Origin of the sequence: Aeromonas sp. R4-3 (assembly GCF_040908275.1) — a bacterium.
Classification (GTDB): Bacteria; Pseudomonadota; Gammaproteobacteria; order Enterobacterales; family Aeromonadaceae; genus Aeromonas; species Aeromonas rivipollensis.
Map to the genome: position 1 here is coordinate 1 of NZ_JBFODK010000045.1, position 56,064 is coordinate 56,064.

The 56,064-nt window shown below is 63.8% G+C and carries 49 protein-coding genes; 23 read left to right on the plus strand and 26 right to left on the minus strand.

What is annotated here, in order from left to right; all coding sequences use genetic code 11:
* Nucleotides 1–217 (plus strand): hypothetical protein (locus AB5Y91_RS13850; RefSeq protein WP_368170051.1); only part of this gene is annotated, 217 nt, incomplete at its 5' end.
* Between the two features lie 203 nt (nucleotides 218–420).
* On the opposite strand, the gene AB5Y91_RS13855 is transcribed toward AB5Y91_RS13850, so the two are convergent.
* The 3 genes from AB5Y91_RS13855 to AB5Y91_RS13865 all read right to left on the minus strand — a co-directional run bounded on the left by AB5Y91_RS13855 (nucleotide 421) and on the right by AB5Y91_RS13865 (nucleotide 2,457).
* The gene (locus AB5Y91_RS13855; RefSeq protein WP_368170052.1) at nucleotides 421–1,467 is read right to left on the minus strand and encodes an NAD(P)H-dependent flavin oxidoreductase; all 1,047 of its coding nucleotides are present in this window, start codon (nucleotides 1,465–1,467) and stop codon (nucleotides 421–423) included.
* Entirely contained in the window at nucleotides 1,464–1,745 is a 282-nt protein-coding gene (locus AB5Y91_RS13860) for a helix-hairpin-helix domain-containing protein (protein WP_368170053.1), read from the minus strand. Before AB5Y91_RS13860 ends, AB5Y91_RS13855 begins: the two co-directional genes overlap by 4 nt.
* Before the next feature lie 70 nt (nucleotides 1,746–1,815).
* Nucleotides 1,816–2,457, minus strand: coding sequence for a ribonuclease (locus tag AB5Y91_RS13865; RefSeq protein WP_368170054.1), 642 nt, complete (start codon nucleotides 2,455–2,457; stop codon nucleotides 1,816–1,818).
* Nucleotides 2,458–2,690: 233 nt separating this feature from the next.
* Here AB5Y91_RS13865 and AB5Y91_RS13870 point away from each other — a divergent pair, with 233 nt between their 5' ends.
* Nucleotides 2,691–3,251, plus strand: a complete 561-nt coding sequence (locus tag AB5Y91_RS13870) for a carbonate dehydratase (protein ID WP_106884870.1) — start codon at nucleotides 2,691–2,693, stop codon at nucleotides 3,249–3,251.
* Between the two features lie 66 nt (nucleotides 3,252–3,317).
* Here the strand turns inward: AB5Y91_RS13870 and AB5Y91_RS13875 are convergent, their stop codons facing one another.
* The 4 genes from AB5Y91_RS13875 to AB5Y91_RS13890 form a co-directional block, all read right to left on the minus strand.
* Nucleotides 3,318–3,833, minus strand: a complete 516-nt coding sequence (locus AB5Y91_RS13875; protein ID WP_368170055.1) for a DUF1566 domain-containing protein — start codon at nucleotides 3,831–3,833, stop codon at nucleotides 3,318–3,320.
* A complete protein-coding gene (locus tag AB5Y91_RS13880) occupies nucleotides 3,824–6,379 on the minus strand; it encodes a cytochrome-c peroxidase (protein ID WP_368170056.1) in 2,556 nt (851 codons plus the stop codon). The genes AB5Y91_RS13875 and AB5Y91_RS13880 overlap by 10 nt, the downstream gene beginning before the upstream one ends.
* Before the next feature lie 252 nt (nucleotides 6,380–6,631).
* The gene (locus AB5Y91_RS13885; RefSeq protein ID WP_368170057.1) at nucleotides 6,632–8,527 is read right to left on the minus strand and encodes a PhoX family phosphatase; all 1,896 of its coding nucleotides are present in this window, start codon (nucleotides 8,525–8,527) and stop codon (nucleotides 6,632–6,634) included.
* 199 nt (nucleotides 8,528–8,726) lie between these two features.
* Nucleotides 8,727–9,632, minus strand: coding sequence for an S-adenosyl-l-methionine hydroxide adenosyltransferase family protein (locus AB5Y91_RS13890; RefSeq protein ID WP_368170058.1), 906 nt, complete (start codon nucleotides 9,630–9,632; stop codon nucleotides 8,727–8,729).
* A gap of 172 nt (nucleotides 9,633–9,804) precedes the next feature.
* Between AB5Y91_RS13890 and AB5Y91_RS13895 the strand changes: the two genes are divergently transcribed.
* The gene (locus AB5Y91_RS13895; protein ID WP_289986816.1) at nucleotides 9,805–10,266 is read left to right on the plus strand and encodes a hypothetical protein; all 462 of its coding nucleotides are present in this window, start codon (nucleotides 9,805–9,807) and stop codon (nucleotides 10,264–10,266) included.
* Nucleotides 10,267–10,275: 9 nt separating this feature from the next.
* Here AB5Y91_RS13895 and AB5Y91_RS13900 read toward each other — a convergent pair whose 3' ends face one another.
* Nucleotides 10,276–11,508 (minus strand): MFS transporter, encoded by a 1,233-nt coding sequence (locus AB5Y91_RS13900; RefSeq protein WP_368170059.1) that lies wholly within the window; start codon nucleotides 11,506–11,508, stop codon nucleotides 10,276–10,278.
* A gap of 236 nt (nucleotides 11,509–11,744) precedes the next feature.
* Here AB5Y91_RS13900 and AB5Y91_RS13905 point away from each other — a divergent pair, with 236 nt between their 5' ends.
* From AB5Y91_RS13905 to AB5Y91_RS13950, 10 genes are all read left to right on the plus strand, one after another.
* Nucleotides 11,745–12,662 carry a LysR family transcriptional regulator gene (locus tag AB5Y91_RS13905; RefSeq protein ID WP_368170060.1) on the plus strand — a complete coding sequence of 306 codons (918 nt, stop codon included), beginning with the start codon at nucleotides 11,745–11,747 and terminating at the stop codon, nucleotides 12,660–12,662.
* 89 nt (nucleotides 12,663–12,751) lie between these two features.
* Entirely contained in the window at nucleotides 12,752–13,423 is a 672-nt protein-coding gene (locus AB5Y91_RS13910; protein ID WP_025325860.1) for a CsgG/HfaB family protein, read from the plus strand.
* 11 nt (nucleotides 13,424–13,434) lie between these two features.
* Nucleotides 13,435–13,794: a DUF4810 domain-containing protein gene (locus AB5Y91_RS13915; RefSeq protein ID WP_106884877.1), complete on the plus strand. Its 360-nt coding sequence runs from the start codon at nucleotides 13,435–13,437 to the stop codon at nucleotides 13,792–13,794.
* The gene (locus AB5Y91_RS13920; protein ID WP_106884878.1) at nucleotides 13,791–14,444 is read left to right on the plus strand and encodes a DUF799 domain-containing protein; all 654 of its coding nucleotides are present in this window, start codon (nucleotides 13,791–13,793) and stop codon (nucleotides 14,442–14,444) included. Before AB5Y91_RS13915 ends, AB5Y91_RS13920 begins: the two co-directional genes overlap by 4 nt.
* A gap of 264 nt (nucleotides 14,445–14,708) precedes the next feature.
* Complete coding sequence (locus AB5Y91_RS13925) at nucleotides 14,709–16,142, plus strand: GGDEF domain-containing protein (RefSeq protein WP_368170061.1); 1,434 nt, start codon at nucleotides 14,709–14,711, stop codon at nucleotides 16,140–16,142.
* A gap of 101 nt (nucleotides 16,143–16,243) precedes the next feature.
* Nucleotides 16,244–17,488, plus strand: coding sequence for a DEAD/DEAH box helicase (locus AB5Y91_RS13930; protein WP_368170062.1), 1,245 nt, complete (start codon nucleotides 16,244–16,246; stop codon nucleotides 17,486–17,488).
* A 192-nt stretch (nucleotides 17,489–17,680) separates the two neighbouring features.
* The gene (locus AB5Y91_RS13935) at nucleotides 17,681–19,018 is read left to right on the plus strand and encodes a ferric reductase-like transmembrane domain-containing protein (protein ID WP_368170063.1); all 1,338 of its coding nucleotides are present in this window, start codon (nucleotides 17,681–17,683) and stop codon (nucleotides 19,016–19,018) included.
* 207 nt (nucleotides 19,019–19,225) lie between these two features.
* Nucleotides 19,226–19,621, plus strand: coding sequence for a hypothetical protein (locus tag AB5Y91_RS13940; protein WP_368170064.1), 396 nt, complete (start codon nucleotides 19,226–19,228; stop codon nucleotides 19,619–19,621).
* Between the two features lie 350 nt (nucleotides 19,622–19,971).
* Nucleotides 19,972–20,427: a GNAT family N-acetyltransferase gene (locus AB5Y91_RS13945; RefSeq protein ID WP_289986837.1), complete on the plus strand. Its 456-nt coding sequence runs from the start codon at nucleotides 19,972–19,974 to the stop codon at nucleotides 20,425–20,427.
* 657 nt (nucleotides 20,428–21,084) lie between these two features.
* Nucleotides 21,085–22,071, plus strand: a complete 987-nt coding sequence (locus tag AB5Y91_RS13950) for an ATP-binding protein (RefSeq protein WP_368170065.1) — start codon at nucleotides 21,085–21,087, stop codon at nucleotides 22,069–22,071.
* Between the two features lie 188 nt (nucleotides 22,072–22,259).
* Here the strand turns inward: AB5Y91_RS13950 and AB5Y91_RS13955 are convergent, their stop codons facing one another.
* Entirely contained in the window at nucleotides 22,260–23,963 is a 1,704-nt protein-coding gene (locus AB5Y91_RS13955; RefSeq protein WP_368170090.1) for an amidase, read from the minus strand.
* Between the two features lie 148 nt (nucleotides 23,964–24,111).
* On the minus strand, nucleotides 24,112–25,209 hold the full coding sequence (gene aguA / locus AB5Y91_RS13960; RefSeq protein ID WP_368170066.1) for an agmatine deiminase: 1,098 nt from the start codon (nucleotides 25,207–25,209) through the stop codon (nucleotides 24,112–24,114).
* A gap of 146 nt (nucleotides 25,210–25,355) precedes the next feature.
* On the opposite strand from aguA, the gene AB5Y91_RS13965 reads away from it, so the two are divergent.
* Entirely contained in the window at nucleotides 25,356–26,267 is a 912-nt protein-coding gene (locus AB5Y91_RS13965) for a LysR family transcriptional regulator (RefSeq protein WP_368170067.1), read from the plus strand.
* Nucleotides 26,268–26,419: 152 nt separating this feature from the next.
* Here AB5Y91_RS13965 and AB5Y91_RS13970 read toward each other — a convergent pair whose 3' ends face one another.
* Together AB5Y91_RS13970 and AB5Y91_RS13975 are read right to left on the minus strand one after the other, a co-directional pair.
* Nucleotides 26,420–27,832 (minus strand): DUF2252 domain-containing protein, encoded by a 1,413-nt coding sequence (locus tag AB5Y91_RS13970; protein WP_139743753.1) that lies wholly within the window; start codon nucleotides 27,830–27,832, stop codon nucleotides 26,420–26,422.
* A gap of 99 nt (nucleotides 27,833–27,931) precedes the next feature.
* Complete coding sequence (locus AB5Y91_RS13975) at nucleotides 27,932–28,504, minus strand: TetR/AcrR family transcriptional regulator (RefSeq protein WP_290071161.1); 573 nt, start codon at nucleotides 28,502–28,504, stop codon at nucleotides 27,932–27,934.
* A gap of 164 nt (nucleotides 28,505–28,668) precedes the next feature.
* Between AB5Y91_RS13975 and AB5Y91_RS13980 the strand changes: the two genes are divergently transcribed.
* Entirely contained in the window at nucleotides 28,669–29,706 is a 1,038-nt protein-coding gene (locus AB5Y91_RS13980) for an alkene reductase (protein WP_234691473.1), read from the plus strand.
* A gap of 275 nt (nucleotides 29,707–29,981) precedes the next feature.
* Complete coding sequence (locus AB5Y91_RS13985; RefSeq protein ID WP_368170091.1) at nucleotides 29,982–30,893, plus strand: GNAT family N-acetyltransferase; 912 nt, start codon at nucleotides 29,982–29,984, stop codon at nucleotides 30,891–30,893.
* 252 nt (nucleotides 30,894–31,145) lie between these two features.
* Here AB5Y91_RS13985 and prfC read toward each other — a convergent pair whose 3' ends face one another.
* Both prfC and AB5Y91_RS13995 read right to left on the minus strand, forming a co-directional pair.
* Nucleotides 31,146–32,735: a peptide chain release factor 3 gene (gene prfC, locus AB5Y91_RS13990; protein WP_368170092.1), complete on the minus strand. Its 1,590-nt coding sequence runs from the start codon at nucleotides 32,733–32,735 to the stop codon at nucleotides 31,146–31,148.
* Nucleotides 32,736–32,985: 250 nt separating this feature from the next.
* A complete protein-coding gene (locus tag AB5Y91_RS13995; RefSeq protein ID WP_368170068.1) occupies nucleotides 32,986–34,860 on the minus strand; it encodes a diguanylate cyclase in 1,875 nt (624 codons plus the stop codon).
* A gap of 188 nt (nucleotides 34,861–35,048) precedes the next feature.
* Here AB5Y91_RS13995 and AB5Y91_RS14000 point away from each other — a divergent pair, with 188 nt between their 5' ends.
* A complete protein-coding gene (locus AB5Y91_RS14000; protein ID WP_234569326.1) occupies nucleotides 35,049–36,053 on the plus strand; it encodes a sensor domain-containing diguanylate cyclase in 1,005 nt (334 codons plus the stop codon).
* Nucleotides 36,054–36,066: 13 nt separating this feature from the next.
* Here AB5Y91_RS14000 and viaA read toward each other — a convergent pair whose 3' ends face one another.
* Entirely contained in the window at nucleotides 36,067–37,521 is a 1,455-nt protein-coding gene (gene viaA, locus AB5Y91_RS14005; protein ID WP_368170069.1) for an ATPase RavA stimulator ViaA, read from the minus strand.
* A gap of 79 nt (nucleotides 37,522–37,600) precedes the next feature.
* Nucleotides 37,601–39,208, minus strand: coding sequence for an ATPase RavA domain-containing protein (locus AB5Y91_RS14010; protein WP_368170070.1), 1,608 nt, complete (start codon nucleotides 39,206–39,208; stop codon nucleotides 37,601–37,603).
* 225 nt (nucleotides 39,209–39,433) lie between these two features.
* Between AB5Y91_RS14010 and AB5Y91_RS14015 the strand changes: the two genes are divergently transcribed.
* Both AB5Y91_RS14015 and rimI read left to right on the plus strand, forming a co-directional pair.
* Nucleotides 39,434–39,868, plus strand: a complete 435-nt coding sequence (locus AB5Y91_RS14015) for a hypothetical protein (RefSeq protein ID WP_368170071.1) — start codon at nucleotides 39,434–39,436, stop codon at nucleotides 39,866–39,868.
* Nucleotides 39,869–39,966: 98 nt separating this feature from the next.
* Nucleotides 39,967–40,416 carry a ribosomal protein S18-alanine N-acetyltransferase gene (gene rimI, locus AB5Y91_RS14020; RefSeq protein ID WP_368170093.1) on the plus strand — a complete coding sequence of 150 codons (450 nt, stop codon included), beginning with the start codon at nucleotides 39,967–39,969 and terminating at the stop codon, nucleotides 40,414–40,416.
* 94 nt (nucleotides 40,417–40,510) lie between these two features.
* On the opposite strand, the gene AB5Y91_RS14025 is transcribed toward rimI, so the two are convergent.
* Nucleotides 40,511–41,053: a hypothetical protein gene (locus AB5Y91_RS14025; protein ID WP_368170072.1), complete on the minus strand. Its 543-nt coding sequence runs from the start codon at nucleotides 41,051–41,053 to the stop codon at nucleotides 40,511–40,513.
* A gap of 180 nt (nucleotides 41,054–41,233) precedes the next feature.
* On the opposite strand from AB5Y91_RS14025, the gene AB5Y91_RS14030 reads away from it, so the two are divergent.
* A complete protein-coding gene (locus tag AB5Y91_RS14030) occupies nucleotides 41,234–43,024 on the plus strand; it encodes a long-chain fatty acid--CoA ligase (RefSeq protein ID WP_368170073.1) in 1,791 nt (596 codons plus the stop codon).
* 75 nt (nucleotides 43,025–43,099) lie between these two features.
* On the opposite strand, the gene AB5Y91_RS14035 is transcribed toward AB5Y91_RS14030, so the two are convergent.
* The 4 genes from AB5Y91_RS14035 to AB5Y91_RS14050 form a co-directional block, all read right to left on the minus strand.
* The gene (locus AB5Y91_RS14035) at nucleotides 43,100–44,314 is read right to left on the minus strand and encodes an aldose 1-epimerase family protein (RefSeq protein WP_368170074.1); all 1,215 of its coding nucleotides are present in this window, start codon (nucleotides 44,312–44,314) and stop codon (nucleotides 43,100–43,102) included.
* A 247-nt stretch (nucleotides 44,315–44,561) separates the two neighbouring features.
* Nucleotides 44,562–45,254 carry an aspartate/glutamate racemase family protein gene (locus AB5Y91_RS14040; protein ID WP_368170075.1) on the minus strand — a complete coding sequence of 231 codons (693 nt, stop codon included), beginning with the start codon at nucleotides 45,252–45,254 and terminating at the stop codon, nucleotides 44,562–44,564.
* Nucleotides 45,255–45,341: 87 nt separating this feature from the next.
* A complete protein-coding gene (locus AB5Y91_RS14045) occupies nucleotides 45,342–45,932 on the minus strand; it encodes a LysE family translocator (RefSeq protein WP_368170076.1) in 591 nt (196 codons plus the stop codon).
* Between the two features lie 102 nt (nucleotides 45,933–46,034).
* Nucleotides 46,035–46,631, minus strand: coding sequence for a LysE family translocator (locus AB5Y91_RS14050; protein ID WP_368170077.1), 597 nt, complete (start codon nucleotides 46,629–46,631; stop codon nucleotides 46,035–46,037).
* A gap of 116 nt (nucleotides 46,632–46,747) precedes the next feature.
* Here AB5Y91_RS14050 and AB5Y91_RS14055 point away from each other — a divergent pair, with 116 nt between their 5' ends.
* The gene (locus AB5Y91_RS14055) at nucleotides 46,748–48,121 is read left to right on the plus strand and encodes a PLP-dependent aminotransferase family protein (protein ID WP_368170078.1); all 1,374 of its coding nucleotides are present in this window, start codon (nucleotides 46,748–46,750) and stop codon (nucleotides 48,119–48,121) included.
* Between the two features lie 29 nt (nucleotides 48,122–48,150).
* Nucleotides 48,151–48,615: a hypothetical protein gene (locus AB5Y91_RS14060; protein ID WP_368170079.1), complete on the plus strand. Its 465-nt coding sequence runs from the start codon at nucleotides 48,151–48,153 to the stop codon at nucleotides 48,613–48,615.
* A 98-nt stretch (nucleotides 48,616–48,713) separates the two neighbouring features.
* Here the strand turns inward: AB5Y91_RS14060 and AB5Y91_RS14065 are convergent, their stop codons facing one another.
* From AB5Y91_RS14065 to AB5Y91_RS14075, 3 genes are all read right to left on the minus strand, one after another.
* A complete protein-coding gene (locus AB5Y91_RS14065) occupies nucleotides 48,714–50,027 on the minus strand; it encodes a sodium-dependent transporter (protein ID WP_289986867.1) in 1,314 nt (437 codons plus the stop codon).
* Between the two features lie 421 nt (nucleotides 50,028–50,448).
* Nucleotides 50,449–51,762, minus strand: a complete 1,314-nt coding sequence (locus AB5Y91_RS14070) for a sodium-dependent transporter (protein WP_368170080.1) — start codon at nucleotides 51,760–51,762, stop codon at nucleotides 50,449–50,451.
* Between the two features lie 214 nt (nucleotides 51,763–51,976).
* Nucleotides 51,977–52,816 (minus strand): isopenicillin N synthase family dioxygenase, encoded by an 840-nt coding sequence (locus AB5Y91_RS14075; protein WP_368170081.1) that lies wholly within the window; start codon nucleotides 52,814–52,816, stop codon nucleotides 51,977–51,979.
* Between the two features lie 198 nt (nucleotides 52,817–53,014).
* Between AB5Y91_RS14075 and AB5Y91_RS14080 the strand changes: the two genes are divergently transcribed.
* The gene (locus tag AB5Y91_RS14080) at nucleotides 53,015–53,578 is read left to right on the plus strand and encodes a DUF2799 domain-containing protein (protein WP_106884903.1); all 564 of its coding nucleotides are present in this window, start codon (nucleotides 53,015–53,017) and stop codon (nucleotides 53,576–53,578) included.
* 37 nt (nucleotides 53,579–53,615) lie between these two features.
* On the opposite strand, the gene AB5Y91_RS14085 is transcribed toward AB5Y91_RS14080, so the two are convergent.
* Together AB5Y91_RS14085 and AB5Y91_RS14090 are read right to left on the minus strand one after the other, a co-directional pair.
* Nucleotides 53,616–54,437: a Cof-type HAD-IIB family hydrolase gene (locus AB5Y91_RS14085; protein ID WP_163149191.1), complete on the minus strand. Its 822-nt coding sequence runs from the start codon at nucleotides 54,435–54,437 to the stop codon at nucleotides 53,616–53,618.
* A 243-nt stretch (nucleotides 54,438–54,680) separates the two neighbouring features.
* Nucleotides 54,681–55,919 (minus strand): MFS transporter, encoded by a 1,239-nt coding sequence (locus AB5Y91_RS14090; RefSeq protein ID WP_289980968.1) that lies wholly within the window; start codon nucleotides 55,917–55,919, stop codon nucleotides 54,681–54,683.
* Between the last annotated feature and the right edge of the window lie 145 nt (nucleotides 55,920–56,064).

Here is a 56,064-nt window from a genome sequence, read left to right on the forward strand (position 1 = left end):
CGATGCTGTGAGTGCCCACACAGATTGCTTGATTCAAATTGTTAAAGAGCGACGCAACAGTTCGTTGCTGCGGGAGTGGAATTCTACTCAACCGCCTTCTCGAGTCAAGCCTTATTTTCAAAGGCTTTTCGAGGTTATCGACGAGGTTGTTTGCGTTGCCGCTTGCCCTGTCGATGTGGCGTATTATAGAGACATTGATCACATTGACAAGCGCTGACTGCAATAAAATTGCAAAAAATGGCCAATTATTAGTTATTCATATCAAAGCACAGCTTTTGCACGCACTTATCCACAGACGGCCGTTAAAAAGGGCTCTGATTGATGCTCTCCCCTAACCCGGCAGTGTCTCGACGCCATCCTGGCCAAAAGCCGATGTCGATAGAGATACCTATATAAAGGAAGGCTGTCGAAAAGAGGCCATCAGGCCAGATCGGCTTCGGCGACCCAGGCTGCGATCAGCTCGGCGGCCGCCAGGGAGCGGCAACCCGAGACATTCTGTCCGGCCCAGAGTGGCGAGAAGCCGCTGTCACCTACCTTTTCAGCGGCGGCGCGCAACGGTGCCAATGCGCCGCTGGCATGGGGGAAGTCAGGAGGCAGCGCCGAGAGAGGACCGAGCTCCCGCATCAAACGATTCACTATTCCCCGCGCCGGACGGCCGCTGAACAGATTGGTCAGTGCGGTGTGCTGGCCATGGGCCACCTGCAACGCCGCACGGTGCAGGGGCGAGGTAGTTGCCTCATGACAACAGAGGAATGCCGTGCCCATCTGGACTGCGCTGGCCCCCAGTGCCAAGGCTGCCTTGATCCCCTTGCCATCGACTATGCCCCCGGCGGCGATGACAGGCAGATCCACTGCCGCCACTATCTGTGGCAATAGCGTCAAGGTGCCCTGCTGCAGACTGAGATCCTGGCTCAGGAAGTGACCACGATGCCCTCCCGCCTCCAGCCCCTGGGCTATGATGGCATCGGCGCCATGGCGCGCCAGCCAGTGCGCTTCCGCTACCGTGGTGGCGCTGGCAAAGACGCTTGCCCCCGTGGCTTTCACCCGGGCCAGCAACTCGGGCGCCGGCAGACCGAAGTGAAAGCTGACCACCGCGGGTCTGAACTCGCCAAGCAGGGCGGCGTGATCCGCATTGAAGGGGGCACGGCCGGGCGCCGTCGTCTCGGCTCGGGCATCCAACCCGAACTCGGCATAGTAGGGAGCCAGCGCCTCTCGCCAGCGCTGCTCTTCGGCCGGATCAGGCTCACTCTGTCGATGACAGAAGAAGTTGATATTGAAGGAGCCAGGTCCACTGGCCGCCAGCTGTTCCAATGCCTTGCGCAGCTCGGCCGTGCTGAGCATGGCAGCAGGCAAGGATCCCAGGGCGCCCGCTCCCGTCACCGCCATGGCCAGTTCAGAGTTCTGCACCCCGGCCATGGGCGCCTGGATGATGGGGTAGCGCATCCCCAGCTCGGCAAACAGGCTCATGCGCCGGGCTCTCCTTCAGTGACGGGGGCAGCCATGTGACTGCGCGCCAGCGCTATGGCGCCGTCTATGGCCCCTCTGGCCTGCGGGCTGTTCTGCCAGCAGCTCGAGCCCAGCATGCTGGCCACCAGCCGGACTATGTGGCCAGTATCCGCCTCGGCCAGCTCACTCAGGGTGTGATACCCCAGCTGTTCGAGCCGCCCGATGACGGTGGGACCCACCCCTTTCACCCCGAGCAGCAAGTTGCGTTCCCGTGCCGAAAACTGTTTCACATCGCTCATTGCAGGACTCCTTTCCGATGGCTGTAGTTGCACATCAGGCCCGCAAGGGGCCCGATGAAGAGAGAGAAGGCTAACGCACGCTGCGCAGCAGGAAATCCGGCTGGCCGCAGGAGCGACGCTCCCGCTTTTGCATCTCGTCCGAGCAGGGGACGGCCTCCGTCCCTTCCTTGTTGATACAGATGTAGATCTCCCGCAGGAAACGCCCTCCGTCGGCGCAGGCCACAGTGATGTTGTCAGGAGCCAGCCAGTCGTTGGCAGCGGCCAGATCCGCCTTGAGCTGGAAGGTACTCTTGCGCAGCGGCTCGACCGGGGATTGGTAGGCCGCCGGGATCCGCACCTTCTGGCGCAGATCCCTGGCCAGTTGATGGAATGCCTGCTGACTCAGGCCGGAGCAGGTGCCGTGTTTTTCCCACTCATGACCATAGAGGAAGCGGCTGGGATAGAGCCCGGCAAAATCCTGCTCCATGGCGGGATCCAGTCGCTCACGGGTACAGTTGCCGGGGTAGCCACGCTGATATTGGGGCCAGAGCCCGTGCAGCACGAATCCCAACTGCCGGCTGCACTGCTCTCTATCGGCCGGCTTGATGGCGCAGTGCTCAGGTGACCAGGAGAGCGCCAGGGCGTAGTAGTCAAACTCACCGGGCCGTCCCTTGGCCTGCGCGGCCTGGGCACACAGCAAGAAAGCCGCGAGGAGCAGCATCATCTTCTTCATGTCATCGTCTCCGTCATCCCAATCAGGCCCCCTTCTGGCGAGGAACAGGGCCTGTCGTCAGGCCCCATGCTCCCATACAAGGGAGTCAAAGAACAACCATGTGAAATGCCCTTACCAAGAGTGGGTCAGACCAGTAAAGGGTTCCCCCTCCCGGATCAGAGGCGTAAGCTGACTCTCCGGCGAGCCTCTGCGTCCCGCCATTTTCCCCGATTTCATCAGCAACAGGACATGACATGATCCGCAAGAATCCCTCCGGTCACCTTCCCGTTATCGACGAGTCCGCCTACATCGACAAGACCGCCATCATCTGCGGCAAGGTGATCATCAAGGAGAATGTGTTTGTCGGCCCCTACGCCGTGATCCGTGCCGACGAGGTGGATGAGAGCGGCGACATGGAGCCCATCGTCATCGGAGCCAACTCCAACATTCAGGACGGCGTGGTGATCCACTCCAAGTCCGGCGCCGCCGTCACCATAGGCGAATACAGCTCCATCGCCCACCGCAGCATAGTGCACGGCCCCTGCGAAGTGGGTAACCGGGTCTTCATCGGCTTCAACAGCGTGCTGTTCAACTGCCACATAGGCGAGGGCTCAGTGGTGCGTCACAACTCGGTGATCGACGGCTGCGATCTGCCCCCCGGCTTCTATGTGCCCTCCACCACCCGCATCAACCAGCAGAGCGATCTGGCCCAGATCCCCCGCGTCACCGTGGATGCCACCGAGTTCTCCGAAGACGTGGCCCACACCAACATCGACCTGGTCAAGGGTTACAAGGCACTCTCCAACGAGTTCTGAGTCCTGGTATGACAATGAACAACGGGCGCCGCGGCGCCCGTTGTTCGTCATCCTGGCATGCCGGAGTTAGCGGGCCCGCACGCAGACGGCCCCGTGAGCCTCCTCTGGCAGATCGCTCATCACCTCGCCGTAACCCAGATCGAGCAAGGGTGCCTCCCCCTCGTCATTGGGTGCGTCACTGCTCCAGACCCGGCTGTAGAGCGGCCAGCCATGCTCCGTCAGCAGCTTCATCTCTTCGCCGGCCTGATGATAAGTGGCAAACAGGCTCGCCAGCTCATCGGCTCCCGGCAGACGCCAGTCATCGTGACCTCGGGCCACCAGTTGCTGGCAGTACTCACGCGCCCGCCCCTGGCTCATCACCACATAGTCGATGGCAAAGGGGTTGTAGTCCCCGTCCTCATCCCTGGCGCTGCCATCGTAGTCGATGCCGATCCGGTCGGCCTCGCCACGAGTCAGCGGGCAGAGGAAGGAGAGCGCCCCCGCCGCCAGTTCGGGTTGATGGCAACCCAGGCCAAAATCGGGCTGAGCATCCACCACCTGCACCGCCACCCTGAGGGTGCGACTCCCCGCGCTTAGCTGCACGCTGGCAGACCCCACGCGGCCAGGGCTGTGATGACGCCACTGCCATCGACCCTCAGCCGCTCGGGTTGATCGCTGCGCCATTGCACGGCCTCGTACACCGGAGTCTTGCTGCCGTCACTCAGCCGCAGGCCAGGTTGCAGGGAGAGGCTCTGCCCCACCTCCAGCCGGGGCTGAGCGGGCGTCACCAGCAGCTCGATCGGGATGGCGCCGACGACCTCATCATCATCCACCTGGCTCAGTCCCAGCTCGGCCACTGTGGCCGGGGTGCGCCTTGGCTCGGCGGAGGCACTGCGCAGGAACTCGCCGATGGCCTCCAGCTCGTCGTTGGAGAGCCCCAGGGCATGAAGACGATCCGAGGCCTTGGGGAAGAAGGGATCGTGCACATCCGCCCCGGTAGGGAAGCCGACCCCGCTGCTCCACTTGGTGACGCCGAAGTTGTACATGGCCACCACCCCCTGCACAGAGCCACCTAGCCGCTGGGCCAGGATGGGGAAAACACCGTTGTGCATATAGGGGCCGGTGAAGGCCACGTCCCTCAGGCTGGGGGTCTTGAACAGCCCCATGTCAGCCTTCAGCCTAGTCTGCAGGAAGCGGCCCCTGTCCTCTAAGTTGCGGCCGTAATAGGTCAGCCCCAGGCTCTCGAACTTGTGCTGGCTCAGCAGAGGGCCCGAGTGGCAGTTCATGCAGCGCCCCTCGGTGCGAAACAGGTGCATGCCCCACAGCGCCTTGTCGCTCATAGCCTGCTCATCCCCCTTGACGAAGCGCTCCAGCGGGCTCTCGCTGCTAACGATGGTGCGCTCGAAGGTGGCGATGGCCTTGGCGACCCGATCCAGGGTGATGGTCTCGTCGCCGAAGGCGGCGGCAAAGGCGGCCGGGTAGTCGCTGCTGGCTCGCAGCCGCGCCAGCAGTTCGTCGTGATCGAGGGCCATCTCCACCGGGTTGCTGATGGGATGGAGCGACTGCTCCTCCAGGGTGGCGACCCGTCCGTCCCAGAACTGGCTGCTGCTGTAACCGGCATTGAGGATGGTCGGTGCATTGCGGGTCCCCTTCTGCCCCAGATGGCCGACCGAGACGCTCAGGCCATCGCTCCAGCCTTTTTGTGGATCGTGACAGCTGGCGCAGCTGATGTCGCGGGCCTGGGATAGCTGCTTGTCGAAGAAGAGTTGCTGGCCCAGCACCACCTTGGCCCGGCGGTAGGGGTTGTCGGCCGGGAAGGGCATGGCGGGCAGGGGGCCCAGCTCCTGCCACTCCCCCCCCTCGTCCACCATGGCCGCCGGCCACTGACCCGGGTCGCCGGCATATTGGGCCCGCAAGGAGGCCAGATCCGGCATATCGCTGCTGCGATCCACCGAGGGGCGCAGCGGATAGGGGGAGAGCGCGAACCAGAGCAGGCTGGCCTCCCCCTCATCGCGCCATGCCTTGGTCAGCGGCTGGTAGAGCCGCGCCAGCCCGGTGCCATCTTGCAACCAGATCCACTCGGGCAAGGGGGTGGTGAAGGTGTTGGGATAGCGCCACATCAGCTTGTCGCTGCCAAGCAGGCGCTCGAATTCGGCCAGGGTCGGCAGACGCCATGACTGCTGGCCGCAGCTGCTCGGCGGCACCAGCGCCGCTCTCGTGACGTGGGCCGAGGCGGCAAAGCCCTCCCCCGGAAGCCAGAATTGGCTGCCCTTGACCCCGGTGGCGGCACGGGCATCGTGCAGACAGTGCCAGGCCCCCCGGGTCAGCAGACGGCCCTGCTCATCCAGTCGCAGCAGCTCGGCGGTCTCCGGCTCCTCCGGCATCACGGGACTGGCCGGATAGAGCTGCAACCGGGCGGCCTGAATGGCCTCCCCGTTGCTGCGGCTATACCAGTTGCGGGCGGCGCTGTCGTCCCGCAGGGCCAGCAGCATCTGCCAACTGTCGGGATAGTTGAGCTCGGCCCCCAGCCGCTGGGCTCGCAGCAGGGCCGCATACTCCTGCATCTCGGCCTGCTGTTGCAGGCGGATCTCGCCGGTCAGCCCCCACTCCGCCATCTCCAGCACAGCGTCCCCGTTGCGATCCGCCAGCACGAAGAGCGCCGTCTCCTCCTCATCGAGCCGCAGGGAGGGGGCAGCGGCGCGCCGGGCACGGGACTCGCCGGCCGAGAGATCCGCCACCCGGGCCGTGCTGGCCCTCAGTATGTATCCCTCCTGCTCCCCGACAAGCTCAAGGGGCGCCGCCAGCAGCAGGCCCGCAGGCAGCGTCAGGGTCGGGTTGCCCTGACCGCTCAGGATTGCACTCGTCTCCATGCCGGTGGCGCGCTGGCGCAGGCTCAGGGTAGCCCCGGATGCCAGCCGCTCGCCGATATCAATGGTCAGGGTCAGCTCGGCCCGGGTATGGGTCTGCTCCGGGGGCGTCACCGGCGGGGTGACTGGCGGCGGGATGACGGGCGGTGTCACCGGAGGCGTGACAACGGGAGGGGTGACAACAGGGGGCGTGACCGGCACGTCGGGATCATGGCCCTCGCTGCGGTTGTCATGGCAGGCACTCAGGGCCAGCAGGCTGGCCAGCAGAAATATGGGTTTCATCGTGTTGATTGGAGTGGTCGGACAAGCCGGCGATTATCCAGTCAAATGCCAATCATTATCAATCGCTTCTTGGCGATATTTTTTAGTCTGGCGCCAGGCAGGGTGATGGTCACCAGCAAGCCCCTGCGGCCGGTTGCACGCCTCTATGCTGCCCCCTGCAGGCTCACCGCCCTTGCAGCCCGTTGCGCCCGTCAACGACAGAGCCGCCCGCAGGCGGCTCTTTTCATCACAGGCAGGGCGAGTTGGCGGCCGTCAGGCCCCTATGATGCCGCCATCGTCCCGGGTGATACGCAGCACGGCGGAGCGGGGAATGCTGGTGCCGCCGTCCGGGAAGTGGGAGGGCGCCAGCTCTTCACCCGGGTGCTGCACCCCGACGAACAGGGTGCGCCAGTCCGGGCTGAAGGTGAGCCCCGTGATCTCGCAAGCAATGGGGCCGGTCAGGAAGCGGCGCACCTCGCCGCTCGCCGGATCGGCGCACAGCATCTGGTTGTTGCCCATGCCGGCAAACTGCTTCTCGTTGGAGTAGTCGCCGTCGGTCTGGATCCAGAGTCGCCCCGCCTCGTCGAAGCCGATGCCGTCCGGGCTGTTGAACATGTTGTCCGGGGTGATGTTGGCACTGCCCGCCATCAGCCCCTCTTTGTGAACGCCGGGGTTGCCCGCCAGCAGGAAGAGATCCCACTCGAAGCTGTCGCTGCCGTGATCGCCCGCGGCCGGGCGCCAGCGGATGATCTGGCCATAGGGGTTCTCGGCCCTGGGATTGGCGCCATCGAGGGGCTGGTTCTCCTTGAGGCCGCGGTTCTTGTTGTTGGTCAGGGTGCAGTAGGCCTCGGCCCTGTGGGGATGCACGGCCACCCATTCCGGCCTGTCCATGGTGGTGGCGCCGAGCCGGGTCGCGGCCTCCCGGGCGAAGATGAGCACCTCCCCCTGATCGGCGAAGCCGTTCTCCCGGATCAGGCCGTGCTGGCCGTGCACCAGGGGTAGCCACTGGCCTGTGCCCTTGAGCTCCCCCTCCTTGGCCTCGAAGCGGGCCACATAGAGAGTGCCCTCATCCAGCAGATCCCGATTGGCGGCGTCATTGCCCGGCGCCACCTTGTTCTTCGAGACGAAGCGATAGATGTGCTCCCCCCGCTCATCATCGCCGAGGTAGACCACGGCGCGGCCATCCTGGTTGACGGTAAAGGCTGCGTTCTCATGCTTGAAGCGGCCAAGGGCGGTGCGCTTCTTCGGGGTGGAGGCGGGATCGCGCGGGTCTATCTCCACCACCCAGCCGAAGCGGTTCGGCTCTTGGGGATGTTTGGCGAGATCGAAGCGCTCGTCGAACCTGTGCCAGCCAAAGCCCGCATCCTCGGCGGCCAGGCCGTAGCGGGTGGCCCGTTTATCCAGCTCTGGCTTGCCCGCACTGCCGAAGTAGCCGTTGAAGTTCTCCTCGCAGGTGAGGTAGGTGCCCCAGGGAGTCTGGCCGTTTGAGCAGTTGTTGAAAGTGCCGAGGGCGGTGCGCCCCTCGGGATCGGCCTGGGTCTTGAGCAGGGCATGGCCTGCCGCCGGGCCGCTCAGTGTCATGGGGGTGGTGGCCGTGATGCGGCGATTGAGGGCCCCCTTGGGGTTCGCCTGCCACTTGCCATCGGTGCGCACCAGCTCCACCAGGGAAACCCCGTGGGCCGCCTGGGCCTTGGCGACGGCGCCGGCATCGAGCGCCTTGCCGCCATCCGCAAACAGGTATTCGTAGTTGGTGTATTCGTTGTTGACGGCGAGCAGGGCGCGATCCGGGCCCAGGGGGAAGAAGCTCATGCCGTCGTTGTTGTCGCCAAACTGGCGCGCCTGGGCCTTGGCGTCATTGCTCTGGGCGAAGGCGGGGGCATCGGCGAACAGGGCATCTCCCCAGGCGATCAGCACCTCGGCCTTGTAGCCGGGCGGCACCACTATGGCGTCGGCCACAGAGGCGGGCACGGCCTGGAAGCCCAGCAACGGCTGGGTCGCGGCGGCCACGGCGCGGGCCACCGGGCTCGCGGCAAAAAAAGCCACCATGCTGGCGGCGCCGACTCCCTTCAAGAAGCCCCGCCGGCTGAGGCCAGCCTCGATCAGGCGGTTGAACTCAGGCTCCTGCTCCCTGGGATGGTTGGCACTGTCTCTCTCGTCAAAACGGCTCATCTGCTTTTCCTTGTTCTCTCTGCTGACGTCACGGCTCACGAATTTGCTCCGGCCACAGCATGGCGAGCATGTATTAAGCAATGATGACAATTGACACCCATTGGTGGCACAAGCAGTCAGGAGGCCGGGCAGGCAGAGGGCTCAATGCAAGAGGGAGGCATTGCGCCTCCCTCTTGCCATCGATGTTGCCGCTAGCCTGTCAGCACTTCTTCAGGCTGACGTGCCAGTTGGCACCGGATTGCACCTGGTGCTTGGCGGCGAAGCTGTCCATGTTCAGCGCCACCGAGACCTGCAGCAGGCTGTTGAGGTAGATAAGCGGCTGCCCTTCCGGCACATCGCCGAAGCTGCTGACGTAGGGGGCCTTGCCCTCGTATTTGAGCGCATCCCCCTCGCTTATCCGGAAGCAGGCCTGATCCCCCTTGTTGATCCCCGCCTTGGTCAGCAAGGCATCGTCGATATTGGTCCAGACGTTGCCGTACTGCACATCCAGGATGGGAATGGTGCCCTTCAGGGTGCCATCTTGCTCGGCCACCGCCGGCTGGTAGGGAATGGTCACCACCGCGGCGGGCAGCAGGGGCCCCACCTGCTCAAAACCGATGGCGCCGGAGGCGAGCCGCGCACCCGTGTAGGCGTAGACGTCGCGACCGTGGAAGGTATAGGACTTCTCGGAGCCCTTGAGGCGGTTGAGCTTCTCGTCTATCTGGCGCACCGCCTCTATGCCGAAATGCTCGGCTACCAGGGTCAGGGTGCCGTTGTCCGGGGAGACTATGTAGTGGCCGCTCTTGGTCTTGAGTACCACAGACTTGCGATCCGTGCCCACGCCCGGATCCACCACACTCACGAAGACGGTGCCCTTGGGCCAGTAGTTGAGGGTCTGATAGAGGCGGTAGGACGCCTCCCAGATGTTGTAGGCCGGGATCTCGTGGGTCAGATCCTGCAGCGGCAATGTCCTGTCCACCCCGAAGGCGACCCCCTTCATGGCGGAGACGGCGCCATCCTTGAGGCCGAAGTCGGTCTGGAACACCAGAGCCTCGCTTGCGAAGGCGCCAGCCCCCACCAGGGAGAGGGCGAGGACCAGGGCGCGGGGAAGGGTACGAATATCCATATCAGAACTCCTTGTGAGGATGCGACAGAGAAACAGAAATCTAGACGTCCAGAATGCCATTTCATATCTCCTTTGCAACCCCTGATGCCCGAATGGGGGGAAAAGAGTCGCCAATCCGGCCCGTGGGGGTGTATCCATGGTGCTGGCCAGGCAGAGTCACGGAGGCAGTGAGATGACGAAGACGGGAAGCAACACCCTGTTACTGAGTCTGGGTGACAGGGAGAGCCGGGTAAGGCTCACCGGAGAGGATGGCGTCAGCCGGGAGTTCGTCCTGGCCCTGGGGCTCGATGCCATGACCCCAGGCCCCTTTCGCCGGGATCCACCGACGCCCCTCGAGCTGGAGCAAGCCATCATGGTGGTGGAGGATGTGCTGATGCCCCTCGCGGCCCATGTTCCGCCTCACCCTCTGGTAGAGCTGCACAGCCCAGTGCCCCTGGCAGAGGTGCTCGGCAGCCATGAGTTGAGCCGGGAGAGCATAGAGAGGCTGTTCGGCCAGCTGGTCGCCATGGTGGAAGGAGATCCCCTGGCATCGGCCCAGTTGCCCAGAGATCGCCGTTTCGCCGCCGCCCTGCTGATCCTGCGGGAGTGGATGCACCATCTGGATGCCGGGAGCGTCGCTCTGGTCGACCAATGACGACGCCAGTCAGGAGGCGGGCTCGAAGCGCCTGCGCGAGAGAGCCCAGGCCAGCATCAGGCTGATCAGCGTGCTGCCGACGGCGAGCAGATCCAGCGCCGCCAGCAGACCCGCCCCATCGCTCACCCAGCCCAGCAACACGGGCACCCAGTTCGCCAGATAGGCGATCACATAGAAGAGGGAGACCAGCCGCGCATGGCTGGCGGGGGGCGCGATGCGATTGATCAGGGTCGCGCTGCCCACAAACACGGCCCCCTGGGCGTAACCGGCCACCAGCAGCCCGAGCCCCGCCAGCCAGCCCGGCAAACCGTGCACGGCACCGGCAAACAGCAGCACGCAGAGCGCCAGGGCCAGACAGCCGCTTTGCAGGGTATGGCGGGCATCGAGGCGACGCGCCCACAACTGGCAGAGCCCGGAGAACACCAGATAGGCCGCGATGAGATAGCCAAACAGCCCCAGATCCCTCATCCCCAGCAACTGGCTCACCACCTTGGGGCCTATTGCCAGCAGGCTGGCCGCCACCGCCCAGGCGGTGAAGAGTGCCAGGGCGCAGAGCAAGAACCCGGCCCCCGTGGCCCTGAGCCCCTCCCCCAGGGATCCCCCGCCCTGCCCGCTCGCCAGGGGCGCCGCCATCCTGGCGCCCCTGGGCCAGCTCAGCACCAGACCCGCGATGGCGCAGCCCGCCATCCCCAGGATCAGCAGAAATGGCAATGTGGTCGGGTAGAAGTCCAGTTGCAGCGCCAGGCCGCTGAACACTGGCCCCAGCGCCAGCCCGGCGGTGAAGGAGAGGGTGGCGCTCAGGGCCGCCCGCTTGCCGCCGTCCTTGGGGCCAAAGCGCAGCAGCGCCACATTGGCGGCGCCGGTCAGGGCCCCAGTGCCTATCCCGGCCAGGACCCGCGCCAGCAGCAGCGACCAGAAGCTGTCGGCCAGGGAGAAGAGCAGGGCGCCCCCCGCGACCGCCAGCAGGGCGGGCAGTATCAGGGTGCGCAGATCCGCCACCCGTCCCGCCAGGTTGCCCACCCCGAACAGGGCGATCAGCACGCCCCCCGCATAGCCGCCATAGATGAGGCTGAGGCCGAGATCGCTCAGGGCCAGCGCCGCCTGGTAATGGGGATAAAGCGGGGTGGGCACGCTGCTGTTGAGCAGGGCCGACATCAGGGCCAGGGCCAGAAACCAGAGCAGGCGGGGGCGAACATCGACCTCGCTGCTGTGAGCAGGGGATGGGGTGCAGGGGGATGACATCAAGACTCCAATCACAAACAGGGGAACCGCTATCGGGAGCGACATCATAGCGATCCCGCTCGCACCGGGCTGCGGCAGTTCTGCATCATGGTGATTCAAACTTGCATCACAGGGGCGCTTGCCCCGTACCGCCTTGAGTGCTCAGGTGCGGATCGGGCGGCCTCTTGTGCTGCCGTCCCCGCTGACATCTAATACCCCGGCGCCAATCGGGCGTCCTGCTTGAGCGAGGAGCAAGCATGATCAACTGGGATGACGCCCGCTTCTTTCTGGCCCTGGCACGGCGGGGCAGCCTGCGCCGGGCCGGCCTCGAACTCGGGGTCGATCAGGCCACCGTTGGGCGGCGGGTCGGCCTCTTCGAGCAGCAGCTGGGGGCCAAGCTGTTTATCCGCACCCCCAGGCACTATCGGCTCAGCCCACTGGGGGAGACGCTCCTGCCCCAGGCACAGGCCATGGCACAGGCGGCCCTGGCCATGGATCGCGCGGCCAGCCAGGGGGAGCTGGAGGGGGAGATCTGCATCGCCACCACGGATACCCTGGCCCAGGGCTTCGTGCTGCCGGCCTTCAGCCTTCTGCGCCAACGCCACCCCGGCATCCGCCTCAAGCTGCTGACCGCGGTCAGCGTGAGCGACATCCCTAATCAGGAGGCGGATCTCGCCATTCGCAGCCTGCGCCCAGAGCAGGGGGATCTGGTGGTCAAACGGCTCGCCACCATCAAGATGGGGCTCTACGCCTCCCCCGACTACCTGGCCCGCCGTGGCACGCCCCGCTCGGGCCAGGCGCTGCAACAGCACGACCTGCTGCTCTTTCCCAGGGAGCTGGTGGCCCGCCACTGGCTGAGCCTGTGCGGCGAACCTCTCCATGAACCCAATGTGGTGCTGCAGAGCAACGCCCAGCTGGTGCTGATGGGAGCCGCCCGCCAGGGGCTCGGCATAGCCCTGCTCTCCACCTTCCTCGCCGAGGAGGACCCAGGCCTGGTGCGCCTGCTGCCTGGCCAGCACGACCCCATCGACATCTGGATGGTGCTGCACCCGGATGTGCAGAAGACAGGGCGGATGCGTGCCCTGGTGGCAGCCCTGGAGGAGGTGTTCCAGCGCCATCAGGAGACCCAGTCCCCCGCCCTCCCCGCCACGCCGGCCCAAACGCACACAGATTGAGCGGTTATGCCCCCCATACGGGGCACTTTCTTCGCAGCGAACCATGCTAGAGTCCGCCGTTGTTTTTTCCTTAAATAACGGGGCCTTACATGAAGAAGTTTGTTGTTTCATCCAGCGTCATTTTGATGGCGGTATTGTTGACAGCTTGTGCAAGCGAGTCGTCGCGCTCCCTGGAAGTGCCCAAGGTCGCCTCTTATCAGAGCCACTATCAGGGCACTCGCAGCCCCATCGCCGTCGGCAAGTTTGATAACCGCTCCAGCTACATGCGTGGCATCTTCTCCGACGGCGTTGACCGACTGGGCAGCCAGGCGAAAACCGTGCTGATCACCCATCTGCAGCAGACAGGCCGCTTCAGCGTGCTGGATCGCGACAACATGGAAGAGATCAAGGCGGAAGCCGGGATCAAGCAACAGGCCCAGCAGCTCAAGGGCGCCGACTATGTGGTCACCGGCGACGTCACCGAGTTTGGTCGCAAGGAGGTCGGTGATCATCAGCTGTTTGGCATCCTGGGTCGCGGCAAGTCCCAGATCGCCTATGCCAAGGTCAACCTCAACATAGTCAACGTCACCACCTCTGAAGTGGTCTTCTCGTCCCAGGGCGCCGGGGAGTACGAGCTCTCCAACCGCGAGATCGTCGGCTTCGGCGGCACCGCCAGCTACGACTCCACCCTGAACGGCAAGGTGCTGGATCTCGCCATTCGGGAAGCCGTCAACAACCTGGTGAACGGCATCGAGACCGGCGCCTGGCGCCCGGCCCAATGAGGAGAGACGAGATGACCATGTCCCAGCTTTCCCTGCTGCTGGCCAGCGGCCTGCTGCTGAGTGCCTGTGCCCAGGCACCAAAGACGCTCTACAACTGGGATCAATACCAAGGGGTGGTTTACCAGCACATGCAGGGTGAGGACACCGGGGTTGAAGCCCAGATCGATGCGCTGGAGAAAAACCAGCAAGAGGCCAGCGCCAAGGGCCAGGCGGTGCCGCCCGGCTTCCACGCTCACCTGGGCATGCTCTATGCCCAGCTAGGCAAGGATGCGCAGACCCGCGAGCAGTTCGAGACCGAGAAACGCCTCTTCCCCGAATCGGCACCCTTCATGAACTTCCTGATGTCCAACCAGAAGGGGGCGACCCAATGACACTGCGCACTTTACTTGCCCTGATGCTGGGCACCCTGCTGCTGAGCGGCTGCGCAAAGGGCCCCGGCTACGACTACGGCAACTTCAAGGAGAGCAGACCTACCTCCATCCTGGTGTTGCCACCGGTGAATCACTCGCCTGATATCAAGGCGGGGGCCAGCCTGCAGTCCCAGATCACCTACCCGCTCGCCGAGTCCGGCTATTACGTGCTGCCGGTGGCGGTCACCAACGAGACCTTCCGGCAGAACGGGGTGACCGAGCCGACGGACATTCATGCCCTGCCCATCAAGAAGCTCCACGAGATCTACGGTGCCGATACCGCTCTGTACCTCGACATCAAGGACTACGGCACCAGCTATCTGGTCATCTCCAGCGAGACTGTGGTCACCGCCAGCGCCCGCCTGGTGGATCTGCGCACCGGCAAGCTGCTGTGGGAAGGCAGCGCCAGCGCCAGCAGTGCCGAACAGCAGAGCAATTCGGGGGGCGGCCTCATCGGCATGCTGGTGGTGGCTGTCGTCAACCAGATTGCCAATACCATCACCGACAAAGGCCATGAAATCGCCGGGATCACCAGCGTCAGGCTGCTCAGCGCCGACATGCCCAACGGCATTCTCCATGGCCCCTACTCACCGAAGTCCCAGACAAGGTAAGGCGCCGCGCCGCAATACGACAGAGGGCGTCATGCCCTCTTATTCCGCTACCACCACCAGTTTGCCCTTCCCTTGCCATTGCATGTGACGTGATCGTCTATCTTGTTGATATTGGCGGTTCATTTTTCGTTCACTGGTTGCTCGGGCCCCCAATTTCGTCTGGTGATGCCGGGCAAAATCAGTTACAAAAAGCCCACTGTCACCACCCGGGAGCGTCACGGCATGGCTGGATCACTGTTGCGCATTACCCCCCGCAAGTGGTTGATGCGATTCTCACTCCTTTGCCTTGCGCTGGCGGGGCTGGGGCTGGTGTTCAACTACACCTACCTCAGCATCAGGCACGACATGCAGCTCATCACCGCCAAACAGCCGAACCTGTTCGAGCTGTTTTATCAGCGGGCCCGCATACTGGCACCGGAGAAACTGGCCAGCTTCATCGACAACAGCAGCATCAAGACCCCCATCTTCAGCGAGAACGGGGATGCGACTGCCTATGCCTATGGCTATGACCTCGCCACCCTGGCTCGCCTGGCGGTCATTCCCATACTGCCGCCCGCCAACCAGATGCTCAGCACCTACCAATATCTGCTCTCCTACCCCGAGGTCCTCAACCTCTACGCCTTCTATAACGATCGGCGCATGCTTGGCATGGTGACGGACAAGCGGATGCTTCCGAGCGAGCTGCTGCCGGTCAACACCAACCTCAATGACATAGAGCCCTGGACCCACTATTTCGGCTGCGCCGCCTTCGCCGCCACTCATGTTCCCTGCAGCACGGATGAGGCACAGGTGTCCGACATCTACACCGACACCTTCACCGGGTTGAAGACCATCACCCTCTACTTCCCCTTCGTCTTTTACGATCCGGCGCTAGCGGACTACCGCTATGGCCTGACGGGCATAGACATCGCCGTCGACGAGGCATTCAAGAATGTGTTGCGCCCGTTAGAGAGCCTCAATCCGACCCGAACTGTGCTCTCTTTCAATGAGATGGAGCCCTGCCGCCCCTGGCATATCTGCCTTAATACCCGCTTCATGGAGACCAAGGCTGGCAACGACCTCTACCTCAAATGGTCATACAGCTACGGCGATTTCATGCGGGTGGTGCTCTATGGCCCGGCCTTCAAGCTCTATCTGATCGTCCTGCTGCTGCTCATGCTGACGGGCCGTGGCATCTACGGCCGCCTGCGCACCCTGGCACTGACAGATCACCTGACCCGGCTGCCGCGACGGGACATCCTGGAACAAGCCCTGCTGAAGGAATACGACTTCCTGATGCTGCTGGACATAGACAACTTCAAGTCCATCAACGACACCCATGGCCACGGGGTGGGAGATCTGGCCCTCGTCGCCTTCGCCCATCATCTGACGACCAACATGCGCAAGGGGGACAAGGCCATCCGCTGGGGGGGCGAGGAGTTTATCGTCCTCTACAAGGGGCTCAATGACAGGGCCAGCATGCGCCAGGCCGTGACCCGCCTGCTGGCATCACAGCTTCAGATCCCGGAGCTGCCCGCCCCCATCACCTTCTCGGCGGGCGTCATCCGTATCCGCGATTACCTGACCGTCGCCGAGGCCACCGATCTCGCCGATGCGCTGCTCTACCACGTCAAGCAGCATGGCAAGCACAACATCGCCTATTACCAGGGGCAGGAGATCAGGCTGATCCGAGACACCGGCACCAACCCGGTCACCTGATCGGCTCGGCTTCTGCCGCGCCCCCTCTATCTGCTACCATCCCGGCCACGATCATTGTTCCCGTCACGGCCCTGGCCGCGATAACCCCACACTGGTGTCCTATGTCCATTGCCTCCTTTGCCGAACTGGCCCTCTCCCCCCGCCTGCAGCAAACCTTGCGCGAGCTGGGATATGCCGCGCCAACCCCCATTCAGGCCAGCGCCATCCCCGTCATTCTGGCGGGGCGGGATCTGATGGCGGGGGCCCAGACCGGCACCGGCAAGACCGCCGCCTTCGTGCTGCCGCTGCTGGAGCAGCTGATGCAACACCCAGCGAGCGACGCCGTCCGCCCCATCCGCGCCCTGGTACTGGTGCCAACCCGCGAGCTGGCGGTGCAGGTCTTTGAGAGCGTGGCGCGCTACGGGCAGGGCACTAGCCTCACCAGCGCCCTGGTCTATGGCGGGGTCAGCATTGCCGCCCAGGTGGAGGCGCTTCAAGCCGGGGTGGATCTGCTCATCGCCACTCCGGGCCGCTTGCTCGATCATCTGCGCCAGGGGGCCCTGAGCCTTGGGAGCCTCCGCCATCTGGTGTTCGACGAGGCGGACAGGATGCTCGACATGGGCTTTATGGACGAGATCAAGGCTCTGCTCAGACAGATACCGGCGGATCGCCAGACCCTGCTGTTTTCGGCCACCTGCGATGACAACCTGTTTGCCTTGAGCCGCGTGCTCTTGCACGACCCCGAGCTTATCGAAGTGGCACCGCGCAACACCACGGCGGCCGAGGTGGAGCAGCGGGTCTATGCGGTGGATGGGGAACGCAAGCTGGCGCTGGTGGAGCACCTGATCAAGGTGAAGGGCTGGGCCCCTGTGCTCATCTTCAGCCGCACCCGTCAGGGGGCCGACAAGCTGGCCCAGCAGCTCGGCAAGGCGGGCATCAATGCGCTCGCCTTCCACGGGGATCTGTCGCAGAGCGCGCGGGAAAAAGTGCTGCTGGAGTTTCGCGCCGGCACCTTGCAGGCCCTGGTCGCCACCGACGTGGCGGCCCGCGGGCTGGATATCAGCGATCTCAACTACGTGATCAATCTGGAGTTCCCCCATCAGCCTGAGGATTACGTCCACCGCATAGGGCGCACCGGCCGCGCCGGCAACAAGGGGCTCGCCATCACCTTGTTCAGCCCGGAAGATGCGCCCCTGCTGGAGAAGGTGGAAGCCGTGCTCGACACCCGGCTGCCCCAGCAGTGGTTCCCGGGGTTTGAGCCAGATCTCACCCGCTTCGACCCCGAGCCGCGCCGCAGCGGCAAGGGCGCCCAGAAGCAGAAAGCCAGAAAGCAGGCGCTCGCGGGCGGCAAGGGCCGCAAAGGCTGACCTCTGAGGCACTTTCGGGGGGCTATCTCCATCCTGGTGCTCCCGCCTGGCACCGGGACCTGACTCCCCTGCGCCCCCTTGCTCTCTCCCCCTTGATTAGGCCGCCCCAGAGCGGCCCTTTTGCCACAATCTGCTACAAAAGAGGTAGTAAAGGGGCACACTCTGGCCACAAACCGGGTGTGCAATAGGGGCATGGACAAGGAGAACCCCATGAAAACCGCATCCCTTCGCTGGACCCTGCCCCTGACCCTCACCCTGATCTGGCTGCTTGGCCTGACCCAGTGGCCCACGGGCCTCTGGCCCTGGCGCCATGAACTGCTGATCCTGACCGGCTTGCTTGGCCTCGGCGCCATGACCCTCTCCCTGCTGCTGGCCCTGCGCCTGCCGAGGCTAGAAGTCTGGTGCGGCGGGCTGGATCGCATGTTGCACCTGCATCGCAGCAGCGCCCTCTGGGCCAGCAGCACCCTGGTTGCCCACTGGCTGCTGGTGGAAGCCCCCAAGTGGGCCGTCGCCGCCGACTGGCTGACCCGCCCGGCGCGCCGCGGTGCTGGTGCTGGTGCTGGTGCTGGTGCTGGTGCTGGTGCTGGTGCTGGTGCTGGTGCTGGCAACGATGCCCTGTGGCACAGCCTCGGCAATACCCTGGGTGAATGGAGTTTCTATCTGTTGATCGCCCTGGTGGTGGTGAGCCTGCTCGCCGTGGTGCGCTACGAGCGCTTCAAGGTGGTCCACCGGCTGGCCCCCGTTATCTACCTGATGGGCTGGCTGCACGCACTCTGCCTGCTGCCGCGCATCGGCGTCATGACACCGGTCGGCCTGACCCTGCTGCTGGGTGGCGGGCTGGGGGCCATGGGGGCGCTCTACTCCCTGTTTGGGCGGGTAGGCCAGAATGCGCGCCACCAGGGAACGGTGATCACTCTCGCCCCTCTGGATGAACGTACCCTGGAGATCAAGATTGCCCTTGCCACTGCCCTTCGCCACTACAATCCGGGCCAGTTCGCCTTCTTCGACTTCGCCGGGCGCGGCGAGCCCCACCCCTATACCCTGGTGGACGTCTCGGCGGATGGCCTCACCCTGACCCTGGCCGTGCGCGCCCTCGGGGATCACACCAACTGGCTGCACCAGCACCTCAAGGTGGGGGATGGGGTCACGGTGACAGGCCCCTATGGCGCCTTCGCCCTGCCAGACTCGGCGCCCGCCCTCTGGATGGGTGCCGGTATCGGCATCACCCCCTTCGTCGCCTGGCTGGAGGCCCTGGTGCGCCGTGGCGAGCAACGCCCCGGCACCACCTTGCTGCAATGCGCCCCCACCGCCGAGGCCGCCCCCTATCACAACCGCCTCGCCGAGCTGTGCCGCCGGGCCGGAGTCGACTACAAGTTGCATCTGGAATCCGAGCGCGGTCGGCTGGATCTGGCCGCACTCGGGGCGCGGCAACGGGCCCCCGTCTGGTTCTGCGGCCCCGAGCCCATGGCCCAGAGCCTGGATGCCCACCTGACATCGCCGCTGCATCGGGAGCTGTTCCGCTTTCGCTAACCTCCAGGTGAGACGCATAGATTCAAGCGCATCATCAAAAAGGGCCTCCCCGGGGAGGCCCGTTTTGATCAGATGCACCTCGCTCGCAGCCTCTGACTTGCCCCCATAAAACCTCGAACAAGGGCAGCGACCCTCACTTGGGTATTGATGCATACGGAATGAATAAGCATCATCTCGCGGCCCTCTGGTCATGGATTCGGATGTTGTATGTCCTTTGAGAAAAAACACGGTGATTTCATCTTCAATGTGCAGGATCACCTGGTCATCTGTGAGCTGATCGGCCCTTTCAATGAAGAGGGTATGCTGGCGTGGGTTGCGGAGATAAAGCGCGTGGTGGAGAGCCTCGACGGGAAGCGCTTCTGCGCCCTGGTGGACCATCGCCAGCACCAGGGGGTGGTGCAGTCCGCACTGCACCATCTGCAGGATATTTATTCGTGGCTTGCCCAGAAGAACCTGGTGGCCATCGCCTCCCTCTATTCGGCCCAGGTGCTCCATCACATCGCCCTCTCCTGCATGTCCCCCATCCATCCCGGCCACATTCAGGGGTTCAACAACCATCAGGAGGCCATCGCCTGGCTTGATGCGCAGTATGATTCGGACTAATCAGCGAAAGCCATTCACCCCTCCCGCTCGTTGTGATGCACGGGGGAAGCGCTGGGGTGAGGGAAGGTAAATACCAGGGATTCGCTACCCTCAGCGCCAACCGGCCAGCGCAATAGGCTGGTGTCGAGCCTGTGAAGCCCAACATACGAGAACGATATAGAAGGCAAACCCCACGCCATCTTGGGTCGATGAACGCAGCGGCATCGCCTGTCTACCACCTAGCGTTTGAGCCACAAAAAAGCGGAATCCTCTCGGCAATCCCTGGCCCCGCTCGCCCGAATACCCTTCGCTATTCAAACCTGCGGCCCTAAACTTCATGCCTTGGCAAGACGCTATGTGCCTGGAGAGATATGACACCCCCACATGAAATGGCACTGATCCATTGCGAACAAGACTCGCCCTATTTGGCGCGGCTGGAGCAGTTATTCCAATCGGCGTGGCCAGACTTTCTGTTTCGCGATACTTACACCAAAAATGCGCGCTTGCCGCCTGTGCTGGTTGCAGTCATGAATGAGGTGGTGATGGGAGGGTTGGCTTACTCTCGCTTCAAGGAGCCTCATCGCAGCGGTGAAGTCATCTGGATCAATGCCGTGTTTGTCAGTGCAGAATACCGGGGTAAAGGCCTTGCCAGCCGACTCATCAATGCCGGTGTGTCACAGGCATTGGCATCGTCACAAGACTATCTCTATGCCTATACGAATGTCCCGGCACTGTATCAATCCTTGGGGTGGTCTGAAGTCGATATTGAATGCGCGCCAGATCACAAGGTCATGGGCATTTCACTCAAGCCCCGGCTACCCGAATAAAAAGCGTCGAGGAAAACAGCCAGGATCCGCTGGGGAACAGGTGCAACCCCCTGTGTTTATCTGCCCTAAAACGACGATGCCATCTTGGGTGAGCTGCACTTCCGCCGCCCGCACGCTACCGCCCCAGAAGCTCGCCACCAGTATCAAGGCCCCGGCCAATCCGTATTTGATCCACGATTTCATCGTCTTGCTCCCCTCTCTTTGGCCCCTTGTCACCCCAGTGGCAAGCAGTCCTTTAGTCAGTGGGCAGAAGATAGGGGGGATTTGTGAGGAAAAAATGAGGCTGTGTGAAGCCAGGGTGAAGTCTGGGGGAAATACGGGGAAGTCGTCATCACCAGTGCCGCGAGACGCGATATTAAAGGCAATGCCCAAACCACGTAGGGACGATTAGCGCAACATCATCGTCCGCTTACCGCCGCGCACCGAGTCATGGCAAGACCGGCAGGAAACTCTAGACTCCAGCGGCCTCTCGGCGCCTCCCTTTCGCGATTATCCGAATACGCTTCGCTATTCGACGACCCTATTAAAACCTACTGCCCCATAAACACCCCGGTGGAGCTTCAAACGCTCCCTGCTTAGCAGTACACTGTTCAACCAGTAAAAACGGATGTTCATATCTCACTGAACAACGAGTTAGATAAAATTAATGGACTAAAAATGACCAGAATATATCTTCCACCTAGATTCGACAGAGATACGTTGTCTGAGTTTTTTTCCATATTGGATGAGCACCAAGATACACCTAATGTTTGTCTTGATTGCTCAACATTAAATTACTCTATGCCAACAGCTATGCTGGTCGCTGGCTCTAAAATCCGAGATTGGGTTCGTTATAGACGTTCAAAAGAAATAAAGAGCAGAAAAGCAGGATATAACACCAACTCCACTGTGCACTCATATTTAATGCACGTCGGATTTTTTGATTTTATCTTAATGGGAGAAGGGAAGTATGTTGGAGAGGCTCGCGGTTCATCAACATACCTTCCAATAACAAGAATTAAAAAACCTCATTTCACCGCGGGTACGGAAGGCCTTGAAAAATGGTATGAGGATATAATGTCTGCTGTAAGAGGGCTCGCTAAAATAGTTTCTGGTACGACAGAGGATACTCAAGAGAACCGATTGTATAGCTATGCATTTCGAGAAATCATCCGAAATGTTTTTGAACACTCTGGAGCTACCGAGTGTTATGTATGTGGCCAACGCTGGCGAAATGGGCATGTAGAAATAACTGTCGCTGACGAAGGGTTAGGAATAGCTAACACCTTACGTGAATCACAAGGATGCCTTACCGATGCTGATAGCTTACTGTTAGCAATAAAGCCTGGTATATCCAGAACATCAAATATGCCTGATGCGGAGAACGTATATGATAACTCTGGATTCGGATTATATGTTCTCAGTGAGTTAGCTTCAAGTTTTGGATGGTATGTTCTAGGCAGCTCAACCTCAAGGATTATCGGACACCAAAAAAACATAGCCATTGAAAAGCTAAACTTTAATGGAACATATTTTGGAATGAGAATGCAGAGGGCACCAACTCAATTCAGCCACCTCTTAAGAGACATCATTGAGGCTGGTGAGCATGAAGCTGAAATGAATGGTATTCGTCGCAAGGCATCTGGGATGTCTAAATTCTTATAAATTTATTTCAATAAATAAAAACCGTTCCACCCGTATTGCTCCACTCTCAAAAACAAGCATCTTTTTTCTAGAAAGAAGAATAATAAATAATTTGTTAATACCGTAGGTGGAAACAAAAACCACCCGCTCTGCGGGTGGGTTTTTTATTATCTCAGAATGAACCAGAACGATTTAACTCACAACACCAATCACCCCAACGGCGGCGTCCGTGGCGGCACCTGGCGCTTGCTGCCGGTGGATTCGAAGGCCGAGGCAACGCGCAGCAGGTTATTGTCGTCATAGGCGCGACCGGCGAAGGTCAGGCCCACCGGCATGCCGATATCGGCCATCACCCCCATGGGGACGGTGACGGTCGGCACGCCGAGATGGCGGATGGCGAGGTTGCCGTTGGCGACCCAGATGCCGTTGCTCCAGGCGATATCGGCGGAGGCCGGATTCACATCCGCATCGGCCGGGCCGACGTCGGCGACGGTCGGGAAGAGCACGGCGTCGAGCTTGAGCTCGTCCATCCACTCTTCCAAGTCCAGCTTGCGGGTCTGCTCCAGCCCACGCAGGCCGTCCGGCACTGTGGGGATCTCGTCCCAGGATTTCAGGCCGCGCTTGGCCATCTTGACGTACTCGTCCATCCCGGCCGCCAGATCCCCCTCGCGGTTAGGCAGGGTGCCCGGATCGTGGGGGAAGATCTTGGGCCCATCCACGTCGGCCAATTTGCTCAGCTTGGGATCGCCGTTGGCGCGCAGGAAGTCGTCGAATGCCCAGCCGGAGAGCTCCCACAGCTCGTCGTTGAGGAACTCCGGTGACACTATGCCGCGGTTGAACACGGTGGGTGCGCCGGGTCTATCCCCTTCGCAGTTGGAGACCAGGGGGAAGTCCACCTCGATGACTTCGGCGCCAGCGGCTTCCAGCGCCTGACGGGCGTCTTCCCAGAGGGCAATCACGGAGTCACGGGTATGGATGCGCTGACCGGTCGGGCCGCCGATGCCGGGGTGCTCGCTGGTGCCCGCCAGCTCATCCTTGTTGATAAACATGCGCGGCACGCCGAGGCGCTTGCCCTTGAGGGCGTCGGGCTTGGCGGCCAAATCCAGGTAGGAAGCCGGACGCACTTCCGAGGCTTTGGGCAGCTTGACCCAGGGCTGCAGGCGCCAGAGATCCCCACGGGTGTCCGCATCGTCGGCGACCACTACATCCAGCACTTCCAATAGGTCTGCCATGGTGCGGGCGTAGGGCACGACGACATCCATGGTCGGGGTCAGCGGCCAGTTGCCACGCACCGAGATGACGCCACGTGATGGTGTGTAGGCACAGAGACCGTTGTTGGAGGCCGGGCCACGGCCGCTCGACCAGGTCTCTTCCGCCAGACCGAAGGCGGCGAAGCTGGCGGCGGTGGCGGTACCGGCCCCGTTGGAGGAGCCGGAGGCAAAGGGCGCGGTGAGATACTCGGCGTTATAGGGGCTCTCGGCACGGCCATAGACGCCACGCTGCATGCCGCCATTGGCCATCGGCGGCATATTGGTCTTGCCGAGGCAGATGGCACCGGCGGCGCGCAGCCGCTCAACGGTAAAGGCATCGCGCTGGGCCACCAGATCCTTGAAGGCCGGGCTGCCGGAGGCGGCGGTCAGCCCCTTGACCAGATAGCTGTCCTTGGCGGTGTAGGGGATGCCGTCGAGCGGCCCCAGGGTTTCGCCACGGGCACGGCGCGCATCGGAAGCTTCTGCTTCTTTCAGCGCATCGGGATTGGGTACCACGACAGCGTTGAGTTTGGTGTCAGTCTCGGGGCCGTCATAGGCGGCGATCCGGGCCAGATAGGCCTTGACCAGTTCGACCGCTGTGGTGCTGCCTGCTTCGAGCGCGGCACGCAGCTCGGCAATGGAAACCTCGGTGACATCTACCATTTTGGGGATCATTTTGATCTCCTGTAAAAGGGTGACTGTTTGTCATGATGATCGCCGCATCGGCGCCTGCGACCATCACATTATCAAGAGATAAAACCCCACGGCGTGGGGTTTTGAGTACCAACCTCAGCTGGCTTGGAACAGGTTCTTACTTGCCAGAAGGAATTTGCTGGGTAATGCAGTGGATATTGCCACCCCCCAGCAGGATTTCCCGGGCGGGCACGCCGACCACTTTATGCTCGGGGAAGATCTCTTCCAGAATCTGCTGGGCTTCGCCGTCGGTGGCAGCATCCAGCAGCGGATAGACGATGCTGCCGTTGGTGATGAGGAAGTTCACATAGGAACCCGCCAGACGGCCTTCTGCCTCGCGCGGCACACCGCTGCCGCTCTCGACGCCTGCGGACTCCTCTTCGGTGCAGTAGAGCGGGCCCGGCTGGGGCAGCTTCCACACTTTCAGCTTGCGACCCTTGGCATCGACTGCCGCTTCCAGCACCTTGAGGGCGGCCAGGGAGCGCTCGTATTGCGGATCTGTCTGGTCGTCGGTCCAGTGCAGGGCCACTTCACCCGGGCGCACGAAGCAACAGATGTTGTCGATGTGGCCGTCGGTCTCGTCCATGTAGACGCCTTCATCCAGCCAGATAAAGCTCTTCACCCCCAGATAGTCGCGTAAGTAAGCTTCGATCTGCTCCTTGCTCAGGTGCGGGTTGCGGTTCTCGTTGAGCAGGCACTCGGCTGTGGTTATGCAGGTGCCTTCGCCGTCCACGTGGATGGAGCCCCCTTCCAGAATGAGCGGCGCGTCGTAGCGATCCATGCCGTGCTGCTCCAGCATCCGGGCTGCCACTTCCTCATCCTGATTCCAGGGGTAGTAGAGACCGCCCTTGTGGCCGCCCCAGGCGTTGAAGCCCCAATCCACCCCACGGCACTCGCCGGCAGCATTGGTGACCACGGTCGGGCCTGTATCGCGTGCCCAGCAGTCATCGCTGTTCATCTCCACCAGGGTGACGTGGGCGGGCATGAGGCCACGGGCCTGCTCCATGAACTGGGCGGGGACCCCCATAAAGACAGGGGTGGCCTGACCTATGGCATCCGCTACCTTGGCGAAGGTGGCCTGCGCGAAGCGACCGGCCTCCCGCCAGTTGTCCGGGCGGAACGGCCAGATCATCCAGACGGCCTGCTGGTGCGCCCACTCGGCGGGCATGGTGAAGCCGTCGGCGGCCGGAATGGAGTTGATGGTCTTGATGCTCATCGCAAGGCTCCTTGCATGGATTGAGGCCCCCACCTTGACCTGGGAACCCTGGAAAAATAAGAGTGAGCCGCAGTGTAAGAAGTTGCGTGCCCATCCATCAAATGAATAGGATGGATTGTCCCATAAACACGGCGAATAATCCCCCCATGAAACTGCACCAGCTCGACCTCAATCTGCTGCTCGCCCTTGACGCCCTGATGACGCAAGGCAGCGTGACCCGCGCCGCCGAGTCGCTCTTTATCAGCCAGCCCGCCATGAGCCACGCCCTCAATCGCCTGCGGGCCTTCTTTGACGATCCGCTGCTGGTGCGCACGCCCCAGGGGATGCTGCCGACCCCCCGGGCCCAGCGGCTGCATCTGGGGGTGCAGCAGGTGCTGCGGCTGCTGGAGCAGCAGCTCTCCGAGGAGGAGCTGTTCGAGCCGCGCCAGTCGAAGCGCCGCTTCGTGCTCTGCACCACGGACTACGTGGAGTGCGTGCTGATCCCGCCCCTCATCCAGCGCCTCAGGAAGCTGGCCCCCGGGGTCACCATAGAGATCCGCATACTGCGCGACACCCTGCCGGAGGCGGAGCTGGCGAGCGGCGAGATCGATCTGGTACTGGGCTTTGACGAGTACATGCAGGTGCCGGGGTATCTCGGCAAGGAGACCTGGCTCACCGAGCCCCTGGCCGGACTGGTGCGCGCCACCCTGGAGCTGGAGGAGGAGCGCATCACCCTAGCGCAGCTGATTGATATGCCCCACGTGTTCCACTCGCCGCTCGGCACCTCGGAGGCGAGCCTGGACCAGTTTCTCAAGACCCGGGGCCTAGCGCGCACCATCTCGGTCAACAGCCAGAGCTATATGTCCGCCGCCGCCATCGTCAGCCAGAGCGACCACCTCTTGGTGCTGCCGAGCATGGTAGCCGAGCTGCTCGCCAACCACTGGCCGCTGAAAAGCCTGCCCCTGCCGGCGGACGTGCCGGATTACCATCTCAACTGCGTCTGGCACCCGGTGCATGCGCAACAACCGGCCTTGATCTGGTTGAAGGCGTTGATGAAGGAGTTGGTGAGCCCGGTGTAAGCCCGCTGCCTCTGGCGTGCCAGGCGCTCGGGTTGAAGGATTTGATCAAGGAGAGGGGAGTCCGGCATAAGGATCCCACTGCCACACCCGGCAATCCCTCCTGGTGTGGCTCAAGGATCTGGCATAAGGAGCTGATACGCTCGAGCCGCCCCTCACCTCGCCTCTGAGGCGACCGGCAGCTCCCCGCGGGCGATGGCGGCCAGCAGCAGGGCGTGATCTTCCCGGGTGCGTTGGCCATAGGCCACGGCGAAGTCGGCGATGGCCTCATCCATCACCTCCGACTTGCCGAGGTAGCCGGCGATCTGGGCCGCATCACCCGACTTGGCATGGGCCAGCGCCAGGGCCCAGCCGCACAGCTGGCAATACTCGACGAAGTGGCGGGGCTTGACCATGCCAGGGGTGATGTCGATGCCCCCCTTCATGTCCCGCAGCTGGCGCACGTAGAAGTGACGGCCCCTGAGGTCGCACCAGCCGAGGAAGATATCCGGCGATCCCTGGATCATCCGCTGGCCCCGCACCACCCGCCGCCCCTGGTTGCCGCTGTCGTCTTCCGAGGTGAAATAGGGGGCCAGCACCGAGGGTTGCGCCTCCTTGACCTGCAAGAAGAGGGGATCGTCATCGTCGGCGCCGGTCAGCAGGATCACCCAGCAGCGGGTGCCCACGCTGCCCACCCCCACCACCTTGCGCGCCACGTCCACGACCCTGTAGCGGCGCAGCAGTATGCGCCTGTCCTCAGGCAGGGAGGCGAGATAGGCCTCCAGCAACTCGCCGAGCACCTCATAGACGGCCTCCCCGTCCTCGGTGTGGGTCTCGCGTATGACGAAGGGGTGGAGTTCGCGGATCCTGTGCTGATCGTCCACCAGATCCGTCATCTTGCCGAGCACCTGCAGGTGGTTGCGGCTGCGGGCCTTGGCGAAGGTGGCCTTGACCCTTCTGTGGGCATCGACGGAGAAGGCATCGAGCACCGAGGCCTGTTCGATGTGATCGTACCAGACCCTCATAAAGCCCATCTTGCCGTATTCCCGCAGCTTGGTGCGGTAGCCGGTCGCTATCATCCTGGCCGCCTCCCGCTGGCGGGCGGCATCGGCCCCCAGGTACTCGGCCGCCACCAGGGCGCTGGCGGCCAGGCGCTTGAGATCCCACTCCCAGGGGCCGAGGTGGGTCTCATCGAAGTCGTTGATGGCCAGCACCAGGTTGCGCTCGGCGCTCGCATAGAGGCCGATATTGGCGACATGCATGTCGCCACAGGCCTGGACCATGAGGCCGGAGTGGGGGGTGGCGACGAGATCTCCCGCCATGATGGCGGCCGCACCGCGCAGGAAGGCGAAGGGGGACTCCTGCATCCTGGCATGGCGCACCGGCACCAGCTGCTTCAAGCGAGTGGCGGCCTGGGCCTTGAGCACGGCGATGGGATCCCTGTCATAGGGTGCGGGCGGCAGCCAGGAGTGAGCTTCGCGAGGAAACTGTTCCCGCAGGGCCTTGCCGGCGGCGAACCGCTGCGCGATGGAGAGCCGTGGCGTGGTGAAGTGCGCCAGTATAGCCCGAGACGTTGCCTTTCTGGTCATTCCCTTTCCTCCTGCCGATATCCTCACCATCAAGATGGAAGAGGGGGCAGGCAGGGGCAAGCAGCGAGGACAAATATAGGGCCGGGGGCCTGACCGGATTCAGCGCCTGGGGGTCAGGGCCGCCATCAGCTGATCGACGACTGCGCCCAGCAGGGCGCGGTCGGGATGGCACTGGGCGAAGGTCACCAGCCCCTGGATGTTGACCTGCAAGAAGGCGGTCAGGGTGGGGATGTCGCCACCGGGGGCCAGCTCCCCCCGCTCGCTGGCCTGACGCAGCAACTGCGCCAGGTCGCTTTCCAGCTCGCCATAGATGACCTTGAAGCGCAGGTGCAGCTCTTCGTCCTGCTCCGCCAGCTCCATCAGGGTGCGGGTTAGCAGGCAGGAGCCCTGCAGGGCATCGTCCACCAGCTGGGTGAAGAAGGCCTTCAGCCCGGCCAGCGGGCTCGGCTGATCGAAGCAGCGACGGCGCTGGGCGCCCTTCTCCTGCACATAGTGATCGACCGTCGCCAGCAGCAGCCCCCGCTTGTTGCCAAAGGCGGCATAGAGACTGCCCGGGTGCAGCCCGGTCGCCGCCACCAGATCCTGCATGGTGGTCTTGGCATAGCCTCTGGCACGAAACGCCTCCATGGCGCTTCGCAGGACAAGGTCCCGATCAAATTCGGCACTGCGCATGGGATCTCCGCTGGCAAGGACCCGGCGTACCGGGGAACAGGGCGGCAAGTTTACCCCAGCAGGCAAGACCAATCCATGTTGAATGCTTGCTCAAAAAAGACTTGCGTACAAATCAAAAAACGTCTTGAATGCCCATTCAAGAATCACCTCCGAGGACGCTCTGCATGGATACCCTGTTTCAACCTTACCGCCTCAACGGCACCCTCACCCTCGCGAATCGCTTCATGATGGCCCCCCTCACCCGTTGCATGGCGGGCCCGGGACTGGTGCCGACCGCGCAGATGGCCGCCTACTATGGCCGCCGCGCCGACATAGGCCTCATCATCTCCGAAGCCACCATCATTCGCCCGGACGGCCAGGGCTATCCCAACACCCCGGGCATCTACAGCCTTGAGCAGATCGCAGGCTGGAAACAGGTCACCGAGGCAGTGCACGCCAAGGGGGGCAAGATCTTCGCCCAGCTGTGGCACGTGGGTCGCCTCTCCCACCCCTTCTTCCACCATGCCGAGGTGCTGGCACCGTCTGCGGTCGCCCATGAAGGCACAGTGCCGCGCATGCGTGAACTGGTGTATCAGGTGCCCCGCGCCCTGACGGTGGCCGAGATTGGCCAGCTGGTCGAGGATTACGCCCAGGCCGCCGCCAACGCTATCGAGGCGGGCTTTGATGGTGTGGAGATCCACGGTGCCAACGGCTACCTCATCGATCAGTTCCTGCACCACTCGAGCAACCTGCGCACCGACCAGTACGGACAGACCCCGGAGAACATGAGCCGCTTCGCCCTGGAGGTGGTGGACGCCATCAACGCCCGCATCGGCAGCGAGCGGGTGGGCCTGCGCCTCTCCCCCGGCGCCTATGTCCATTTGGCGGGCAGCCCGGCAGATCGCGCCGTGTTCGACCATCTGCTGGCCGAGCTGAACAAGCGTGCCCTGGCCTATCTGCACCTCGGCATCTTCGATGACAGTCTCACCTTCGACTACCTGGATGGCCGCGCCTCCGACTACCTGCGCGCCCACTACGACGGCCACCTGGTGGGGGTCGGCAACTACAGTGCCGAGACCGCCGCCGAGGCGATCCGCGCCGACCGCTTCGACCTCGTCGCCATCGGTCGCCCCCTCATCGCCAACCCGGATTATCTGAGCAAGCTCAAGGCCGCCGAGCCCCTGGTGCCCTACTCGGAGGCCATGCTGGCGGAATTGGTATAAACCGCGCCGCGCCCTGAGACAGCTCTGTGGCCGGCACCATGCTGCCTAAGCTGGTGCAGGCCGCCAGATCCGGGCCATACACAGGCCGGGCCGCCGTTGCCCGGCCAGCTTGTTCCTGACCAAGGATGGGATCCGCGCCCTGGCGCGGGTTTCCAATGTTTGGGCCCCTCTCCCGGGCCCTTTTTTGTGCCCGTCTTTTGCCTCGGAAAGTAGTTGCCATCAACAACCAGTTGACTATGCTGGTTGCAGGTAACAACCAGAAGGACACTTACAAGATGGATCCCCGCCCCCTGCGCGCCCTGTCACGGGAACTGGTACGTGAACTCGGCATGCTCTCCCAGCAGTGCGGCTCCCTGGCCCTCAGCCCCCTGGAAGCACACCTGCTCATCGAGCTGGAGAGCGGCCCCGCCACCAATCAGCAACTGGCCGAACGGCTGCGCATCGACAAGTCCAATGCCAGCCGCCCCCTGGCCCGCCTCGCAGAGCGGGAGCTGATCGCCTGGCAGCCGCACCCCTCGGACGGGCGCAGCAAGCAGGCGACCCTCACCGGGCTGGGATGCGCCCAGCTCAATGAACTGCACAGGCAGATGGATGAGGCCATGGCCGAGACCCTGGCCCAGCTCGCCCCCGAGGAGCGCGAGCGGCTCTGGGAGGGCATACGCCTCTATCGCAGCGCCCTCTCCCGCGCCCGTCGCCAGCAGGGCTATCGCATCAGGCCCATAGCGCCTGAGGACAATGCCGCCATCGCCGCCGTGATCCGGGCCGTCTCCGCCGAATACGGCCTCACCGCCGACAAGGGCTACGGGGTGGCGGATCCCAATCTCGACGCCCTCCATGAGACCTATCAGGGCGAGCAGAGCCGTTATTGGGTCATAGAGGGGCCGGACGGCGCCATTCTCGGCGGTGGCGGCATAGCCCCCCTGGCGGGGGAGACAGGGACCTGCGAGCTGCAGAAGATGTACTTCCTGCCCGCCCTGCGTGGCCTTGGGCTGGGGCGGCGGCTGGTGCTGCAGGCCCTGGCGGAGGCACGTGCCCTCGGATACCTGCGCTGCTATCTGGAGACCACGGCCGATCTGCGGGAGGCCACCAGCCTCTACGAGTCGCTCGGCTTCGAGCACCTGCCGGGCCCGCTGGGTTGCACCGGCCACGACGCCTGCGAGATCTGCATGGTGCTGGAACTGGAATAGAGCGCCCCCTCATCCCCAGCCCTTCTCCCGCAAGGGGAGAAGGGTGCAAAACAGGATTCCGCTCTCTTTCGGGTAGGCATCATGTGGTTCCCTCTCCCTCAGGGAGAGGGCCAGGGTGAGGGCTGCTGGCGACCGGCCAGGTGTGATGCCATAGCCCCCGGCGCATGTCCTTATCAGGCTAAACGACACAAAAAAGAGACCCCGCCGAAGCGGGGTCTCTGTTCTTTCAGCCAGCAGGCAAAGACGCAGTTATCAATGCTCGCGGGTCTGGCGGAACTGAACGTCCGGGTGACGCTCCTGGGCCAGGCGCAGGTTGACCATGGTCGGGGCTATGTAGGTGAGGTTGTCACCGCCATCCAGGGCCAGGTTGACCTCGTTCTTGCGCTTGAACTCCTCGAACTTCTTGACGTCAGTCCCTTCCACCCAGCGGGCGGTGGAGACGTTGACCGCCTCGTAGATGGCCTCGACGTTGTACTCGCTCTTCAGACGCGAGACCACCACATCGAACTGCAGCACACCGACGGCACCGACGATGAGATCGTTGCTGATGAGCGGACGGAACACCTGCACGGCGCCCTCTTCGGAGAGCTGCACCAGCCCCTTGAGCAGCTGCTTCTGCTTGAGGGGGTCACGCAGGCGGATGCGGCGGAACAGTTCGGGGGCAAAGTTCGGGATGCCGGTGAACTTGAGATCTTCACCCTGGGTGAAGGTGTCGCCGATCTGGATGGTGCCGTGGTTGTGCAACCCTATGATGTCACCGGCGCAGGCTTCGACGGCCTGCTCCCGGTCACCGGCCATGAAGGTGACGGCGTCGGAGATGTTCACGTCCTTGCCGATGCGCACGTGGCGCATCTTCATGCCCTTGCTGTAAGTCCCTGACACTATACGCATAAAGGCGATACGGTCGCGGTGCTTGGGATCCATGTTCGCCTGGATCTTGAACACGAAGCCGGAGAACTTATCCTCGGTCGCCACCACTTCACGGCTCTCTGCCTTGCGCGGCATGGGGGACGGCGCCCAGTCGGTCAGGCCATCCAGCATGTGGTCGACGCCGAAGTTGCCAAGGGCGGTACCGAAGAAGACAGGAGTCATCTCGCCGGCGATGAAGGCCTCGTGATCGAACTCGGGAGAGGCGCCCTGCACCAGCTCCAGCTCGCCGCGCAGCTGGGCAGCCAGATCTTCACCTATGGCGGCGTCCAGTTCCGGGTTGTTCAGCCCCTTGACCACCCGCTTCTCCTGGATGGTGTGGCCCTGACCTGTCTGGTACAGATAGGTCTCGTCCTTGTAGAGGTGGTAGACCCCCTTGAAGGACTTGCCGCAGCCGATGGGCCAGGTGATGGGGGCGCACATGATCTTCAGCTCGCGCTCCACCTCGTCCATCACTTCCATGGGATCGCGCACTTCGCGGTCCAGCTTGTTCATGAAGGTGAGGATGGGGGTGTCCCGCAGCCGGGTGACTTCCATCAGCTTGCGGGTCCGATCTTCGACACCCTTGGCGGCATCGATGACCATCAGGCAGCAGTCGACCGCGGTGAGGGTACGGTAGGTATCTTCGGAGAAGTCCTCGTGACCCGGGGTGTCGAGCAGGTTGACCAGACAGTCCGCATAGGGGAACTGCATCACCGAGGTGGTGATGGAGATACCACGCTGCTTCTCCATCTCCATCCAGTCGGATTTGGCGTGCTGGCCCGAGCCACGGCCCTTGACGGTACCGGCGCGCTGTATGGCCTGTCCGAACAGCAGGACTTTTTCGGTGATGGTGGTTTTACCCGCATCCGGGTGCGAGATGATCGCGAAAGTGCGTCTCTTGGAGACTTCACTCAGAAATTCAGCTGACATAATTCGACGTTCTTCTATTGAGCGGCGGCCTTGGCCCCCGTGGGAATAAATGCGGGACAGCACCTTGGGATCAGGGCTCCCATGCACACAACGACGCCACGCAGCCGGGTCATGGAACCCGCAGGTGGAAAAAGGAGGAGCGCTGCGTTACATGGGCCTTCTCGCCTGAGTCAAAGCAAAATTGCGCGACATTATACCCGCGCGAGTGAAAAATACCCAGCCCGGCATGAGGGGGCAGAAGGCCGGTTCGGGATCAGGCCGCCTTCACCACCCGGTTGCGCCCCGCCAGCTTGGCTGCGTACATGGCCTCGTCGGCCCGGCGTATCAGCTCCCCGAGATTGTCATCCTCTGCCCTGTACTCGGCACAGCCTATGCTGACGTGGATGGGGTGATCCTCAGGCACTCCCTCGATGACGAGGCGGGAGACCGCAATCCTGACCCGCTCCGCCACCTCGGCCGCCTCCTCAAGCTCGGTATCGGGCAGCAGCACCAGAAACTCCTCCCCTCCGTTGCGCCCTACCCTGTCCAGGCTGCGCACCTGCTCCTCGATGCAATGGGCCACCGCGGTCAGCACCTGATCCCCCACCTGGTGGCCGAGCCGGTCGTTCACCTTCTTGAAGTGATCTATGTCCAGCAGCAGCACGCACAGGGGTTTGCCGCTCTCGCGCGCCTGGCTGAACCATTTGCGCCCCTTGGCCTGGATCTGACGCCGGTTGTGAATGCCCGTCAGCTCGTCCGTCATGGCGAGGTGCTGCATCTTGCGGGTGCGGCTGCGCTGATGGAGCACCAGTACCCCCATGACCAGCAACGACAGGACCACCACCAGATATTGCCAGTAGCGCCGCTCCTGCAACTGCTTGAGCTTTTCTGCCTGCAACTGCTGGCTGGATCTGAGGGTCTGGTTCTCCAGCTCCTTGCGCGCCAGATCGAACTCGAAGCGCATCTGCAGGGCCCGCTGCTCCCGCAGCCGCTGATCCAGTGCATGACGGGTCTGCACGAAGGCCTTGAGGCTGGCCAGGGCCTCCGCGATCCGCCCCTGATGTTCCAGCACCCGGGCGCGCACCTCGTGCACCCAGGCGAGGAAGCGCAGGTTCTGCTCCCGGGCAAAAATCGGCTCGGCCTCGTCCAGGTGCCGCAGCGCCTCGGCCGGTTTGCCCATGGCATCCAGCACGGTGGCCATGACGATGTGCCAGTGACCCAGGGTCACGCTGTCCGCCCCCTCCCCCTGATGCAGCAAGGTGGCGGCCTGTTCCAGCTTGGCCATGGCCTGCGCTGTCTTGCCCTGCCTGAGCAATATGGTGGCCAGCTCTATCCTGCTCCAGGCCAGCACACCGTCCTGCCGCTGCGCCTCATAGTAGCGCTCGGCCTCCACCATCAGGGGCAGCGCCTTGTCGTACTCTGCCGTGTCCACATAGAGCAGCCCCTGCTGGGTGTGGATATCCACCAGCCGCTCCTGATCCCCCAGCGTCCGGTAGTCGTGCTCCAGCTCCTGAAAATAGCCCTCGGCCCGCTCGAAGAGTCCCATCCGGCGATAGGCATTGGCGATCCTGGCCAGCACCTCGCGCCCCTTGCTCTCTAGCCCCAGGGTCTCGTAACGGCGATGGGCATCGATAAGCTCCATCAGCCCTTCGGCCAGCTCCCCCTGGTAGGAGTACATCTCCCCCCGCAAGTTGAGGATGTCGGCCCGTTGCCGCTCATCCCCCAGCCTGCGCGCCAGGGTCAGGGCCGCGTCGTAGTCCTGCCGCGCCTCGTCCATGTTGCCGAGCAGTTGCTGATGATAACCGCGACAGGCGAGCAGGCCACTCTCGGTGACCCTGTCCTTGCGGCCCCTCACCTCAGCCAGCGCCTTGTCGGCAAACTGCACGGCGCGCAGGAACTCCTCGTCCCGCTCGCTCGGCTGGGCCCAGCACTGCAGGCGGGCGATGCGCCCCTGCACCTCGGGCGGGTAGTCATCGAGGTGGGCAACCAGGGCGGCGACCCGGTCGCGAAACACCTGCTGGGGCGGGGCATCATCCTCCAGCTGCTGCAGCTCCAGGGACAGCGCGGGCTCGGTCAGCCGGGGAGACACAGCGAAGGCGGGTGTCACTCCCAGCCATAACAGCAGGCTAATGCCCGTCAGGATCTTCATGCAGATTCAGTCTCCCCGTTCGATGGCCCGGACGCCGTGCCCACCGCCCCAATCATATCCCTCCTTGTCATGGGCGCACAGCCACGGCATGCATTGCCGTGTCAGCGCTCACTCCTGCTATCTCATTCTTTACAGAAGGAAAGTCTGCATCGACTATAAGCGAACTGACACAAGGGAAGGGATGATGAATGACCTACGAGGAGCTGCGGGAGGCTTACGACAGGTTGTTGCTGGAGAACGAGCGCCTCAAACGCATCGCGGATGACGCACGGGAGAAGCTGGATGCCGCCATGGACGGCACAGGCCTGTGCATCTGGCAGAACCATGTTCCCACCGGCAAGCTCATCATCTTCAACCGGCGCTGGGGATCCATGCTCGGCTATCAGCCCAAGGAGCTGTCCGCCCACTTCGACATCTGGCGTGAGCACCTGCACCCGGAAGACAGGGAGCGGGTGCTGCAAGCCTTCTTCGACCACCTGGAGGGCAAGAGCCCCTTCTATCAGGTGATGCACAGGATGATCGGCAAGGATGGCAAGACCACCTGGGTGCTGGACCGCGGCCGGGTGGTGGAGCGGGATGAAGAGGGCAACGCCATCCGGGTGATGGGCACCCACATCGACATCACCCACGAGAAGGAGTACGAGCAGCAACTGGCCCAGCTGGCCCACCGGGATCCCCTCACCGGCCTGCTCAATCGCACCGCCATGCACCGCCAGTTCCCCGGGGAGCACAGGGCCATCTGCTTCATCGATCTCGATGACTTCAAGCAGGTGAACGACAACCTGGGCCACCGCGCCGGGGACGAGCTGCTGGTGGCCCTCAGCCAGCGGCTGCGTCACTGCTGCGGTGAGGAGGTCAGGCTGGGTCGGCTCGGGGGGGATGAGTTCGTGCTGCTGCTGCCCTGGCCCAGCGAGGATCCCAGGACCAGCCACCTGGCCCGTCAATGCGTCGACACCATAGCCACCCCGTTCGAGCTGCCCAATGGGGAGGCGGCCGTGGGCATGAGCATGGGGATAGCGGCCATCCGGCCCCAGGATGATTTCAGCACGGCGCTGGCCCGGGCCGATCAGGCCATGTACAGGGTCAAGCGCAGCGGCAAACGGGGATTCTATATCGCCAGGCCGAGCGGCCAGCCGCTGCTGGATCAGGATCAGGTCAGCGAACGGGGCCTCTACCACAGGCAAGGCGGCTGACGCCGACCGGCCCCTAGCTGCGTTGCCAGCGCCTGAGCAACCGGCCCCGCAGGCCGCAGTCCAGCAACCAGCTGTTGTCGAACACCCGCAGTATCGCCGACTTGGCGTGCCTGGACATGGCGACGGCGTGGAAGCGGGTCTGCTGCGCTCGCCGCCGGTTCATCCGATCGAGCAGGGCATGGGGCAGGCTCTGGGCGATGAAGTCGGAGATCACCAGCACGTCCGCCTTGGCAAAGTCCGGTTGATCCAGCTGCATCAGCGCCTGCTCCAGGCAGGGCACCAGATCGGTGCCGCCGTGGAAGCTCATGGAGAGGAAGCGCTCCGCCTTGTCCAGACCCGTGTCTGCGGTGATCTCCAGGGTCGCCACCTCGGTGGAAAACAGCATCAGATAGCAGCCCCGCTTCTCGTCCATCGCCAGCTTGAGCAGGGCCAGGAAGAGCGCCTTGGCGCACTCCTCCGGATAGCCCCCCATGGAACCCGAAGTATCGACGCAGACGATGAAGGGGCCCCGCGGCTGCACCTCCTGCCCGCCCAGCTCCGGGGAGCGCTGCATCAGACGCTGGCGCGGCAATGTGCCCCGAGACTGATAGCTCAGCAGGCGCCGCTCCAGATAGCGGCGATAGAACTCCAGCTCCAGCTCCGGCAGGGCCAGCATCACAGCCTCGCTCGGCAAGAGCCGCATCAGATCGCTGGCCGGGTGCACCCCCACCAGATCGTCAGGCACGTCGTCGGTCTGCACCTCTTCCAGCTCGTGCATGGGCACAGGGGGCAGCGTCCGGGTGTCGGTCCGCCGATCCCGCTCGCTACGTCCCAGCAGGGCCGCTATCTCCCCCAGCAGTGGCTCGCGCTGCAGCATGCGGGCATATTGCTGCACCAGCACCAGGCTGCGCTTGTGCCAGCTGCCCTGGGCCAGATCCCAGAGTCCCCCCGCCGAGATCTGGTGCGGATCCAGGGCGTCGGCCAGGGTCCGGTTCGCCAGCAACTGATCCTCTATCTCCTGGCGCTGCTTCTCCCGCTCCGCCTCGGCGATCTGCTGCTGCAACTGCAGCAGGCTGCCCACCAGGCTGGCCCGCCACTTCTCCACGAACAGCTGACGCAGCCCCTCGGTCGGCTGCACCATGATCTGGCGCACCAGGCTGCGGGCATCCCCGGCGAAGGGGCTGTGCTGCTCCAGCGCCTCCAGCAGGGCCGGCAGCCGCCCTACCAGCTCGGGCAAAGGCAGCAATCTGTGGGACTGATAGAGCAGGTACTCTCGTTCGAGGGCCACCGGCACCGGCTTGTGGCGCATCTCCTCGCCGAGCTGCTCGCTCCAGTGCTGGATGCGTTTTTTCAGCAGCTTGCCCTGCAGCGGGGAGCGTTTGAGGAACTCGGAGATCTTGGGGGTGGACGCCAGCAGCAGTGCCATCTCCCCCGCCAGCTCCCCCTCACCTATGAGGAGCCCCAGATCCATCATGCCGATCTCTAGCATGGGCACTTCCTATGCAAGGGACGCTCGGCGCCATGCGGCAGGCGGCCAGGCGCTTGGGGCCACGTCAGTCCAGAGTGCATCAGGCATCCAGCCTGGGCAGGCGATCCCGCCACTGCTGCAGCTCCTCGCCCAGCCGTTCCAGATCCCGGTTCAGCACGAAGAAGCTGTCCTCCACCTGACGCAGCCAGTGCTCCCCGACAAAGAGATGGGGCTGGTGACGATCGAACAGGCTGCGCTGCCCCTTGAGGCTCTGCTGCACCCGGACAACCTGGCTCGCCAGCTCACCGAGCTCGGCCTGCCAGGGTGCCGTCACCACCTCGGGGATGGGGGTTCGCTCCACCAGCACCAGGGGCACGGGCTGGCGCTGGACATCCAGCACGTGCAGCCGCAGCTGTTCGTCGAGCACCAGCTCGTAGTGCCCCTCCTTGGGGTTGCCAAGGGGCCAGCCTACCAGCGCCTCCCCATTGGGGTGCCAGTGGGAGAGCAGGGTGCGATCGAAGGTGAGGGTCTCGGTCAGCCGTTCGGGATCCCCGCCATCCAGGGGCGCCGGGGTGAGCAGCTGGAAGTGCACCTGCTTGCCGAAGGGTTTGGCGTTGGCGAGCGGCAACTCGGTCCCGCGGGCGCGGCGGCCGAACCACTGCTTGCGCTTGACCGCCTTGCAGGCGAGGCGCTGGGCGACGACCCCCCTCAACTGCTTGAAGCGCTCGCGCAGGGCCAGCAGCTCGCGGGTCAGCACCAGCTGCTGGTAGCCGTAGAGGCGGGAGAACTCGCCGATCATCTCCAGCAAGGCGGTGCGGGAGGCCTCGTCGTGCCAGAGGCAATCCTTGAACAGCAGCAGATCCAGCGGGGCCACTTCGTCGCGGCCGTTGAAGAAGGCGCTCGCCTTGATGAGCCTGACCGCCTTCTTCCAGCGCCGATCCGACACATAGCAGCCGTGACCCAGCTGGCTGTCGAGCTGCTGGCGCAGCTGGTAGATGAGCTCGAAGCAGGCGTCGGGCAGGCGTACCTGCTCGATCTCCTCCTGCCAGGCCTCGTACTCCTCCCCCCGGATCTGCACCGAGGGGGGCAGGTTCTGGTGGGATTGGCCATCGCTCGCCAGCATGGCCTGGAAGTTGGACTTCTCCTGCACCCTGTCCATCCAGATCCGCACCAGCATACGATCGTAGAGCGCCTCCAGCCCGCTGTCCGGGGCGGGCAACTCGTTCGAGGCGGTCACCAGCAGCCGCATGGGAATGGGGTGCTGGCTGTCGCCGTTGCGGAACTGCCGCTCGTTGATGGCGGTGAGCAGGGTGTTGAGGATGGCCGGGCCCGCCTTCCAGATCTCGTCGAGGAAGACCACCTCGGCCTCCGGCAGGTAGCCGTGGGTCAGCCTCAGGTACTTGCCATCCTCCTTGAGCGCCTGGATGGAGAGGGGGCCGAACACCTCCTCCGGCGTGCTGAAGCGGGTCATCAGGTATTCGAAGTGGCGGGCATCGTGAAAGGCGAGCTTGAGGCGCCGCGCGATCAGGCTCTTGGCGATGCCGGGTGGGCCCAGCAGGAAGACGCTCTCGCCACTCAAGGCCGCCAGCAGCCCGAGCCGCAGGGCATCCTGGCGCTCATAGAGCCCCTCCCCGAGGGCGGCCAGCAGCCGTGGCAGGCGCTCATGGATGGGGGTGGCACGAACAGTATTCTGGGCTAAAGGCGGCATAGGCACAGTTCCGAAGCTGGTATTGTCATAGTGTCCGCAGGGGCCGGCCTCTGGCCCCGCCTCACTGTCATAGTCTGTTGAATCTGTTCATCCCGCGATCGGGGTCGGGATCCTGCACGGCCCTGGCGGGACAATCCCGGCACGCAAGGGGGTGCAGCAAAACCTGCGAGAGTGTACTCTGCGCATCAGAATTTACCCCAACGCAGATCAAGAGTGAGCCTTCGCATGCAAGATCCCCTGCTGGACCCACTGCGTCAGCGCATCCTGGCCAGGATGGGCATCCCCCTCTGGCAACTGAGAGCCCGGGGCCTGCCAGGCAAACCGGCAGAAGCTGCTGCAACCCGGCAGCCGCCAGTGACCCTGGCGGCAGAGGATGCGGCAGCCCCACGCCAGCCGGTGGCGGTGCCGACCGGCAAGCTGTGGCTGCAGGCCGAGGCGCTGCCCGCGCCCTCCCTGCTCGGGGATATCTGCCAGTGGCTCGGCATAGGCACGGACGAGGTCTCCTTGCTCGGCGAGCTGCCCGAGGGGATGACGCCCCCCCTGCTCTGGCTGACGGCCCCGGATCCGCGCTGGCCCCATGCCCTCGTCTGCCCGCTCAAGCCCAGCGCGGCGCACAAGCGCGCCCTGTGGCAGCAGTGCCGGCAGCGCCAGCCCGGTTGAAGCGGCCAGCCGCCAAATCCCTTGAAGCCACGACCATGGCATGACCATGCCGTCCGTCGCAAGTCCGAATCCCGTCCGGAGTAACCATGTCTGACCTCTTGCCCAGATTTCGTCCCCTGCTCGAATCCGATTTCGATGCCATCTATCCCATAGAGCAGGCCGCCCACCAGGAGCCCTGGAGCCAGGCCAACCTGCTCTCCTGCTTCGGGCCGCGCTATCTCAATGGCCTGATGCTGGTGGAAGGCCGCCCCGCCGGCTTCTATATCTCGGATCTGGTGGCGGGAGACAGCTCCCTGATGAACATCTGCGTGCACCCCGAGTTTCAGGGCAAGGGGCTGGGCCGGGCGCTGCTGAAAGAGTATCTGGCCCGCAGCAAGGAGAAGGGGGCCGAGGCCTGGTTCCTGGAGGTGCGGGCGGGCAACCGCACCGCCATCAGCCTCTACGAGAGCGAGGGGTTTGCCGAGTATTGCCGCCGCGCCGACTACTACGGCACCGGCCAGGATCGGGAAGACGCCGTGCTGATGTCCCGCCTGTTCGACTTCGGCTGATCCCCCCGGCTTGGGCCGGGAGGCCATCCGCAATGGACAAGGGGACTATACCGTCCCCTTGTCGCTCTCCTCATCCCGACACCCCGGTCACCCCTCAGGGCAGGGGGGCATTGTCGATGGCGGGGTCCTCCAGGCTGAGGGTGACCCTCAGCACCGCCTCGAAGGCCGCCCCCGAGAGCGGCATGAAGAAGCCGCGCCCGTAGGTGACGCCGGGCATCCAGATCTCCTGGATATCCACCACCACCTTGATGGGCCTAAGCGGCTCCCCCGGTCGCTGCACATAGATGCCGGGCGCTGTCGCCACCTGCGGGAAACGCCGCAGTATGTGCTCGCTGCCATCCCCCGCATCCGGGTTGAGCCGCACCTTGGCCAGCCCCGCCAGGGCGGACTGCATCTCGGGGGCGCGCCACAGCTCGTTATTGAGCGCCTTGCAGCGTCGGCATTTGGCGCGCTCTATCACATAGAGCAACGGGAATCCTTCCCTCAGCGCCAGCCGCTGCGCCTGCTCATAGCCCTCGGCCCCGCTCAGCCAGGGATTGTCCTGACCCTCGGATCCACCAAGGACAAACCAGAGTGCACCGGCTCCCGCCAGCAGCAACAACATGCCCGTCAGCAGACTCTTGACTCCGATCCCCATGGCGCACCTCCCTGAATGAATCCGACCCTCGTCCTTATCATGCCTGACTCTCCCCGAGTTGACGACTTTGTGATCCAGGACAAATGGCGCACACTTGTAAGCTGTAATGTTAGAGTTTAAACTCCAGCCCCGATTTTAGTGCCCCTGCGGGCGCACAACTGTTACTTGAGGATGATTTAGATGTCGCAGCTTCATCTGGTTAGAGTGATGCGTGAGCGTATTGCCCGCCTTGGCAACAAGGCCGCCCTGCGCGTCCAGCAGGATGGCCAATGGCGCGCCATCGGCTGGCGTACCCTGGGCCAGGCCATGGACTACTGTGCCCAGGCGCTGATCCGCGCCGGCCACCAGCCCACCGAGATGGTCGGCATCTATGCCCGCAACATGCCGGAATGGACCCAGGCCGATCTTGGCATCCTGGCCGCCCGCGGCGTCAGCGTGCCCATCTACCCCACCAGCACCCTGGATCAGCTGCGCTACATAGTGAAGGACGCCGGCATCAAGCTGCTGTTCGTGGGGGAGCAACCCCAGTTCGATCAGGCGCTCCTGCTGCTCGAGAGTGGCGAGATCAACCAGATAGTCACCCTGGACGGCACAGTCGATCTGCGCGGCTGCGAGCAGGCAAGCCACTTCCAGACCTTCCTCTCCTCCGGCAACCATCAGCCGAGCGAGCTGGCACTGCGGATGCGTGAACAGCACTACCGCATGGATGATCTGCTGACCCTGATCTACACCTCGGGCACCACGGGTGAACCCAAGGGGGTCATGCTCGACTTCAACAACATCGCCGCCTGCTTCGAGATGCACGACCGTCGCCTGGATCTTGGCGAGCAGGATGTGTCCCTCTGCATGCTGCCGCTGAGCCACGTGTTCGAGCGCGCCTGGAGCTACTACGTGCTCTATTGCGGCGCCGAGAACGTCTATATCCGCGATCCCCAGAAGGTGATGGAGGTGATTGGCGAGGTGCAGCCGACCGTGATGTGCGCCGTGCCGCGCCTCTACGAGAAGGCCTACGCCATGATCCAGGCCAAGGTGGCCCAGGCCCCGCGCCTGCGCCGCGCCCTGTTCGGCTGGGCCACCGGGGTCGGCAAGCGGATGGTCGCCACCCGCCAAGCCGGCAAGTCCGCCTCCCCCCTGCTCTACCTGCAGCTGGCCCTGGCCGAGCGGCTGGTGTTTCGCAAGCTGCGTGCCCGCTTCGGCGGCCGTACCCGCTTCCTGCCAGTGGCGGGCGCTCGCCTCGCGGACGACGTCAACCTCTTCTTCCAGGCCATGGGGCTCAACCTCAAGTACGGCTACGGCATGACAGAGACCACAGCCACCGTCTGCTGCTACGAGGACAGCCAGTTCAAGCTGGGATCCATCGGCACCGTCATGGACGGCATAGAGGTCAAACTCGGCGAAAACAACGAGCTGCTGGTGCGCTCACCCACAGTGATGCGCGGTTACTACAACAAGCCACAGGCCACGGCCGAAGTGATGACGGCCGATGGCTTCCTGCGCACCGGCGATGCGGGCGAGCTGGACGACGAGGGCAACATCTACTTCACCGAGCGCCTCAAGGAGCTGATGAAGACCTCCAACGGCAAGTACGTGGCGCCGCAACTGGTGGAGGGGACCCTGGGCAAGGATCGCTTCATCGAGCAGATCGCCATCGTCGCCGACGCCCGCCACTTTGTCTCGGCGCTGATAGTCCCCTGCTTCGAGTCCCTGGAGGAGTACGCTCGCTCCATCAATCTGCAGTACCAGTGCAAGACGGAGCTGCTGCGCCACTCCAAGGTGGTGGAGTTCTTCGAGGCACGGATCGCGGATCTGCAACAGGAGCTGGCCAAGTTCGAGCAGGTGAAGAAGTTCACCCTGCTGCCGAGCGCCTTCTCCATGGAGCTCGGGGAGATCACCCCCACCATGAAGCTGCGCCGCAAGATCATCGAATCCAAGTACCAGAGCGAGATCGAGGCCATGTATAGCCATGTCTGAGCCCAGCCACGGCTGATCCCTCATATGGCATGAAAAAGCCGCTCATGGAGCGGCTTTTTGCTATAAGTCTGCCACTCAGGGCAGCTTGACCAGGGGCTGCTCCCGCAGCTCTGTGGGGCGGCCGGCCTGGATCTTCTCCACCTGGGCCAGGGCCTGCTTCACCTCTTCCCCATTGCGCAGCAGGCGATAGATCAGATCGAAGGTCTTGGTCTCGCCGGGCTGGATCCTGGGCACCAGCCCAAGCGGACGCTGGTACTTGGTGCTGTAGGCATAGCTGGTGCCGGGCTCGATGCCGGTCACATAGCCCTGGGCCCGGGTGTCTGTGTTCTTCCAGAGCGTCAGCACAGGCAGCTGGTGCGTGTTGTAACCCACAGCCACCCCGACATTGCCCGCTTTGTTGTTCAGCACCGCCAGGGTATTGCCCTCGGCATCGCTGTAGGGCACCAGGTTGAACACCATCTCGTCGAAGCCCTTGGTCGGCCCCAGGTAGCTTTGCCAGCCCTTGAGCCCCGCCTTGGCGTAGTCGTTGAACGGGGAGATCTGCTTCACCGGGGTGCTGACCCGCGCCCCCTCCTCCAGGATGGGCGCCCCGAAGTTGCCGTGATAGATGATCTGGTACTCGTTCTCGTAGTCCGCGTGGTTGGTCAGCTTGTCCTGCAGGGCAAACTCCGCCTGACCGGGCACCACGCTCAGCTGGGTCCAGGTGACCAGCTCGCTCATCTTGAAGGTGCGCTCGTCCACCCGGCCCCGCACGTGGATGGCGTGGGGCGGCTCCTCGTCCACTGTCACGCTGACCACGGACGCCGGTATGTTCTGCACCCGGCCGTGCAGGCTCTTGAGTCGGCCGTCATCGTCCACCCCGGGGTGGCCTGTCCACTCGTAACCGCAGCGCACCAGCATCTCGTTGAAGCCATCGAGCCAGCCGAGACCGGCGCGGCTCTCCAGATCGATGAAGGCCGGGTTGACCACCTCCTTGACCGGAGAATCCCAGCCGAGGCGCACATCGGCCCCCTTGACCTCCTTGATCCCCATGCCACGGGTCGGCACCAGGGTGATCTTCATCACCCCGTTGTCGACGATGAGCAGATCCACCCCCTCCTGGCGCCCGCCGTGCAGGCGCTTCTTCTCGATGGAGAAGGGTACCGGGCTCTTGATCCCCAGCTTGTCGCTGGTGATCTTCCAGTCCCCCACATCCAGCCCCTGCTGGGAATCGGTCAGCAGGAATTCGGCGGCCTGGCCCGAGCTCGCCCCCAGGGCGAGCAGCACGGCAATGGAGAGTCTCTTCAACATGGCTTTATCCTCGTGTCTCTTGTTCTTGTGAGTGGTTTTCGTGAAAGCTGAATCGTTTCAGTGATCGAAAACTAGGCGCCTGACGCGCCAGACTCAAGGGACAAAAGGGGTAAATGTGAGCCGTTTGACAATAAAAGCGTCTATCGGCTTGCTGAAGTGAAGGCTGACTCACAGTTAGGATCGGGGGGAGATGACGGGCAGGAAGGGGGGAGGCGCCGGGGCACCTCCACGGGATTCTTTCTCTGCCCTACTCCAGCGCCCACGCCACGGCAGCGTCGGCGTGAATGGCGGTGGTGTCGTAGAGCGGCACGGCGGCCTGACACTCCCCCACCAGCAGGGCTATCTCGGTGCAGCCCAGGATCACGGCCTGAGCCCCGGCCCGGGCCAGATCGGCGATGATGGCCAGGTATTCGACCCGGGACGACTCGCGAATATCACCGAGGCAGAGCTCGTCATAGATGATGCTGTGCACCCGCTCCCGCGCAGCCTCCTGCGGCACCAGCACCTCCAGCCCGAACTGCGCCTCCAGCCGCCCCTTGTAGAAATCCTGCTCCATGGTGAAGCGGGTACCGAGCAAGCCGACCCGGGTCACCCCGTCAGCCTGCAGACGGCGAGCGGTGGCGTCGGCGATGTGCAGCAGCGGGATCTCGATGGCGGCGGCGATCTCGGGGGCCACCTTGTGCATGGTGTTGGTGCCTATCAGCAGGAAATCGGCGCCACCGGCCTGGAGTGCGCGGGCCTCGGCCGCCAGCAGACGGGCGGTGGCGGGCCAGTCACCGGCATGTTGCAGCCGCTCTATCTCGGCAAAATCGACGCTGTTGAGCAACACCCGCGCCGAATGCAGGCCGCCGAGCCGCGCCCGCACGCCTCGGTTGATCGCCTGGTAGTAGCTGACGGTGGACTCCCAGCTCATGCCACCCAGCAGACCGATACATTTCATAACCGCTCCTTTTCACATCGGGTGACGGCCACCCACAGACAAAAAAGGCCCCGAAGGGCCAACAAGACAGAAGGTAAGGCCAAGGGCCTAAATCCAGATCATCAGCACGCAGGCCGCCGTGGCGATCCCCATGCCGAGGTTAAAGCGACGCCAGCCTCTGGCGGTGCGGATGAGGCGGCGCACCTGGGCACCAAACAGCACCCAGAAGGCCCCGGTATAGAGGCCGGTCACGAAGAAGATGCCGAGCACCCAGCCGGCGGACGGCCAATAAGCCTCCCCCGCCAGGGTAAAGCCGCTGATGGCGGAGAGCGCCATCATCCAGGCCTTGGGGTTGAGCAACTGCAACATGGCCCCCTGATGGGCCGGGATAAGCGGCCGACTGCCATCCGTCGGGCCGCTGGCGGTGGCCACCTTCCAGGCCAGCCAGAGCAGGTAGGCCGAGCCCACCAGCTTGAGGCCGTCGTGCAGCAGCGGCACCTTCTCGAACACCACTCCCAGCCCCAGGGCCGTGGCCAGGATCATCAGGTTGATGCCCCCTACCACACCCACCAGCAGGGGGATGGAGCGGCGAAATCCCTGAGCGGCCCCGGCGCTGGTGAGCAGCATGTTGTTGGGGCCCGGGGTGCCACAGGTGATCAGGGCAAAGCCCGCCAGGGGAAACAACCAGTTCAGATCCATCTCAACCTCATTCAGATACGGCAAGCCTCCTAATATGCAGAGCCAGCGCCCTGACGACAAGGTCAGCAATGCATTTTCTTTGCATGAATAATCAGGCGGTCATTAATACCAGAGCATCACCACACACAGGGCGGTGAGCGCGCCCAGGCTGCCATTGAGACGGCGCCAGCCTCTGTCCGAGTTGATCCAGCGGCTGAGCTGATGACCGAACAGCACCCAGGCAAAGCAGACCGGCAGCCCCGCCATGGGGAAGACGGACATGATGCCCCACATACTCGCCCAGTAATCGTTCCCCGGCAGGCTGAACAGACTGATGGCGGAGATCCCCATCATCCAGGCCTTGGGGTTGAGGAACTGAAAGCCCAGGCCTTCCAGCAGGGTCAGCGGGCGGGCGCGCCTCGCCGGATCGCCGGGGGCACCGGCCACGGCGATGCGCCAGGCCAGCCACAGCAGATAAAGACTGCCCAGCACCTGCAGGCTCAGCTTGAGCAGGGGCCAGCGCTCGAACAGCGGATAGAAACCGAGCGCCAGCACCAGTTGCAGCACCGGCTGGCCCACCACCACACCTATCAGGTGCGGCAGGGTGCGGCGCACCCCGAAGTTGGCACCGGATGCCGTCAACATCAGATTGTTGGGCCCCGGGGTGCCGCAGGTGAGCAGGGCGAAGCCAAACAGGGTGGCATACCATTCAATGGTCATGAGGTGACTCCTTTCTTGTCACATTGTATCGGTACAATGTGAGCTATCGGGTTGTTAACAGGCTGATTATCACGCTATATTGGGGACAATATTGGATCAATGGATTTATTGTCACCATGACAATCTGGACACCCGACCTCACTCCCTTCGAGGGCCCCCTCTACCTGAAACTGGTCAAGGCCATAGAGCAGGCCATTGCCGATGGCGCCCTGCCTCCCCAGACCCGGCTGCCCACCCACAGGGCGCTGGCGGACCGGCTGGGAGTGACTGTGGGCACCATCACCCGCGCCTACACCGAAGCCGAGCGGCGGGGTCTGCTGGCGGCCAGGGTGGGTCATGGCACCTGGGTCAGGGCCGCGGCGGATCCCGCCAACGAATGGGTGATCCGCAACGAGGACAACCAGCGCATCGAGCTGTGGCAGAACTTGCCGGTGCAGCTGGACAGGGCCGCCATCATCAAACCCATGCTGACCGAGCTGGCGGACGGGGATCTCAACGGGTTGCTGGGCTATGACAAGGAGGCCGGGCGTGCCCCGCAGCGCCAGCTGTTCGTCGACTGGCTCGCCGAGCAGGGCATCCGGGGGAGCGAGGACAGGCTGCTGTTCAGCCATGGCGCCCAGCACGGCATCATGCTGGCCCTGCTGGCCACCGGCTGCGTGGGGGAGACTATCTTCTGTGAGGGGCTCAGCTACCCCGGCATGCTGGGCAATGCGCGCCAGCTGAAGAATCAGGTGATGGGGCTGGCGATGGACGAGGAGGGGCTGATCCCCGCCGCCCTGGAGGCCGCCTGTCGCCAGCGGCGGGCCAAGCTGCTCTACCTGACCCCCACCCTGCAAAACCCCACCACGGCCACCATGAGCCTGGCGCGGCGAGAGGAGATAGTCGCCATCGCACGCCGCCATGATCTGCTGATCGTCGAGGATGACGTCAACGGCCTGCTGCCCGAGGTCTCGCTCCCGCCTCTGGTCAATCTGGCGCCGGAGCGGGTCATCTACCTCGGCAGCCTGACCAAGATCGCCTGCGGCGGCCTGCGGGTCGGCTTCGTGCTGGCTCCCCCCGCCCTTCGCAACGGCTTCGCCCAGGCGATGCGGCTGTCGAGCTGGATGGTGAGCCCCCTGCTCATCGAGCTGGCCTGCAAGCTGGTGAGCCAGCACCAGATCATGCCGCTCATCGAGCAGCAGAGACGGGTCCTGGCGCGTCGGGGAGAGCTGCTGCGCCACCTGCTGCCGGGGGCCCGCTGGCAGCCGGGCTCCATGCACGCCTGGCTGCCGCTGCCCGAGCCCTGGCGCAGTCAGGAGTTCGCCGAGGCGGCCAACGCCCTTGACGTCGGGGTCGCGAGCGGAGAACACTTTGCCGCCGGCCAGTTTGCCGCCCCGCAAGGGGTGCGCCTGAGCCTGAGCCAGCCCGCCACCGACGCCCGGGTCGCCGAGGGGCTGGAGCGCCTCGCCGGGCTGCTGCGCGCCGCGCCGCCCACCAATCCCCTGCTATAGTCAGTGGCCCTGATCCCGAAGGAGTGACCATGCTGCCCGTCCGCCCCGCCCTGCCGCTCATCACCCTGTTGCTGGGAGGCTGCGCCTCCCCCGCACATCAGCAGCTGGGCCAGGCTTTGAGTGGCCTGGAAGGGGAGTTGCAACGGCTGGAGGAGGAGCTGGCCGCCATGAACGGGCTCCACTACCAGAAGGCCATAGACGCCCCCCTGGCCCTGCGCCGCTACCTGAGCGCCCCCTCCCCCACGGCTGAGGGCCTGGTGCCCGCCCAGAGCCAGCTGCAGGACGGTCCCCTGCTGCGCTACGACTACCGCCTGCCAACCACAATGACCCGGCTGCCCACGGACAACCCCTGCCTGCGCTACGAGTTCGAGCTGCGCCACCTCGGTCGCCTCGGCCAGCTCGCGCTCGCCTGGCAGGGGAGCGGCCATCAGGGCAGTCAGCTCATCCGCCAGCGCGACTGCCCCTTCTCCGCCAAAGGGCCCGGCCTGCAGTGATCCCGCCCCAGATGTGATCAGGGGTTGGCCTGTGGCCAACCCCTGTGTTCATCTACGACTCGATCCGCGCGACTCCAGCATCCGCCACGGGGCGACGGCTAGATCAGACCCCGCACCAGGATACCGGCGATCAAGAGCGGCGCCACCAGCCGCCAGCACCAGAGCAGACACAGACGCAGGGCCGGGGAGAGCCCCTCGGGCAGTATGCTCTCCCCCAGTCGCCAGCCCAGCAGCAGGGTCAGCACCAGGCCGAACAGCGGCATCATCAGGTTGGAGGTGAGGTAGTCCAGCAAGTCGAAGAGGGTCTTGCCAAACAGGGTGTAGTCGGCCCAGGGACCGAACGACAGGCTGACCGGAATGCCGGAGGCCATGATCAGCAGGGTCAGCACCCGGCAGGCGCCACGGCGCGACCAGCCCCACTCCTCGCAGGTGAAGCGCACCAGGTGCTCCAGCATGGAGATGGAGGAGGAGAGCGCCGCCACCAGCAGCAGCAGGAAGAAGACCACCCCCAGCCCCTGACCGAACGGCAGGTGACTGAACACGGCGGGCATTGTCATAAAGGTGAGCCCTGGCCCGGCAGTCGGGTCTATGCCGGTGGAGGCCAGCGCCGGGAAGATCATCAGCCCCGCCAGCACAGAGATGAGGCTCGCCAGGGTCACTACCCAGACCCCTGAGCGCAGCACGCCTTCGCTATTGGGCAGGTAGGCGCCGTAGGTGGTGTGTACCCCAAGGCCGATGGAGAGGGAGAAGAAGGCCAGCCCCAGGGCATCCAGCACGCTCTGGCCGGTCAGCATGGAGAAGTCAGGCAGCAGCAGCTGACGCACCCCGGCCATGGCCCCCGGCATGGAGAGACCCACCCCCACCAGCAGCAGCATCATGACGAAGAGGGCCGGCATCATCCAGCGCAGCGCCCGCTCCACCCCCTTCTGGATGCCCCCCTGCACGAACCACCAGGTCAGCCCGGCAAACACCAGGTGAGTCAGCACAGGCCACCAGGGATGGCTGACATAACCGTTGAACAGGGCGGTCAGCGCAGAACCCTCGCCGAGGTTGAGCTTGCCCATCACCGCCAGCGCCGCATAGCCCACGGTCCAGCCCCCCACCACGCTGTAGAAGCTGTAGATGAAGAAGCCGCAGAGGATCCCCATGTAGCCCATCCAGCGCCAGTTCGGCCCCACCAGCCGATGGAAGGCGCCGAGCACCCCGCGCTGGCTGCGGCTGCCGAGCAGGGTCTCCCCCACCAGCACAGCCACCCCCAGGGTGAAGCTGAACAGCAGGAACACCAGCAGGAAGGCGCCGCCGCCATTGGTGGCGGTCACATAGGGAAACTTCCAGATGGCGCCGAGGCCGATGGCCGTGCCGGCCGCCGCCAGCACATGACCGAGACGGGAAGACCACTGAACCTGGCTCATACAACCTCCGGGGAAGACAACATCGAATCGATACTCCATGGGTAAGTGCAACCTGGGTCGCAACAAAAAGGCCGCCCGGGGGCGACCTTTGCAATGAACATTCAGACTGAGTGCGCGTGCAGGGTCACCTCTCTTGCGAGCTGAAAAATCGGCCGAACCGGGCGATGAGGGGTGACATGCTATGGATAACCTGGACGCAAAAAAGGAGCCACAGCCTAAACCACGGCAAGAGAAGTTGACAGCCAATAGTCCATTTTCGCCCTCAAAACAGAATATTTACCAACCCACATGTCGATTATTGAATCAAAGTTTCAACAAACCTCTATTTAATGGATTTTTCGAGGCAGTCAATCCTGTCAGCGAGGATGCCCTCTGAGCCCGGGTAACGGGCGGGCCCGGAGGCCCACCTGCACGGCAAGGGTTACAGCAGACCCCGCACCAGGATGCCGCCGATGAGCAGGGGCGCCAGCCAGCGCCAGCAGCCCATCAGCAGGGCGCGCCAGTGCGGCGCCAGCCCCTGGGGCAAGGCACGCAGGCCCAGCTGCCAGCCCAGCAGCAGGGTGAGCGCCAGCCCGAACAGGGGCATCATCAGGTTGGAAGTGATGAAGTCCAGAAGCTCGAAGATGTTCTTGCCAAACAGGGTCACCTGCGCCCAGGGGCCGAACGACAGGCTGACCGGGATGCCCCCCGCCATCACCAGGGCGGTGATGAGACTGCAGGCAGCACGGCGCGACCAGCCCAGGCTCTCGCAGACGAAGCACTGCAGGTGCTCAAGCAGGGAGATGGAAGACGAGAGCGCCGCCACCACCAGCAGGGCGAAGAAGACCACCGCCAGCCCCTGGCCGAAGGGCAGTTGCTGGAACACGGCCGGCATTGTCATGAAGGTGAGGCCGGGGCCTGAGGCGGGATCTATGCCGGTCGCCGCCAGCACGGGGAAGATCATCAGGCCCGCCAGCACGGCGATCAGGCTCGCCAGCAGCACCACCCAGAGACTGGAGCGGCCCACCCCTTCGCTGGAGGGCAGGTAGGCGCCATAGGTGGTGTGGATGCCCAGCCCGATGGAGAGGGAGAAGAAAGCCAGCCCCATGGCGTCGAGCACACCTGACATGCCGAGCTTGCTGAAGTCCGGCATCAGGAAGTGGCGCACCCCGGCCATGGCATTGGGCAGGGTGAGACCGAAGGCCACCAGCAGCAAGATCATGATGAAGAGTGCCGGCATCATCCAGCGCAGGGTGCGCTCCACCCCCTTCTGCACCCCGCCCTGCACGAACCACCAGGTGAGGGCGGCGAACAGCAGGTGGGTCAGCACGGGCCAGAGCGGATCCCCCACATAGTCGTTGAAGCGGGCGGTCAGCGCAGCGCCATCCCCCTGTTGCAGGCTACCCGCCAGCGCCATGCCGGTGTAGCCCAGGGTCCAGCCCCCCACCACGCTGTAGAAGCTGAAGATGAGCAGGCTGCACAAGAGCCCCATGGCGCCGACCCAGCGCCAGCGCTTGCCCATCAACTCATCGAAGGCCCCCACCACCCCGCGCCGGGTCAGACTGCCGAGCAGAGTCTCCCCCATCAGCACCGCCACCCCCAGGGTGAAGCTGAACAGCAGGAACACCAGCAGGAAGGCGCCGCCACCGTTGGCGGCGGTCACATAGGGGAACTTCCAGATGGCGCCGAGACCGACCGCCGAACCTGCGGCGGCCATGATATAACCGAGCCGGGATGACCATTGGGACTGCTTCATGGGAACTCCAATCGAGGGGCCCGCCAGCGGGGCCCGAGAAATGGCGCTCAGAGTACGCCCTGGGGCGCGCAATCACTCGGCGAATATCCGTCTTAAAACTGCCTTATTGGCACAAGTTGCCAATAAAATTCGGATAACCAACCAATCGTGCCACAAAATAAAAACCGGAGCGTTTTTGCTCCGGTTCTTGCTGTCATGAGTGTGCGTTTTGGGGCTAGATGACCCCCAGCTCCCGCAGTCGCTCCATCAGGTAGCTGTGGGCTGAGTGGCGCTCGGACAGCACCACGTCCGGGCGCGGGTGCAGGAACAGCGGCAAGGAGATGCGGGATTTGCTGACGCTGCCGCCGGTCGGGTTGATGACGCGGTGGGTGGTGGAGGGGTAATAGCCGTGGGAGGCCTCCTGCAGCATGTCACCTATGTTGATGATGAGAGTGCCAAAGTCGCAGGGCACGTCCATCCACTCCCCGTCAGAGCCCTTCACCTGCAGGCCCGGCTCGCTCGCGGCGGGCAAAATGGTCAGCAGGTTGATGTCTTCATGGGCCGCGGCGCGGATGGCCCCCGGCGCTTCGGTGCCGTCGAACGGCGGATAGTGCAGCACCCGCAGCAGGGTCTTCTGGCTCTCTTCGATCATGGAGGAGAGCGGGCAGCTGTAGTGGGCGGCGATGTCGGCCGGGGTGTATTGCTCCACCCAGGAGAGCAGCTCGGCGGCCAGATCGTTGGCGAGGCGGTAGTACTCCATCGCCTGCGCCCTCAGCTCTTCCGGCATCTGGCCCCAGGGGTAGAGGTGGAAGTACTCCTTGATGTCCTTCTGGGTGTTGCCCTTGGCCACCTCGGACACCGACGGCGGGAAGTAACCGTCCTGGGTCTCGCGGTTGAACAGGAAATCCTGCTTCTGCTCGCTCATGAAGAAGCGATACCAGTTGTCATAGATGGACTGCACCAGCTCCTTCGGGATGGGGTGGTGGGTCAGCACCCCGAAGCCGGTGGTGCGCAGGGATTCGGTGAAGCGCTCGGCCGCGTCGGGGGAGCGATAATCGACGGTCAGGACTTTCATTGTTTTTGTTACGTGCCAGTTAAAAGTAGGCGCAGTTTACCCTGCCTCCCCCGGCAAGAAAAGGTCGCCGGAAGCCCGTTCACAACGGCTTGAAAATAGTGATAAAAACATCATGATACGGCGCCCTCGCCCGGTGCTTGTCCCGGGCGGGCTTCCTCTTCTAGAATGCCCCACCATCCTTGCTGTCGGAGCCCCTTCATGTCCCCCAAGATCCTGCTGTTGACCCTCCCCCTGCTGCTCGCCGGGTGCAGCTCCCTGTCGGAGGAGGAGTGCCGCGCCATGAGCTGGTACAACCAGGGTTATCAGGACGGGGAGCAGGGCAAGACCAGGACGGCCACCCGTGACTACAAGCAGACCTGCGGGGAGTACGGCCTCAGGGTGGACGAAGACGAGTGGCAGCGCGGCTACGCCAAAGGGCTCGAGCTCTATTGCATCCCGGAGCTTGCCTACAGCAAGGGGCGGGAGGGGAACGAATACCTGGGGGTCTGCCCCAACGATACCAGCTTCCTCACCCAGTTCGAGCGCGGCCGCAAGGAGTTCCTGCTGGAGCAGCGCCTCGGCGAGCTGCAACAGGAGCTGGAGCGCACCGAGCGGACCATCTATCAGCTGGATCAGCAGATCCGGGGCGAGAGCGACAGCAAGCAGCGCGACTACTACCGGGCCCAGCGCGAGCGCGCCATCCGCCACTACGAGGGGGTACGCCGTGACTACAACCGGATCCGCTTCCCGGATCGGGTGATCCAGTTCTCCTTCGGGAGCTGACAAACAAGGGGCCGCACTGGCCCCTTTCTGTTGCCCCTCAGGCGGGCAGGACCCAGCGCTGCAGCGCCAGGGCTATGCCGTCTTCGTTGTGATCGGCGGTGACCCTGTCCGCATGGGCCTGGATCTGGGGCGCCGCATTGCCCATGGCCACCGCCAGCCCCACCTGCTCGAACATGCTGATGTCGTTGTTGTTGTCGCCAAAGGCCACCACTTTCTCCATCGCTATCCCCTCGCTCGCCGCCCACTGGGCCAGCCGGTTGCCCTTGCTGCACCCGGGCTGCACCAGCTCCACCGCATAGGGCGCAGCCCAGTCCTGGGTGAAGGGCAGTTTCTGCACCACCTCCCCCACGAAGCGGTGCAGCAGGCCGGGATCCTGATTGAACAGCTCCAGTTTCCAGATGGGCTTTTGCAGCCAGCTGTCGATATCCTCGGCGGGCAGCAGGGAGACCTTGAGGTGATCCGGCTGGTTCGCCGACCAGCGCCGCATCCGGCCCACATGCTCCTCGCAGCCGAGATAGCCTATGCCTCCGTCCAGGTGGAACAGGGCACCCATCTGCTGCGCCTGCACCTCGGCCAGCAGGGCGGTGAGCGGCGCCACCGCCAGGGGATCCCCGGCCAGGATCCTGCCTTGCGCCGGATCATAGAGGTAGGCGCCGTTGCTGCAGATGAGGGGGGTGTCGAGGGCCAGCTCATGATGGAAGGGACGGGCCGTCATGAAGTGGCGGCCCGTCACCAGCAGCACCTTGATGCCGTGGGCGCGGGCCTGGGCCAGGGCGGCCCGGGTCGCGGACGAGATCTTGTGATCCCGGGTCAGCAGGGTACCGTCCATATCCAAAGCAATGGCCTGAAAACGACTCATATCACCTCCAAGAATGTCGAAACGAATGCGGCACCGTACAATCCCGCGTCCAGCGCAATGGCTTGATAATGACTCATATCACCTCCAAAGACTGTGCATCGCGGGGCGCATGATGAAGGCCTGTGCTGGCCAGGTTCGCCGAGCGACGGGGTAAAAGGGGACAAAGAGCCATACCGTCCCAAACTCGGCGCCGGGATGCAAGCCCCGCCTGCCACCCCGGCGCCGATCTGTGATCCAGCCGCCTCAGCCCGGCTCGACGCAGGCGGCCACAGCACTTCGTCTGTCCGCCCGTCTGCGCAACCCGTAGAAACCGAGGGCGCAAATCACGCCGCAAAGCGCTGCCAGATAGAAGGGCCACTCGGTGCCTGCCAGCAGCGCCAGGCTGCCCAGCACCACCGCCAGGATCTCGCTGCCCACCGCCAGGCCGCGGTAGATCCCCATCGCCTGCCCCTGCTGGCTGGCATGGCTGCGGTTGGAGATGGCCACCGAGGTGGCAAGCTCCCCCAGGCTCATGCCGATGCCGGCCGGAATGAAGGTGAGCGCCAGCCCCCACCACTGGGTCGGCAGAATGAACATCAGCATGCCCGCCGCCATCACCAGATGCCCGACTATGCCAAGGGAGCTGCCGCGCCAGTGCCGGGCAAGCTGCTCCCCCAGCCAGGAACCCAGCATCATGGGCACGCTCACCAGCACGGCGGCCTGCGCCAGCTGCACCGGACCCCAGGCCAGCCGCTCCACCAACCAGACGTTGAAGTAGGTGAAGTAGAGCTGCACGGCCCCGTAGCTGAGCAGGGTCAGCACAAAGTAGGGCAGCAGGCGAGGTTGCAGCAGCAGTTGGCGGGTCGAGAGGGAGGCCAGCTCCTGCTCGGCGGGCACCGGCGGCCGGTTGGGCAGCAGCCAGAGCACCAGCAGCAGGTTGCCCACCGTCATGGCCACCGCCAGCCAGGCCGCCAGGCTGTAATCCCCGGACACCACGGCGGCATAGCCCCCTATCATGGGGCCCAGCACCCAGCCCAGGTTCATGCCGATGTTGATGCGGGCGAAGTTGCGCGCCTTGGTCCTGGTGGTGCTCATGTCCGCCGCCATCGCCTGCACTATGGCGATGTCGCCGTTGAAGAAGCCCTCCACCACCCGGCTCAGCAGCAAGAGCGGCAGGGAGCGCCAGGCGATCCCCAGGGCCATCAGCACATAACCCGCCAGCACCCCGACCAGGCAGAGGGTCAGCACCGGCTTGCGACCATGACGATCCGACAGCTTGCCCAGCCAGGGGGCCCCCAGCAGTTGAAACAGCGGATAGAGCCCCATGATGACCCCGAGCCACAGCTTGCGACTCCAGTCAGACGCTTGTGGCGTCAACATGCCCTGGGCCGGATCCAGCATCAGCGGCGCCAGCACAGGCGAGGGTAGACTGAAGCCCGCCACCGCCAGGGTCACCGTCATCACCAATACCCAGAGGGTCGCCTGTCCCTTGATCCCTTCCATCTTCGCCCCATTAAATAAAGTTATTTGTTTATTTATATTGCGAAGGGAACGGCATTAAGTAAAGTGAATTGTTGATTTAAATGAGACCGCTGCCCATAATGACCCTATCAACGCCAGTGTCGCCCTGGCTTTCCCGCAGCGAACA

What these genes read in the sequence shown, in the direction of transcription:
- AB5Y91_RS13855 (WP_368170052.1), bottom strand. Translation starts at nt 1,467, where the DNA reads ATGAGCCTGTTTGCCGAGCTGGGGATGCGCTACCCCATCATCCAGGCG.
- AB5Y91_RS13860 (WP_368170053.1), bottom strand. Translation starts at nt 1,745, where the DNA reads ATGAGCGATGTGAAACAGTTTTCGGCACGGGAACGCAACTTGCTGCTC.
- AB5Y91_RS13865 (WP_368170054.1), bottom strand. Translation starts at nt 2,457, where the DNA reads ATGAAGAAGATGATGCTGCTCCTCGCGGCTTTCTTGCTGTGTGCCCAG.
- AB5Y91_RS13870 (WP_106884870.1), top strand. Translation starts at nt 2,691, where the DNA reads ATGATCCGCAAGAATCCCTCCGGTCACCTTCCCGTTATCGACGAGTCC.
- AB5Y91_RS13880 (WP_368170056.1), bottom strand. Translation starts at nt 6,379, where the DNA reads ATGAAACCCATATTTCTGCTGGCCAGCCTGCTGGCCCTGAGTGCCTGC.
- AB5Y91_RS13885 (WP_368170057.1), bottom strand. Translation starts at nt 8,527, where the DNA reads ATGAGCCGTTTTGACGAGAGAGACAGTGCCAACCATCCCAGGGAGCAG.
- AB5Y91_RS13890 (WP_368170058.1), bottom strand. Translation starts at nt 9,632, where the DNA reads ATGGATATTCGTACCCTTCCCCGCGCCCTGGTCCTCGCCCTCTCCCTG.
- AB5Y91_RS13895 (WP_289986816.1), top strand. Translation starts at nt 9,805, where the DNA reads ATGACGAAGACGGGAAGCAACACCCTGTTACTGAGTCTGGGTGACAGG.
- AB5Y91_RS13900 (WP_368170059.1), bottom strand. Translation starts at nt 11,508, where the DNA reads ATGTCATCCCCCTGCACCCCATCCCCTGCTCACAGCAGCGAGGTCGAT.
- AB5Y91_RS13905 (WP_368170060.1), top strand. Translation starts at nt 11,745, where the DNA reads ATGATCAACTGGGATGACGCCCGCTTCTTTCTGGCCCTGGCACGGCGG.
- AB5Y91_RS13910 (WP_025325860.1), top strand. Translation starts at nt 12,752, where the DNA reads ATGAAGAAGTTTGTTGTTTCATCCAGCGTCATTTTGATGGCGGTATTG.
- AB5Y91_RS13915 (WP_106884877.1), top strand. Translation starts at nt 13,435, where the DNA reads ATGACCATGTCCCAGCTTTCCCTGCTGCTGGCCAGCGGCCTGCTGCTG.
- AB5Y91_RS13920 (WP_106884878.1), top strand. Translation starts at nt 13,791, where the DNA reads ATGACACTGCGCACTTTACTTGCCCTGATGCTGGGCACCCTGCTGCTG.
- AB5Y91_RS13925 (WP_368170061.1), top strand. Translation starts at nt 14,709, where the DNA reads ATGCGATTCTCACTCCTTTGCCTTGCGCTGGCGGGGCTGGGGCTGGTG.
- AB5Y91_RS13930 (WP_368170062.1), top strand. Translation starts at nt 16,244, where the DNA reads ATGTCCATTGCCTCCTTTGCCGAACTGGCCCTCTCCCCCCGCCTGCAG.
- AB5Y91_RS13935 (WP_368170063.1), top strand. Translation starts at nt 17,681, where the DNA reads ATGGACAAGGAGAACCCCATGAAAACCGCATCCCTTCGCTGGACCCTG.
- AB5Y91_RS13940 (WP_368170064.1), top strand. Translation starts at nt 19,226, where the DNA reads ATGTCCTTTGAGAAAAAACACGGTGATTTCATCTTCAATGTGCAGGAT.
- AB5Y91_RS13945 (WP_289986837.1), top strand. Translation starts at nt 19,972, where the DNA reads ATGACACCCCCACATGAAATGGCACTGATCCATTGCGAACAAGACTCG.
- AB5Y91_RS13950 (WP_368170065.1), top strand. Translation starts at nt 21,085, where the DNA reads ATGACCAGAATATATCTTCCACCTAGATTCGACAGAGATACGTTGTCT.
- AB5Y91_RS13955 (WP_368170090.1), bottom strand. Translation starts at nt 23,963, where the DNA reads ATGGTAGATGTCACCGAGGTTTCCATTGCCGAGCTGCGTGCCGCGCTC.
- aguA (WP_368170066.1), bottom strand. Translation starts at nt 25,209, where the DNA reads ATGAGCATCAAGACCATCAACTCCATTCCGGCCGCCGACGGCTTCACC.
- AB5Y91_RS13965 (WP_368170067.1), top strand. Translation starts at nt 25,356, where the DNA reads ATGAAACTGCACCAGCTCGACCTCAATCTGCTGCTCGCCCTTGACGCC.
- AB5Y91_RS13970 (WP_139743753.1), bottom strand. Translation starts at nt 27,832, where the DNA reads ATGACCAGAAAGGCAACGTCTCGGGCTATACTGGCGCACTTCACCACG.
- AB5Y91_RS13975 (WP_290071161.1), bottom strand. Translation starts at nt 28,504, where the DNA reads ATGCGCAGTGCCGAATTTGATCGGGACCTTGTCCTGCGAAGCGCCATG.
- AB5Y91_RS13980 (WP_234691473.1), top strand. Translation starts at nt 28,669, where the DNA reads ATGGATACCCTGTTTCAACCTTACCGCCTCAACGGCACCCTCACCCTC.
- AB5Y91_RS13985 (WP_368170091.1), top strand. Translation starts at nt 29,982, where the DNA reads ATGGATCCCCGCCCCCTGCGCGCCCTGTCACGGGAACTGGTACGTGAA.
- AB5Y91_RS13995 (WP_368170068.1), bottom strand. Translation starts at nt 34,860, where the DNA reads ATGAAGATCCTGACGGGCATTAGCCTGCTGTTATGGCTGGGAGTGACA.
- AB5Y91_RS14000 (WP_234569326.1), top strand. Translation starts at nt 35,049, where the DNA reads ATGACCTACGAGGAGCTGCGGGAGGCTTACGACAGGTTGTTGCTGGAG.
- viaA (WP_368170069.1), bottom strand. Translation starts at nt 37,521, where the DNA reads ATGCTAGAGATCGGCATGATGGATCTGGGGCTCCTCATAGGTGAGGGG.
- AB5Y91_RS14010 (WP_368170070.1), bottom strand. Translation starts at nt 39,208, where the DNA reads ATGCCGCCTTTAGCCCAGAATACTGTTCGTGCCACCCCCATCCATGAG.
- AB5Y91_RS14015 (WP_368170071.1), top strand. Translation starts at nt 39,434, where the DNA reads ATGCAAGATCCCCTGCTGGACCCACTGCGTCAGCGCATCCTGGCCAGG.
- AB5Y91_RS14025 (WP_368170072.1), bottom strand. Translation starts at nt 41,053, where the DNA reads ATGGGGATCGGAGTCAAGAGTCTGCTGACGGGCATGTTGTTGCTGCTG.
- AB5Y91_RS14030 (WP_368170073.1), top strand. Translation starts at nt 41,234, where the DNA reads ATGTCGCAGCTTCATCTGGTTAGAGTGATGCGTGAGCGTATTGCCCGC.
- AB5Y91_RS14035 (WP_368170074.1), bottom strand. Translation starts at nt 44,314, where the DNA reads ATGTTGAAGAGACTCTCCATTGCCGTGCTGCTCGCCCTGGGGGCGAGC.
- AB5Y91_RS14040 (WP_368170075.1), bottom strand. Translation starts at nt 45,254, where the DNA reads ATGAAATGTATCGGTCTGCTGGGTGGCATGAGCTGGGAGTCCACCGTC.
- AB5Y91_RS14045 (WP_368170076.1), bottom strand. Translation starts at nt 45,932, where the DNA reads ATGGATCTGAACTGGTTGTTTCCCCTGGCGGGCTTTGCCCTGATCACC.
- AB5Y91_RS14050 (WP_368170077.1), bottom strand. Translation starts at nt 46,631, where the DNA reads ATGACCATTGAATGGTATGCCACCCTGTTTGGCTTCGCCCTGCTCACC.
- AB5Y91_RS14055 (WP_368170078.1), top strand. Translation starts at nt 46,748, where the DNA reads ATGACAATCTGGACACCCGACCTCACTCCCTTCGAGGGCCCCCTCTAC.
- AB5Y91_RS14060 (WP_368170079.1), top strand. Translation starts at nt 48,151, where the DNA reads ATGCTGCCCGTCCGCCCCGCCCTGCCGCTCATCACCCTGTTGCTGGGA.
- AB5Y91_RS14065 (WP_289986867.1), bottom strand. Translation starts at nt 50,027, where the DNA reads ATGAGCCAGGTTCAGTGGTCTTCCCGTCTCGGTCATGTGCTGGCGGCG.
- AB5Y91_RS14070 (WP_368170080.1), bottom strand. Translation starts at nt 51,762, where the DNA reads ATGAAGCAGTCCCAATGGTCATCCCGGCTCGGTTATATCATGGCCGCC.
- AB5Y91_RS14075 (WP_368170081.1), bottom strand. Translation starts at nt 52,816, where the DNA reads ATGAAAGTCCTGACCGTCGATTATCGCTCCCCCGACGCGGCCGAGCGC.
- AB5Y91_RS14080 (WP_106884903.1), top strand. Translation starts at nt 53,015, where the DNA reads ATGTCCCCCAAGATCCTGCTGTTGACCCTCCCCCTGCTGCTCGCCGGG.
- AB5Y91_RS14085 (WP_163149191.1), bottom strand. Translation starts at nt 54,437, where the DNA reads ATGAGTCGTTTTCAGGCCATTGCTTTGGATATGGACGGTACCCTGCTG.
- AB5Y91_RS14090 (WP_289980968.1), bottom strand. Translation starts at nt 55,919, where the DNA reads ATGGAAGGGATCAAGGGACAGGCGACCCTCTGGGTATTGGTGATGACG.